This window comes from Enterococcus sp. NPDC086594 (genome assembly GCF_044746145.1).
GTDB classification, from domain to species: Bacteria; Bacillota; Bacilli; order Lactobacillales; family Enterococcaceae; genus Enterococcus_D; species Enterococcus_D entomosocium.
Genome location: NZ_JBIVBP010000003.1, coordinates 115,344 through 173,014, shown reverse-complemented (window position 1 = coordinate 173,014; position 57,671 = coordinate 115,344). Strand labels below are relative to the sequence as shown.

The following is a 57,671-nucleotide window of genomic DNA, read 5'->3' as shown; positions in this document are numbered from 1 at the left end:
CCGCCTGCGTCCAGCACAGCGGTCACTTGATTAAACCCTCGCTCCTGGTAACGTTCTGCCGATAGCGGGATGGGTATCAAACAATCGTAATCAAAGTTGTTGATCTTTTGTCTGATGGCAGCAGCAAAGGTCTCTCGCAACTGATAGTTTCCCATTAATTTGTATTCGTGAATCCACTCCTTCATCCCTTGATCGTAAGCGAACAGTGCCCGATGCTGCAAATGGATCATGGGACAGGTTTTCGCCCAAAAGAGACAGTCACTGCAGGAAATGGTATCCTTTTTGCCACATGTTGGGCAGCAGCTTTGCCAATCGATCACTGTAAATCGCTGAGCGCATTGTGGACATAATTCTTTTTCGGGGATGCGCCAAGGAGCCAACAGCTCAATGATCGTTACCTCTCTTGAAAAAAATATTTGGCACCAACTACACTCCATCGGTCAACCAGCTCCTTGCTAATTGGTTCATCTCATTGATTTCTTTGATTGCTTGACGGATTGCTTCTGTCATTTGGTCGTAGAAAAAAATGACTTCCCCTTCTGTAAACGCACCTTTGCGATCGACACGGCCAGCGATTTGTACTAACGCCGATTTTGTAAAGACCGGGTGATTGGCTCCCAGTACCACCACTGAGACATTTTCAAACGTTACACCTCGTTCTAAAATCATCGTTGTAAACAACACCTTGTACACTTGGCTGCGTGCCGATTGGACTTTTTCCCTCCGTTTTTCATCTTGTGAAGAAACACTAGTGAGGAGCCATGATGCTTCTTGCCTGCGGACAGCCCCTTCCATTTCCTTCATCAGCTGAATACTTGGACAAAATACCAAGACAAAGTTTTTTTTAACCAACCGCTGCAAGTGCTGTAGCAATGGTCGCAGCCAACGTTTTTTGCGATAAGCCTGCGCCCAGCGGCTATAATGAATAGGTTTCGGAACGATCAGCGGACGCTGATGAAACCGTAGAGGCATTTTTAACACTGCAAATTCCAAATGAATTTCTTGCAACAATCGTTTTGAAGGCGTCGCACTTAAATAGATCAGACACCCGTTTTCTGCCAAGGCATTGTATAATCCGTAACGCAGCTGCGCATCGCCCTCGTAGGGAAATGCATCTATCTCATCCACCACGATCAGTTGAAAGCTGCGATAAAAATGCAGTAGCTGATGAGTGGTGGCAATAAGGATCGTTGTATAACGATAAGGTTCTTCTGATTTCCCATAAAGGAGCAGGCTTTCCTCTTGTGGGAACGCTTGTTGAATCCGGGGGAACAGTTCACGGCAGACATCGATCCGTGGCGAGACGATCGCCACACGACCACCTTCTTGCCGTATGTGGCGGATCGTTTCAAAGATCATCTCGGTCTTCCCTGAACCCGTGACTGACCAAACAAGAGACGATTTCTTTTGTCGACAATTTGCCACTAGTTGCTGAGAAATTTTTTGCTGAAACGAAGTCAACACTCCTGGCCAAACGATCTTGTGATCAAAGGCTGCAAGATCCGTTTGTTGAATTACGAGTTGGCCATCTGATGTGATCCGACCATAGCGAATACAAGTTGGACAGTAATAGCAGCCTATCGGCAATAGAACCGACGGCTTGTGGTGGGAAGAACCGCAACGCTGACAAACGATTCTCTTCCCCTGCTCGAGCATTGCCGGTCGAGAATCAAAAGTTTTTCCTACACTCATTGTTTCATCTAAAACAAAAAATTGTCTTCCTTTTTGATTGGTCATAACATACACCTCAGTTTTAAGTACGCAAAAAAATCGGTTCAAGTACTTTTTGAAAAGTACTTGAACCGATTACAGGTTTCTTGTTTGCTTCAACAGCAGGTCTTGCTTATTCGCCGATCAATGTCAAAGCTTGATCTAAGACTTTTTCGCCGTTCATCATGCCGTAATCTGCCATGTTGATTACTTCTAATGGAATTCCTTTTGGCGCTAGACGTTTCTCGAAATCGCCTTTCATGAAACGAACTTGTGGTCCTAATAGTAAAACGTTTACGTCTTTGCTTTCTAAATGTTGATCTGCTTCTGATGCGGAAACTGCAAAAATATCTGCTTCTAATCCTTTTGCTTCAGCTGCTTTTTGCATTTTTGTTACTAATAAGCTTGTACTCATCCCTGCAGAACAAACTAACATAATTGTTTTTTTCGCCATATCGAACACTCCTTGAATTTTAAGAATAAGATAACATTTCCTATCTCTAGTATAGAACAAGTTTGAAATTTGTCAACGCTTTCTATCCAGCAACCAGTTTGATTTTACTAAACGATTAAAAACGACGTACTCTTTTTTTAAATTGACGAGGACTACCTCGTAGCCGGCATTCAGCCACGCATAAGCCCCATTTTCTGGATGGCGGTAATCATTCGCCCACCAATCGCTACTGGTGCGGGCACTTTTGGGCAAACCGGATGCGGGGAAAAGAAATTCATCAAACTGCGTAAACGTTAAGGTGATTTGCGAACCGCCGTTGTTCTTTAAATAGTGAGTGATCGTATCGTACTTTTTGCGTCTACCCAAAGCAACTGCCTCCTCTTTTTAGGGTCTATGTTCGTACCTGTTTCTTTCTTCTATTTGTAACTTTCCTTCCGATTGCCTATACTAGAAACATAAAGGAGGCGATCGTGCGCGTGACTTATCGAACGATTCGACAAGACGGAGAAACAGAAATAGAAATCAAAAAATCGCGTTTCCTCTGTTCATTAAAACGAATTCAATCAGAAGACGAAGCCAAAGCGTTTATTCAAGCCCTCAAGAAAGAGCATTGGAAGGCAAATCATCATTGCAGCGCCTATGTATTAGGTGAAAATCATGAGATCCAGCGCAGCAGTGATGATGGTGAACCGAGCGGCACCGCTGGGGTACCGATTTTAGAAGTGTTAAAGAAAAACGAACTGATCAATGTGATCGCCGTTGTTACCCGCTACTTCGGTGGAACGAAGCTGGGTGCTGGTGGATTGATTCGCGCTTATTCAAGTTCGGCCTCTGCTGGAATCAAAGAGGTAGGAATCGTCGAGGGTATTTTGCATCAAGAACTTGCCTTGACCATCGATTATCCCCTTTTAGGCAAGCTCCAAAACTACTTAGAACTGCAGAATATCTATATAAAAGATATTGCTTATACGGAGAAAATCGTTGTCACCTTAATGATTCCTGAAGCAGTACTTGCCGACCAAGAAGCCGCTCTGATCGATTTGCTACAAGGTCAAGTGCAATTGACCAGAGGGACTACCGAATATGTAGAACGCTTGATCGAGCAGTCAACAGAGTAAGCCAGCTTACTAAAGACCTTCCAGTGTGTGCTCTTTTCCTCAAGGAGGACGCTGCCAAGTTTGCTACAACCAATGCAGGAAGCCCAAATATTTGAAAAGCCGAAACGGTCATGCAACCAGCGACGCTAAGCAACAGCTGAAACGCTCGTAGGGGCCTTTCGGCTTTTTTGGGCTTTTTGTTGCCAATTGGAAGAGACAGGTTATTTTTCCATATAAAATTCAAAACGATTACCAACATATTGGGTGCGCACGTATTCAAATGGTTGACCATCTTCAAATGAAGTGATTTGCCGCATACGTAAAATCGCATCGCCGCGTTTGATTTGTAAGTAATCAGCAATTTGCTCGGAAGCGACCATAGCTGAGATCGTTTGCGAAGCGCCGCCAATTTTCCGCTGTCCTTTTTCTTCCAACACTTTATAGAGGGAAGAGATGATCTCCTCCTTGCTAAAGTCATGAATAAACTTTTCAGGGATACTCGCTACTTCAAAACAGATCGGCACATCATCCGCATACCGAATCCGCTCCATCCGTAAAATCGTTTCGTGACCTTCTAATTGCAGCTTTTCCATCTCACTGGAGCTAGGTGCCGTCAAGAAATAAGCGACCGCTTTGCTGGAAGGCTTACGACCAAGAGAATTCATGATTTCGGTAAAACTCGTCGTGCCCGTCATTTTCTCTTGTACTTTTTGGCGAGCCACATAAGTGCCGGAACCGATTTTACGCTCAAGAATCCCCTCATCTGCTAAGGTTTGGATCGCTTGTCGCAACGTCATGCGACTCACGCCGAATTGTTTCGACAACTCGCGCTCTGAGGGCAGACGATCCCCGATTTTGTATGTATTGTTTTCAATATTGGCTTTAATTTGATCATGAATTTGGATATAAACAGGTAATTTTTCCACCACTACACATTCCTCCGTTCCCCTCCTATTATAACTGGTATATACCTAAATAGCTAATAAAAAAAGCAAAAACTGCTCTGTTTTTCTCAATTTGTGCGAATTCTTTCCCTATTTTATAGGCAGAAGAAAGAAGTTATCACAAAATGTCCAAACAAGAGCAGTCGCTTTTCTTTTAAATTGGTTCGGTCGCTGGCTTGAGAATTTATTCAGCCAACGCTTTATTGGCAGTGGCCATCAACAAGCGGATACGATTCAATTGATTGACGATTGAGACACCTGGATCATAATCAATGGCCGCAATGTTCGCCTGCGGGTATTGACGACGTAATTCTTTCATAACACCTTTTCCTACCACATGATTGGGCAGACAGCCAAATGGTTGCAGACAAATGATATTGTTGACATTATTTTCCAATAGATCAATCATCTCACCGGTCAAGAACCAGCCTTCTCCCGTATGATTACCAATGGAAACAATCTCGCTCGCTTGCTCCGCAAGCTGATGGATCGAATGGATACCATCAAAACGCGTTGACGCCCTCAGTGCTTTATCCATCGGTTTTTGGAGCCTTTCAATCGCCATGATCGCAAAATCAGCGATCATTTTACTTTTCTTCGCCATCCCCAAATGCTCGTAGCGCCAAATCTGATTGTAGAGGGAATAATTCATGAAGCTGACAATATCTGGTACGACCGCTTCCGCTCCTTCTGCTTCTAACAGGCGAACGACATCGTTATTGGCAGTCGGTGAATACTTCACTAAAATCTCTCCCACGACACCGACACGCGGCTTCTTGATATCTCTTATCGGCACTTGATCAAAGGCTTGAATGATTTTTTTCATATTTCGATTAAACAGACTGAAGGAGCCATTACGAACGTTTTTGGCAATTTTTTCCAGCCATTCTTGATGGAGCCGATCGACAGCCCCTGCTTCTTGCTCATATGGACGGGTGCGATAAACGACCCGTTCAAAGAGATCTCCGTATAAAAATGCCACCGCCAAACGCTTCATCATCGGTAAGGTAAAGCGAAAGCCCGGATTTGATTCAACCCCGGTGTTGCCCATCGAAATAGATACCACCGGCACTTGTGGAAATCCTGCATCGTTCAGTGCTTTACGTAACAAAGGAATATAGTTCGTTGCACGACATCCGCCGCCCGTCTGAGTCATCAAAACACTGGTATTTTCAACATCATATTTTCCGCTTTGCAATGCTTCTACTAGCTGTCCAATGGAAATGATCGCCGGATAGCACGCATCATTATTGACAAAGCGTAAACCGACATTAACCGCCTCACGATCTTCACTAGGTAGACAGACCACTTGATACCCAGAAGCTTGCAAAGCAACATCGACTAACCCGCTTTGATGGATGGGACTCAACATCGGCAATAAGAGCGTGTGCTGCTTACGCATCTCTTTGGTAAAAATGATCTTTGCCGGTTCCTCGTATTGCTTTTTAGGTACAAAGTGCTGTTTGTCCCGTTCGTTGACTGCTGCTTTCAAGGAACGCAACCGAATCCGAATTGCCCCAAGGTTCGCTCCCTCATCGATTTTCAACACCGTATATAACTTCCCATACTGCGCCATAATCTCTTCGACTTGATCAGTAGTGACTGCGTCGATCCCGCAACCGAATGAGTTTAATTGAACCAGTTCTAATTGTTTGTTTTTCGCGACCACTCGAGCTGCCGCATACAATCGCGAATGATAGACCCATTGATCCACAACCCTCAGATCGCCGACATTTGCTAAATGAGCAATACTGTCCTCAGTCAATACATGGAAGCCTTCTTGGGTAATGACTTCTGCAATCCCATGGTTGATTTCAGGATCCAAATGATATGGTCTTCCAGATAAAACGATCCCTTTTTGATTGGTCGTCATCAGCATACGTAGCGTTTCTTCTCCCCGTTGCGCAATATCTGTCTTGAACTGATCCAGCTCCTCGAAACCGCTGCGTAGGGCTTGGGCAATTTCTTCTTCTACAAAACCAAAATCTTGAAAAGTACTCGTTAAAGTTTTGACCATTGAGGCTTCATCCGCCAAATTCAAAAACGGACAGCGGTAGTCAACCGCCCCTTCACGAATCGCATCGACGTTATTACGAATCACTTCTGGATAGCTTTGCACAATTGGACAGTTAAAATGATTCTCAGCGGCAGTGTTCTCTAGTCGCTCAAAAATAACACCTGGATAAAAAATCAACGGTACGTTTTGATCAATCAGTGCTTGGATGTGTCCATGGGCTAGTTTGGCTGGGTAACAAACCGTATCACTAGGAATCGTTTCAATCCCTTGCTCATATAGTTCTTTGTTGGAACGTGGCGACAAGGTTACTCGAAACCCTAACTTGGTGAAAAAGGTATGCCAAAGCGGATAATTTTCATAAAGATTCAATACTCTTGGCAGGCCGATTTCGCCATGGACGGCCTCTTTTTTACGTAAGGAACGGTACTTAAACAAGCGGCGATATTTTTCATCCACAAGATTGATTTTGCGGTCTTCTTTCTTGATTTTGATTCGCGCACCACGTTCGCAGCGATTCCCGGTAATAAATTTTCGACCGTCAGAAAAGAGGGTCACCGTCAACAAGCAATTGTTTTCGCATAGACCGCAATTCGTAAATTCTTTTTCTGCTTGGAAATCGGCCATTTCTGCTGGAGACAACAACGTACTAACATCGTCAAGGGCTGCTTCTTCTAAAGCGATCAAGGCGGCACCATATGCCCCCATCAAACCGGCGATCGATGGTCGAACGACTTCACGGCCGCTGATCAATTCAAAAGCGCGCAGAACCGCTTCGTTATAGAAAGTCCCTCCTTGGCAGACGATTTTCTCGCCGAGGTCTTCAGGTCGCCGAACCTTGATAACTTTATAGATAGCATTTTTTATGACCGAGTAAGACAAGCCGGCTGAAATGTCGCCAACAGAAGCCCCTTCTTTTTGGACCTGTTTCACTTTTGAGTTCATAAAGACGGTACAACGCGAACCAAGGTCAACCGGTGCTTGGGCTTTTGTAGCTGCCAACGCAAATTCTTTGACATCCTGATTCATAGATTTGGCAAAAGTCTCAATGAAGGAGCCGCATCCTGAGGAACAGGCTTCATTCAATTGAATCGAAGATAACGCGCCATCTTTAACCGTCATCGCCTTCATGTCTTGTCCACCGATATCTAGGATAAAATCAACCCCCGGCTGGAAATGTTCGGCAGCTTTGTAATGGGCCATCGTTTCCACTTCACCGATATCGACTTTCAGTGCATGTTTGATCAAATGCTCGCCGTAACCTGTGATCGTTGACTTTGCGATGTAAACGTCAGAAGGCATCTGACGATAAAGCTCTTGTAAAACCGCCATCGTTGTCGCTAACGGTTCACCTTCATTATTGCCATAGAAAGAAAACAATAATTCCCCTGCATCATTGATCAAAACCACTTTCGTTGTGGTTGATCCTGCATCGATGCCTAGATAAGCAGCGCCTGTATGCTCAGACAACGCTTTTTCTGCAGCAACCGCTTGAGCATGGCGAGCACGAAAAGCAGTCAATTCCACCTCGTCTTTAAACAATGGGGCTAATGTATCAGTTGGCGCGAGTTTGCCATCTTCTCCGTTGGCTAAGCGGGCTAATAGCACGGAAAGCTGTTGCTCTTCTTCTGCATACAGTGCGGCCCCCATCGCTACAAACAGTTCTGGGTTCTCGGGAAAAATGATGTCTGCTTCTTGCAGGCTCAACGTATCGATAAATCGTTGACGCAATTCCGACATAAACGTCAACGGTCCACCTAGAAAGGCTACCTTGCCTTTGATTTTACGACCAGCAGCCAAGCCAGCAATCGTTTGATTGACCACCGCTTGAAAGATACTCGCCGCAATGTCTGCTTTTGCTGCTCCTTCATTGATCAGCGGCTGCACATCGGTTTTGGCAAAGACCCCGCAGCGTGAGGCAATCGGATAAAGGGTTTGATAATCTTTGGCTAGTTCATTGACCCCATTGGCATCCGTTTTCAATAAAACCGCCATCTGATCAATAAACGCACCCGTTCCACCGGCACAACTGCCGTTCATTCGCTGCTCCAATGCCCCTTCAAAAAAGGTGATCTTCGCATCTTCGCCGCCTAACTCGATGGCCACATCGGTTTCGGGAATCACTGTCTCAACTGTTTTGGTACAAGCGATGACCTCTTGGACAAATGGGATCCGCAAAACTTCCGCCAGACCCATCCCACCTGATCCGGTAATCGCCAGCGCAAGCGGCTGATCTTCGATCACTTCTTGCGCTTCTCTAATGATTTTTTCCGCTGCCTTCTGGATGTCTGCATAGTGCCGTTCATATCTTGAAAAACACGTTTGATTGCCTTCATCTAACAGAACCATCTTGACTGTTGTCGACCCGACATCGATACCCGCTTTATATTTTTTCATTTGTTGCCTCCATCTAAACAACACTTTGTTGATTATCTAACAAGCCGTTTGTTATAATACTTATGTTCATTGTAATTCTTTTAATTGATAATTCAACAAACAATTCTAAGGAAGGTGTGGGATAAACAACAATTACCCGTTTTTTGTTGTTTATTTTGAAAGGAAATTCACAATATGAAAAAATTGGATTTACGTGTCAAACGAACCAATAAGTACATTATTGAAGCTTTTATCCGCTTAGTGGAAGAAAAAGGCTTCGAGCAAGTGACTGTCCAAAATATCGCCGACGAAGCCATGATCAACCGTGCAACCTTTTATGCCCATTACAAAGACAAACAAGACTTGTATGAAAAGATATTTGACTTGGCTGTCGAATCATTTACCGCGATTCTTGATTTTGAAGATTTTGTTCAAGGCAATCGCATCAAAATCCGCAAAATCGAAGCGGCCATGACCGAACTTTTTTTACACATTCAAAACAATCGTTCCTTTTATTTGACGATCATGGATGCCTCTGCCATTGAGATCATCCGTAAAAAGTTGGGCCTGATTTTGACTGAACGTTACCAAGAGATCTTTTCAACGTTGAGAATCACCGAAGGAGACATTGAAGTGCCCTTAGACTTCATCATTGACTATATGACCTCGATATTTGTTGGTACCTTGCATTGGTGGCTAACGGCAGAAACAACGATGACACCCGACCATCTAGCAAAACTTGTCATCAAACTGGTGGCAAACGGCCACCTGACTGTCTTGGGGATTGAGATTGAGGAATAAAAAAAGAAGCTGCGAATATGCAGTTTCTTTTTTATTCCTCAATTAGTGATTCTTTGAACGCCATTTGATCGTGTCTTTCGTCTTACGCTGTTTCGTTACTTTGATTCCTTTTGGAGCCACACGAATCGCATAATCTTCCTTTTTCACCACATCATAGACATGCTCTGCAACTTCCGTTACTTTTTCTTTTAGATTCAATTTAAATTTCATGTGTTTTCATCTCCCGAATGCTTTACTAATAGCCTATCGCAAATAAAAAAAATCTTCAACTTATAGCCCTTCATAAAAAGGATTTTTAGGGTTTTCGTTCCTCTTTATTGGACAAGCGATTTAGACGCAACCAATGCTTCGTAATGCTGAACTGTTTTTCTAGGTTTAGAAGAAAATTTGTTGAACAAACGGAACGATCCTTTCTTCTCCCCTTCACCGTTCCCCATTTCTGGCAATACAGCATTATTGACATAGCTTTGGTTTGAAGGATGTTTGCAGAAACTTATCTTTTTCATATGCTCCTCGTTTCTTATCAAACGAGACTGAGTTTGATCGACAGATTGTCTCCAGTTAGACGCACTTATTTTCTATTTTCAATAAAAAAGTGTCAGTAGAAAATCCAACGATTTCCCACCAACACAAAATAGTGTAGTTTCCAACTACCACGAAGTTCGATTAATAAATTAAATAGTCAGAAGCACCAGCTTGCTTGATCTCGATCACTAGCTTATGAGGCAGGCAAATGCTCGTCTGTCCATTGCGATAGATCCAGCTGGTTTTGACAGCAATTTGGTCCGGGCTATTGTCTTCACGCACTCGGATCGCACCATCTTTGATCTCGACGATATTGTACTGACCTTCTGCTGGATAATACGTTTTTTCCATCGCATCGATTTCTTCCAAGTTGAAACGGTCAACTTCTTCCCCATTGATTCGCACGATCGCATAACGATCCCCAGTATCACTTTGGGCTTGCGCTTCAAATAGAAAAAGCGGTAAAAAAGAGCCAACAACTAATAGAACAAACAATAGATAATCATAGGGCTTTAATAGTTTTAAAAATGGCTGGATCGTCTTTTTCATCACATGTACGCCTTTCACTGTTCATTTTCGGAAGGTAATCGCTCTTCAAAAAAGGCAGTCAGATCAATGATCTCTTCCTCTGTGAAGGTTTCTCGTTCCCATTGGTCAAGAATTTGTTCTTGCAAAGCCAAATCCATTTCCCAAAAATGATCGATCTTCTTGAAATGCTTTGGGTCAAAGGAACGAAACACGGGGTAGATCATCAAAAATTCTTCAAAGGTAAGATCCCAGTCCTCAGTATAATCTTTAACGACCCCTTCTGACAAGGCTTTTTCCGTTGGATCGCCATTTTCTTTGATTAAACCAGCTTCGTAAAAATGGCGATAGATGGCCTCTTTGGTGATCTCTGGATGAAATTTTTTACTGTGACGATAGGCTTCTTCAATCAATGACGGATAGATGATCTCCATTTTCCCCCTGCTTTCTGGACGGCGTCATAAGACGGCGTTAATTCTTTTCGATTGGGTGCTGTGCTTTGTATTCTGCTAAAGATACATGGTGGCTGCGCTTGAAGGTTCCTGTTGTCCCATCAAACGAAATCGCTGGGGATTTGACGCCATGGTGGGTCCGACGCTTATTCTTTTTTGCTTTTGATGTTTTTCTTGCAGGTACTGCCATGTCATTTCCAACTTTCTTTCACTTTTTCATTATGCACGCAGCTGCAATGCATTTTTTCGTTTGTTTCGTTTAAATTCATGAATGATTTTTAATGCGCGTTTCCTTGTTTTGATGTTCGGGCTCTTTAAACGTCGATACGCACTAGACAAGTCCGTTTTTTCCATGTTGACTCCTTTCTGTTACCAGCTTGCTTTTGTAACGCCGGGAATTTCTCCGAGGTGTGCATGCTTACGGAAATTGATCCGTGACATGCCGAATTTATTCATGTAGCCCCGAGGACGACCATCGATCATATCCCGTTTCTTCAAACGAGTCGGATTCGAATCCTTCGGTAGTTTGGCCAATGCTTGGGTATCTCCTTGCGCTTTTAATTCTTGACGCACTGCTCGGTATTGTTCGATCAGTTGTACTTGCTTGTTGTATTTTGCCATTTTTGATTTTTTTGCCATTCAGTTATTGTCCTTCCTATTTCTTGATTTCACGAAAAATCGCTCTGCGCCGCAACTTTGGTGAATATTTTTTTAATTCTAAACGTTCCGGCGTATTGCGCTGGTTCTTATTAGTCAAATAAAGTCTTTCCCCTGTCTCCACACATGCCAAAATAATATTGTTTCTCATAATAACCAGCTCCTTTCTCTTGCGTCACACCAAAAAAGGTTAAAGTGTAACGATTACGTTTTGTATCATATCACACTCAAACATAGGAAGCAAGCAAAACTATTTCTTCTTTTTGTTATTTAACACGTGAAGAAAACGTCATATGAATTTGTTTTCAATCGTTGCTGTCATTGGTGGCAAGGTAACAGGAACCTGTAGCTTTTGATCGCGCAAAAAAACCACCTGATCTTTAAGGAATCACTGGTCGGGCTTTTCAAGCAGCCCATGTCGTGATCCTTTATCAGGTGATTTCTTTCGGTTAATTTACTGATTTGTTCTCATGTGATGCAAGCCATTCACTGATCGCCTGCAAGCGTTCTATCCGCAGGTTTGGCAAGCCATTGCGTGATAATCCATGAGAGGATTGAGGGAACAGCATCAGCTTCGTATCGACGCCTTGACTCTGCAGCGCCATGTAAAACTGCTGTCCTTGTTCTTGCGGACATCGCAAATCATTTTCCCCATGGAGGACTAGTGTAGGTGTCTTGACTTGGCTGGCATAGGCCAAAGGCGACATCTTCCAAAGTCCTTCGATCGCATCAAGTTCCCGCAACAATTGGAATTTGACAAAGGCAGGTCCAATGTCGCTCGTTCCATAAAAGCTGATCCAATTTGAGATCGAGCGTTGCGTAACTGCCGCACAAAAACGATCGGTATGACCAACGATCCAGTTGGTCATAAAGCCACCATAGCTGCCACCAGCTACATGGATCGTGTTCGTATCGATTTCTGGATGGTTTGCCACCACGGCATCAACCCCCAACAGCAAGTCTTGATAATCTTTATTGCCATAATCACCTAAAATCGATTTGACAAACGCCTGACCGTACCCTTGCCCGCCACGAGGGTTCAACAAGATGACCCCATAGCCGTTAGCGGCATGGACTTGCATCTCGTGGAAAAATGTTTCGCCGTAGCAGACTTGCGGACCGCCATGGATGTACAAAATTGCTGGATGACTTTCTTGTGTTTCGGTCGGGGGCAAATACCAGCCTTGAATTTGCCAACCATCTGCTCCTTCGTACCAAAACGCTTCGGGTTTACTGATCGCTAACTGTGACATAATTGCTTGGTTGGGATCGTATAGATCAGTTACTTCGCCACTTGCTAAGTCAATCAAGCCTAAGCGACTAGGGATCGTTGGCGTCGCATAAGCAACAGCAAGTTTGGCTTCCGAATAGATCGCCGCATCAAGGATATCCATTTTTTCATCAAGCAGTTTGGTCCATTCTCCTTGGATCGAGGCGCGGTACAATTGTAGCTTGCCATGCTCCGTTACTGGTACAAGGAATGTGTCATCCGTCAACCAGGTGATCGCTACGCCGCGATTTTTTTGTTGAAAATCACTGATGATCGCATTGCCAAAAGCGATGTCAAGATCTTGGGAAAGATTTTTGACCGCTTTTGTTTTTAAGTCGACCAAAAACAAATCATCCAAGGTCACAAAACCATAGGAAAGATCATTGCCTAATAGTAATAGCTGATCATTGTGCGCTGCAGCAAAAGTATACGTTCCTTCTGGCAGAATGTTTTCTAAACTTTCTGTCTTTTTCGTCTGACTATTTAGGAGACAAACCTTCGAGCCATAATCCCACTCGTCTTCTTCCTCTTTGTCAAAAGTGAAAAACAAAGTCTCTTGATCATCCGCTAAGCCAGAGAACACAAAGGGATACTTATGCTCAAAAATCAGTTCCGTTTCTTGTGTCGCGATCGTTTTTTTGATGATCGAATGTTTTTTTTCTTTTAAAAAGCCGACGCCATCCGCCAAATAATTGACTTTCGTAGTAGCTTTTACTTGTGGAAATTCCTTTTGCTTGTCCGTCTTTTCTTTGTCGTCTTGATTCTCTGAAACCGTCTCCTCTTGTGCCAGCTGGTAATAGATAGCCGTTGCGTCTTGCTTCCAAAAATAGTCGCCCAGACCTTTTTCAGTGACAAGTGCTTGGGGCTTGCCGCCGGACACCGACATCGTCCATAACGTACTTTCACCTTTCTTTGGATCGGTCGTCACAAAACTGAGCCATTGCTCATCTGGCGAGACCTTTAGACTGTTGTGGGTCGTCGCTTCGGTGCCCCACTCACGCCGTTGTTTGGTCTTTGCGTCAATACTATAAATCGCTGAATCATACGTGTTGGTCTCTGGGTTGACTACCGTTTCCAAGTAAAAAACCTGATTTTGCCCCACTGCAGGCTGCGCAATCGTTTTCAGTTCAAACAGTGTCTCATTCGTTATTTTTTTCATCCATTTCCCTCCAAATATACGTGTTTTCGTAGTAACTATCTACTAGTATATCAAAAGAAACGAATTTTTCTGCTTTTTTTAATAGTGAAATCCTCGCAAATTCGCAACTTCTTCAAAACCAGCCGACATCCCTGTCTGCCTTAAGATCTCCTGCCCATTTTCTAAAAGGGTCAAGGTGATTTCCGTACTGGCACTTTCGCGAATGATCCGATTCATTTGCCCAATAGAAGGTGCCCTCAAAGAATGCCCTTCTTTCGTCAAAACTTCGATCGTTAAGGACCATTGTTTTTGTTTGAGATGGATCACTAAACGGTCTTCCGTGCGTTTGACATCATGAATCTTTGCACCATGATAAGTAGCAAAACGATATTCTTGGCTGCCGACTTGCAGAACACAAATCGTTCCCAAAAAAGCAAAACCAGCAAAGGGAATGTCGGCTGCGGAGAAAAAGAACCGAACATCTGGCGCATCAAAGCTGTTGCACTGAACCCAAATATAAGCTGCTGGAAAGGAGGTTCCCCAATCTTTTTCCAAATAACCGATCCCGTTCGTAAAATCGATTGCTTCGTCGTTCCAGTACAGCGTACCTTCTAAGGTATGACTCATGCTCAAGACCCCGTGATAACACTCCATAAATGACAGATACGAAAAAGGACCCATGATACTCGGCGCATAACGTGTCCGCTGAATCGGTTTGTGGTCGTTATACTTTACTGACCCTTGTACTTGAAGTTCGTTATTTTTTAAAGAGACTTGGATGCCTGCTTCACTAAAGATATTGTCACCAATCGTTACTTTACGCTCCTCTTCAGACACTTGAAAGTCAGTTTCTGGAAAGGAAAAGTAATGCGCACCCTCATGATTGATCACTTGAATGAATACTTCTTTGGTCCCGTCTTTTTGAATCGAAAAACCAGGAATAAAAGCATAGACTTCTTCACCGATTTGGTGTTTATGGTACCAGCCTTCAAAAAAAGCGGTCTGCTTGTCGTGGCCGTGAAAGAACTGATCTGTTGTCAACATCTTGATTTCTCTCCGTTTCTTTTTTAGTGTAGCATGAAGCAGAAAGATTCCTCAGGATAATGCTTTTTCTATGTAAAAAAAGCCAGAAACAAGCAAGACACTTGTTTCTGGCTTTGCTTATTGCTCTTTCATCACTCGACGGGTCCACCAGAGAAAAATAAGAAACCCTACAACTAACAGTGTCAAAAGTCCGCCGGTCATCCACGATGGAGCCCCAATGTGATAAAATGCCATGGCTTTTTGCAGGCAACCAAGCAACACAAATACCCCCAGTAGAAAAACGATCGGATAAAAAGCTTTTTCTTTGAGTGATACAACAAAAACGATCGCCGCTACCAGCAAACTGCCAACCAATACTACATCAAATGGAAATGCGATCGTCAGGAGCCACCAGTTTGGGGTCAGCAGATTGATCAGCAGTGAAAGACCAATCCAGCCACTCACAACGAGCCACAGGGAGCCGAAACGAATCACTTTGCTTGTGCCCTTCTTTTGATAGATGGTTTTGCTGATGATCGCAAAAATCCCGATGATCGCTAACACAGTTACCAATCCTGTCAGAAGATAATCCAGAAGGTTAAGAACCAGTGGTCCTTGATTTGTAAAATCAGCTATAAATTTGATTCCCCAACTGATGCCAACCGCTAGATACGCCAATTTGAGGCGCTCTTTGAGATTACTCTTTGGCGTGTTTGCCAATAGTTCATCTGCCACCCCTTTCGGATCATTGCCAAAATAGTGTTGCGCCTCTTCCCCATGAGTTTGTGCTTCTAATAAATCCATTGCAATCGCGTATACCTGCTCTGTGACTTTATGCTCATCGTAAAAAAGGCTGGAAAGTAAGAGGTAGCTTCGCAAATCATCAAAAAATTGGCGATTTTTCTCATTGAATTGTTGCTCGATCAGATTGGTTTGCTTTCGCCAATAGGTCGTCTCTTGTTTATTTGCCATGTTTCCTCACTCCTTAAATAATCCTTCGACTTTCTTCATTAGGTTCGTCCATTGTTCTCTAAATTGTGCCAAATTGTCTATGCCTTTCGGGGTGATCGAGAAATACTTGCGATCAGGTCCTTCAGGTGACTTTTTCATCTCAGAGGTAATAAGTTCTTGTTTTTCCAACTTCTGCAGCAAAGGATAGATCGTGCCGCCAACGATCGTTTCAAAGTCTCTTTGCTTCAGTTCCTGTACCAGTTCATAACCATAAATCTCTTTTTGAGCAATCACTTGCAAAACACACCCTTCCAAAACCCCTTTTAGCAATTGCGTCTCTTTCACGATTTCCCTCCTTTGGTTCCCTTTATCTAGTTTGTTATACAAACTAGTGTTGTACCTAGTATACGTGTTTGCCACTAGTTTGTAAAGCATACTAGCAGTGGAAATAAAAACGGCCTTTTAAATAAGACCGTTTTTGACAAACCCGATGCTTTTTTCTAGATGACAATATCGATATCCTCGGGTAAGAGGCTCTTGTAAAAATATACTTTATTCCGCTTTGATTCTAAAACCATTAGAATAATTTTTTCGGTGCAGTCTTTCAATACCTGTTTAAATACTGCTTCCCCTTCAGTATTCTCAGTGGCTCCTTTTTCTTCATCGTATCCTCTACATGAGAGAAGTGCAAGATCAAAATGATAGGTTCTGAGCTGGTTGACTGCTGTAACTGAATTAACGGTAAACTTTTTGTTCGTTACCGTCCCGCCAACGATGGTCACCTCAGCAGCAGTATGTTCCGATAGTAGTGCGGCAGTTAGCACACTATTGGTTACCACTCGTAACCCATGAATTTTTTTCAGGTAAGGGATCAGGTGCAAAGCTGTGCTCGAACTGTCCACGAAAATGGTCATATCGTCCTCAATATACGTCACTGCACGTTCTGCAATTCTGCGTTTTTCTTCATCATTGACATAATTCCCCACTTTTGTCAGATAAGCCGCATCGACCTTCTCTGAATCGATCAGCACAGCACCACCTCGGGTACGTCTGATTTGTTCTTCGTTTTCCAGTTCAATCAGATCGCGTTTGACCGTAGCATCACTATAATGTAAGAATTCAACTAATTCCCCCAGAGAAGCAAATTTCGTTTCATTTAAATACATCATGATTTTCTGCTTACGCTCATCTTTTGCTTTCCCCATACATTAAACTCCTTTAAAAAAGAGATTCCCACCAATTTAATCCTGTACCAATCAATCATTTCATTTATTATCTCTGATAAAAACGTGCTTTGTCAACCGTATTCAGCAGGGTCAACTTATGGCGTACAACAGCTTTCACATCTTTTATTGGTTGTACATATACTTGATTTGGTTCATACATAGCAGGGTTTTCCGTCAATACTTTTCTGACTGAATCAAAAAATACGGATTTCAAATCAGAACTAAGATTTACTTTACATACGCCATATTTTACAGACTCTCGCACTTCATGATCTGGGTTTCCTGACCCACCATGCAATACAAATGGTAAAGCAATACGATCGTTCAACTTTTTCAACAAATCGATGTTCAACTTAGGGGTGATATTTTTTGGATACAACCCATGAGCCGTTCCAATTGCAATGGCAAGGGTGTCAATGCCGGTAGCACGTACAAAGTCTTCGGCTTGGTCGACATCTGTGTAAATAATTTCTGCAGCTCCCCCTTCTGCGGAACCGTTGTTCCCAATCGTACCAATTTCTGCTTCAACGCTGACACCAACCATATGTGCCAGTTCAACAACTTCTTTCGTGATTTTTTTATTTTCTTCGTAATCGGCTAATGATGCATCGATCATCACCGAGGTATAGCCATTACGGATCGCCCGCATGACATCGTAGATTGATCCCCCGTGATCCAAATGAATAACGACTGGTACCTTACTTTTTAATGCGTACTCCCGCACTGTCGCTATGAAACAATCTCCTAAGTATTCGATCTCATCAGGATGAATTTCTAAAATGACTGGTGCATCCTGTGCCTCAACTTCTTCCATGATTGCTTTTAACATATCAAAACTGCAAATATTAAATGCTGGAACAGCAAATTTATGTTCTTTTGCTACAGCAAGTAATTCTTTCATTGTCATTAACATTGTGACATTCCTCTTTTCTTTTGATTCGTTTCTCTTCAACTTATAAATAGTTTCTAAATCAGTTTTCCTTCATCGGTTGGTTGGCGTTCCATTTCAGTTCTAGATTTTTTCAAAAACCCTAACATCAATGCTGTAACCACCGTTCCAGAAACGATTGCCACGACATACATCAACGGATTGTTCAATACATTGGGAATCGGTAAGATCCAGATACCACCATGTGGAGCTAATGAAGTTACGCCGACACCCATTGATATTGCAGCAGCGGTTGCTGAACCTGCCATCAAACTAGGTATTACTCGTAATGGGTCAGCGACAGCAAATGGAATCGCACCTTCAGTAATATAAGATAATCCCAAAACCCAGCAAGACTGAGCAGAAGTTCGTTCTTCTTGAGTAAATTTTTGCTTAAACAAGATAGAAGCCAAGGCAATGCCTAGAGGAGGTGTCATCCCGGCAGCCATACAAGCCGCAATTGGTGCATTAACTCCTGCCGACATCAAACCAATACTAAAGGTTGAAATCGATTTATTGATGGGACCGCCCATATCAGCTGCCATCATAATGCCTATCAGTAAGCCGAATACCACACCACTCGTAGAACCAAGTCCATTAAGCCAATTCGTCAAAGCATCCAATACATAAGAGATTGGTTTATCAATGAAATAAAACATGGCAAAGCCAGTCACAGCAACTGAGATCAAAGGAACAATAATCAACTGATAGAGTGCCGCAAATGATTTTGCTACTGTTACTTTATTCGCTAAATAATCCGTAGCATACCCAGCGAGTAAACCACCAACCATCCCACCTAAAAAACCAGATCCTCCACTTGCCGCCATCGTTCCCGCAACCAAACCAGCGGCAAAGCCCGGTCTACCGGCAACGGAAGTGGCAATTCCTGCTGCAAGTGCAGGAACCATCAATGCAAAAGCCGTATTCCCACCAATCGTGCTTAAAACTTCGGCAATTTGATTGTATGATGGATCGCTAGGATCAGCTGCATTGATCCCAAAAGCAAAACTAAACGCAATTAAAATTCCACCAGCAATAACCAAAGGCAACATGTAATTAACGCCATTCATGAAATGATTATAAATGCCAGCTTTCTTTCCGGATTCGTTTGAAACATGCTCGCCTTGGGCAATCGTGGTCACTTCTAACCCATCAATTGCCTCTTGGATCACTTTTTCTGGTTCTCTGATTGCTCTTGCGGTTGACACTCTTTTAACTTTTTTTCCAGCAAATCGGTCGGTCTGTACTTCTTTGTCAACCGCTAAAATGACAACCTCTGCCTGTTGAATTTCTTCTGTACTCAAAATGTTTTCGACTTTTACTCCTTGTGTCTCGATTTTGATTGTATATCCCAATGATTTTGCCGTTTTTTCCAGTTTTTCAGCAGCCATATACGTATGCGCAATTCCAGTCGGACAAGCAGAAATACCGACAATTTTCATACAGGTTCCCTCTTTTCTGATTGATTTGATTGAATATTATTAATAATATCTGAGGCGTCTTTTGCCTTCTTTACTGCATTTCGAAATCCTTCGTGCATCAACAATCGTGCGAGATTGCTTAAGATGATTAAATGATCGTCAGTACTCTTTTCAGGTACTGCGATGACAAAAGAATAGGTGACAGCCGTTCCGTCAATTGCTTGATAATCAGTAATTGGACTCGACTTTACGAAGGCGATTGCGGGCCTTAGTACTGCCTTACTTTTTGCATGAGGAATACCAAAATGATCTTCAATCCCAGTAGAGGTTTGTTTCTCGCGACGAAATAAATCTTTTTTGTACTTCTTTATATTACTGATAACTCCTGAGGACTCGAATAAAACAGATGCTTGAGTAAACAATTCTTCTTTTGTCCGAATTTGCTCATCAAATAAAATGAATCGTTCATCAATCAGTTGACCGATATCCAATTTCAACACCTCCATTTTTTGTAATCGTTTTCGAAAACTTGCCTAAACTATACCATCGTGAACTAAACAGTTCAACACTATGAGCTATTTAATGCAAAAGAACGAAAAAAAGTGGGATACGTTCATAAAGTTGATCTATAAAAGTCAAAAAAAGAACAAGGAACGACAAATCATCGTCCATTGTTCTCTTATTTCGATTAATACCTATACTAAAAATTTTCTTGAAAGAAAAACCGCAAGTAAATCTCTACTTTTCTTCCATTCCCGATCTCTACACTTACAAGACATTCTTTCGAATCAACTCTCATGTAATAAAACATGATTCAACGTTTCACCCCACGTTGATAGGAATCATTGTACGCTTGAAAGGACTTATCGTGAAGTTTAGCCGCTGCATCTGCCAACCAGTTGACATTTCTGATCAACGCGCGGCCTTGTAAAACCAAATCCACTTGATTGGTTTGCAAAAGATATTCGCAAAGATCAGGATTATCCAATAAACCGACTGCTGCTACGGGAATATCGACCACTTGCTTGATGGCTGCAGCAAAGGGCACTTGGTAGCCATCATAGATCGGAATATTAGGCTTTTTATCCACCACACCACCGGTTGAGCAATCAAGACAATCAATACCATCTGCTTGAAGCCATTGGGCTACTTGCTGCCAATCTTCCAACGAATTTTGGCGTCCTGGTTCTTCATAGTCTGTCAGTGACAAGCGCATCCACAATGCCCCAGAAAAGACCGCCCGAACTGCTTGTACCGTTTCTTTTACAAAGCGATACCGATTCTCTAAGGAACCACCATACTGGTCGGTGCGTTGATTGACGAATGGCGAAAGAAATTGATCCATCAAGTAGCCATGAGCCCCATGAAGTTCGATCATCGCGACACCCGCATTAGCTGCTCGTTGGGCAGCCTGAACAAAACTGTCTTGCACCCGTTTGATCTCCGCCAGGGTCATTTCTGACGGTAACGGGTAGCGTTCGTTAAAGGCAACGGCACTTGGTGCCAAAGGATTGGTGGCATCAACTGCTTTTCGTCCTGCATGGCTTAGTTGGATGCCTACTTGCGCATCGAACCCATGCAGCAGTTCCACCAATTTCGTCAGTTCTGTTTGCTGTTCTTCATTCCATAACCCTAGATCATTGTTTGTGATTCGTCCGTCTGGTTCAACGGCAGTTGCTTCGATAATGATCAATCCGGCTTTGCTTAATGCTCGTGCCCCATAGTGAACAAAATGAAAGGGCTCCGCAACACCGTCTTCTTTTTTTACTTCATACATACACATCGGCGACATAACGACGCGGTTGGCCAATGTTAAATTCGCTAGCTTCACTGGTGACAATAGTTTGGACATGTTGACACTCCCTCAACGATTTTTCGCTTTGTATTTTTCTCTATATTCAGTATAAACAGCCCCTTCAAAAACACAAGCAATGACCCTTTTTCTCATTTTTAAAACAAAAAAATAGACGCATTCTGCTTGCTCCCATGACATTGGAACAATCAGCTGCCTCTTCCCACTATTATTATACCGCATCCAGAGTCAAAAAAATAGACTAGTATTTTTGGTGGATGCCCGTATAATTGAGTTACTTTGGAGAATGGATGTGAGTCTGAATGAACAACCTAAAGGCTGAAAAGAAGCATCTCGCAGACACGTACCAGCAATTGCTGACACGAAAGACAGTGCTGAACAGTTTCTTGACTGAAGGCAGAAAAAAAGATCGCCTTGCGATGCAAAGCATCGGCGAAGAGATTCGCTTAAACTTTGATAATTTTGCTGACCGTTTAGATACTTTTGCTGCCATCGAAAGTAAGAATCGTGAGATCGACCAAATGAACGCCGCTCTTCAATCTGCTGAACGTGAATTAGCTGCCATCGACCGTCTTCTGGATAGTCCCTACTTTGGTAAAATCTCCCTACAATTTGAAGATGAGGAAACGATAGAAGATTTTTACATTGGGATCAATGGTTTTGTTAATGAAAATAAGGAAGGGCTGATCTATGATTGGCGCTCCCCAATTGCCGAATTGTTCTATGCCAAACGCTTGGGTCCGGTCTCTTATCAAGTGAACAATCAGACGATTTCTGCCGTTCTTGAACAACGACGTCAATTTATTATCGAAAAAGATCAATTGAAGCAAGCCTTTGATACCTCAGTGGCGATTCAAGATGAAGTGTTACTGGCAGCCCTTGAAGCCAATAATAGCCAAAAAATGCAGGATATCACTGCTTCGATCCAACACGAACAAAACGTCATCATCCGTGACTTAGCGCATAAAAACCTACTGGTCAACGGTGTTGCTGGAAGCGGAAAAACTTCTGCTGTCATGCAGCGGATCGCCTTTTTGCTGTACCATTTTCGTGAAGAGATGACCGCAGAGAATGTCTTGATCCTCTCCCCGAATTCGCGGTTTATTGATTATATTTCGCAAGTGCTGCCTTCCCTCGGTGAAAAAAATCCATTGACGTTGACCATGCGGCAGTTTTGCCAAGCATTTCCTAGCGTTGACTTAGAATCGGAAGAGGCTTATTTTAACCGCATCCAGCAAGCACCCAGTGAAGCAATCGAACTTTTACGCAGTGCTGACTTCAGCCGCTTTCTTCAATCCTTGAGCAAACAGCTGCCAGAAGAACTTGTGCTTCAGTTTAAACCAATCAAAAGAAAAAACGTCGTCCTTTTTTCTGAAGAAACGATCGACACTTTCTTCCAAGAAACACCGAAACAGGCACCCTTGCGCGATCGCATCCAAGCTGTCAAAAAGAAATTGGCTTACGCTTGGGAGGAACGATTGCAAAAAAATGCCTTAGCAGCGAATGTTCACGACCAAGTTCGTTCTTTGACTGAAGATGAACAACGATCCCTTTTAGGGACAGTTTTAAAAGATGATTCAGAAAAAACGATTCAGAAAGCAGCCCTTCGCCTCCTAAAGAAAAAATATGCAAAAGTTACGAAACAAATCAACGACCTTACGTGGTTTGATACGAAACAATTGTTAGCAGACAGTGCCGACTATTTTACTCATGGACAGATCACTTTGACGCAAACAACAGATAGTTTGGATTATACTGTTTGTCTATTGCTGATACGTCATTTGGTGGCCGAAAAACAACCTGTCCCTGCTTTGCGCTATCTCTTTATCGACGAAGTCCAAGATTATACGCCAGCACAACTGCAGTTTCTATTATGTCTTTTTCCTATGACCGCTTTCACCCTCGTGGGGGATCAGCAACAGGCGATTTTTACAAGTGCCATCACCGTATCAGAAATCCAAACGATATTTCAACAACAGGCGAAATCCCTCGAAACGTATCAGCTGACTACGAGTTATCGGTCTAGCGGTGTAATCACACGGTTATTTGCTCAAATGCTACCAAAAGAAACCAATTTAAACATCTCTGCCGTTCGACCAGCAGGAAAGTTGCCACAGTTTTATGCCAATCTGACTGACGTTGCCTTGGTAGACATAGTAAAGGAACTTAAGCAGCCAGTAACGATCATCACAAAAGATAGTCGATCCAGTGAAGAGCTTAAACAATTCTTCGATAAACAGGCCGTGTCATTTCATGGAACGGTTTTACCGATTCATCTTGCCAAAGGATTGGAATTTAAGCAGGTTCTTTTATATGATGTTTCAGCAGAAAATTATCATACCGATCAAGATCAGCGGATTCTCTATACGGCGATTTCTCGTGCAATGGAAGAACTGATGGTAACTTCAAAAACGACCTTTTCACCGTTTCTCACTATTTGATAGTAGAACGAGAAACCTCCTATTTTCTATAGAATCTTGATAAGATTTGAGAGAACCCTGTCTTGTCTCTCTGGGTAATTCTCTTGTCTGACCGATTTAGAAAGCGATCGATCAAATAAAAAAGCATCAACGCGATTGCGTTGATGCTTTGCTTTTGATTTGATTAGCGATGGATGTAAGTATATCCAGATGCGCTCAATGTTGCAGTGTTTGGTCCACCAGGACTGTCAAAGCCCATTCCGCCTTGAGAGATCGTGATCGTATTGTTTGATGGGTTGTATGATTCAACATAGGCTACGTGACCATAAGTTGGATCAGCAGTCCAAACGCCACCAACTGATTGACCAGCGGCAAAGACTACAACAGCACCGGCTGCTGGTGTACCATTGACAGTGTACCCATCAGCTGCAGCTGACGCACCCCATTGGGCCCCGTTACCCCAGTAAGTACCTACCCAAGGAGCGCGGTTTTTCACGTACCAAGTACATTGACCCCAAGCATACATGTTCCCTGAGCTTGAATGATCTTTTCCGCCGCCTGTAGAAGTACTTCCGGTAGAATCATTGTTTGATGAAGAGTTTGAACCTGAGTTACTTGAACTTGAATTGCTTGAACCAGTGTTCGAAGAGCTTGTGTTCGATGAACTTGAGCTGTTAGAACTGCTAGTATTGCTTGAACTTGAGCTTGTGTTGCTTGAAGAACTACTTGTTGCTGTTTCAGTAGAAGCAACTGTATTTTCTGTCGTGCTCTCTGTTGATTGGGCAGCAGCTTCTTCTTGTGCTTCTTTCAAAGCAGCAGCTTGTCTTTCTTCTTCTGCTTTTTGAGCAGCAGCAGCTTCTTGTTGTTCTTTCAAGATACGGGCTTTTTCAGCTTCCGCTTCTTGTTTTTTCTTGTTCAATGCATCTTTGTCTTTTTCAGCAGTTGCTTGTTCTGCTGCTAAGTTTGCTTTCAAGACATTTAAATCAGCTTGTTTTGCTGCAATGGCATCTTTTTGTTGGCTAAGTTCTGCTTGGTTTGCAGCAACTTCTTGGATCTTGCTTTCGTTTTCTTTGACTTTGTCTTCAACATCTTGTTTGTCTTGTTTTTGTTGTTCAACTAAATCATTGTTTGCATTGACGATCGTTGTCATCGCTTGTACGCGACCGATAACATCCGTTAAAGAATCTGCTTCTAAAACAGCATCAATGAAATTGGTGCTTTGACCGTTAACTTGTACATCACGGGCTTGCTTTTGAATTGCTTCTTCACGTTTGGCAATACGCAATTTCAATGTTGCGATTTTGTCTTGCAATTTCTCAGCTTCTTGACCTAACTCAACTTGTTTTGCTTCTAATGAAGCAACTTTTGCACTCACTGTTTCAATTTCTGCTTCTTGAGAATCGATCTGTGATTGGGCGTCAGCTTGCTGACCTTTAAGAGAATTGATTTTTTGGTCTTGCTGCTCGATTTGATCATCAATGGAATCTGCAAATGCTAATGCAGGTGCTGCAACTGCGGTTAATGTTAGTGAACACACCATTAATGCTGATAACAAACTATTCTTCACTCGTTTTTCCTCCGACTAGCTGGTTGATTTGACAGATGAACTGCCTTTATAAAAACTTAATTTTGTCTAAGAAAGTTTAATGTTCGATTTAACGACAAATGAATTCTACCATAATGATATGACACACAGATAAAGGAAATGTTACAAAAATGTTTCAATCTAACACTTCCTTTATCTCAGCGATAAATAACAGAACAATTAAAGACCGTTAAATCAATGTTTCTGAATAAAACACCGCGTTTTCTTTTCATTTTCAAAAAATGATGTTCTTTCTATTTTAGTTATTTTTATCACATAAAAGCACCTAAATAAGAGCACTTATAGTTTTTTCGGAATTATCTTAACAAGAAAAACTATGAAAACAAGAAATCTTTCAAAAAAAGACCCTTTATGTGACAAGATTCCTTTTCCTTCCTATAATAAATAAAACAAGCGAGGAGGGAATCGCGATTCGTACACACAAAAAATGGTTTTGGCCATTGGCACTTCTTACACTTTTTGTCACCTGTTTCCTGTTATTCTTTCAATTTCGTAAGATGCATGAAGCCGATACACCTTTGCAACAGGCAAGCAACAGTGAGTTTTGGCTCTTAAGTGATATTCATTTTCTTTCCTCCACGCTTCATGATAATGGCGAAGCCTTTCAGACCTTCACGCAAGGAGCTGCTGGCAAAGAGATGATGTATCAAGAACAATCAATCGAGGCCTTCACCGCTCAAGCCTTAAAAGAGAAACCCACGGGAATTATTTTGACCGGTGATATGACGCTCAATGGCGAGAAAGCAAGTGCTCAAGAGTTGGCAAGATTGCTTGAACCATTGCAAGGAGCTGGCATTATGGTTTTAGCATTACCTGGCAACCACGAGATTTACAATGGTTGGGCGCGAGCATTTCAAGGTGAAAAGGAATACTATGCCGATCAAATCAGTCCTGAGGATTTTCAAACGATTTTTGCTGAAGGTTACGAAAAAGCCAACAGTATCGACAAGTCTTCCCTTAGCTACAGCATTCAGTTAAATGACAAGTATCGCCTCTTTTTACTAGATTCATGTATCTACGATTCTGAGGTTAATTGGGATGATCCTACAACGAATGGTGAGTTGAAACCAGCTACTCTAACCTGGTTGGAGGAGCAATTAACCCTGACAAAAGAAGCAGAGCAAGTACCACTGATCTTTTTACACCATAACTTGTTTGGTCATAATAAATTGTTACAAGACGGTTATGTTCTCGATAATGCCTCTGAGACTGTCGCTTTGTTGGACCGTTTCAACGTGCCAGCCGTTTTCTCTGGTCATATCCACATTCAAGACATTAACGAAGGGAATGATTCGCTTTATGAAGCAGTCACTGGGTCTTATTCAACAGCAGAATTAGGCTACGGCGTCCTTTCTCTTTCTGACAAGGAAATCGACTATGAAGCTCGTCAAATTGATCTAGATGCTTGGGCGGCTGAAACGAAGCAAACTGATGAACAGTTACTGGACTATCAAAACTACCAGAAAAGTATTTTTGAAAATGACACCGACCAACTGGTCCGCGACCAATTGTCCGCCGTGTCTGAACTGTCAGAAGCCCAGATCACACAACTTTGCACGTTTGTCACGAAGCTGAACACGGCCCTTTTTACTGGCAATGATACTTACTCAGTCGAGGAAATAGCTGCCATCAAAGACTCCGAGGAGTATCAGTGGTTAGCGACCTATTCTTACTTTTTGAAGCAATATGTCGATTCAATGCTCGACGATCAAACCGATGATCGCAAGCTGACGATCCCCCTCACAGCAGAATAAAGCCAAAAAGTGTCTTCTTCCTTTCTTTTAGGAAAAAGACACTTTTTCTTTTCTAATGAACGATAGCCCTCTCGTTTGGGTAAACGAGAAGGCTATCTGACGAGTCAATATTTATTCTTTGAAAGTGCAGCATACTATTACTACTATTATTTATTTCTCATTTAAACGATACAATCCCTAACCTCTATTGTATCCTTGTAACTCTGAAGTTACGCCAGGTTTGAATAAATTTCTTCAAAACAAGTAACGTGTGGTACAAAAATATTTGTCGCTTATTAATAACTATACCACGAGACAGAGTGCAAATGGAAGAAAACGTACTTATTCTTAAACATTACTTAAACAAAAAGCTTTGTTTTCATACAGTGTTGCCCTTTAAGAATTTTACGTGAAGCGATCAACCTTCCTGTCATGCATATCTGCTAACCATTCCTATACGGGAATTCCTTTTATTCAATAGGCAAGTCGTGCTGTTTTAAAAAAGATAATTTATCCCAGTAGCCTCTTTGAAATAAAATTTTATCATTTACTATTTGAAAAAAACCGCAGCCTCTCAAACCTAATGGGTCACACCACTCTAAAATTGCCCATTGTCCATCTTCGAAAATGTTCTCAACGATACAAACCATTTTTGCGTTAGAAAAATCTTGCTCAAACATCTGCTTTATCGCTTCTTTCCCAATAACTGGCTCATTGGCAACCTGATGGTTTATTGCATTGTCATCATATAATTCTGAAATACATTCTACATCTGCTTGATTAAACGCATCAACCCATTGGCAAAGTATTTCTTTTGGCTTCATATAAATCCCCCTCGAAATGTAATCATCTTTGTTCCAATCGCAATAAAAAAGCAGCTAATTTGTATCAATATATTCTACTTTTACAATTCATTCAAGACAATATCGATGAAACGAATAAGAATTATCGATCTTTCACATCGATTGCTCTTGTATAAGTACGGGGGACCATACATTGAATCGTGGCATTTTCCACTGTACCTGTTTCTTTATTCTATTCAAATGAGACATGCCATTTGAATCACTTGCGATCAGTGATTTTATTGGTAGCGATGCTACTAAACCTGTTCAATCACTTTTTCATTTACTGTGAAAAGCATTTATTTATTGAATACGGTATAGTGCCCTCTTTCTCTTTTCCTCTTTTTATACGCTTATCATCGAATGAGAAATCATGGATAAGTAAAACACAACGCTTAGGGTTAGTTGACTATCGAAAGCAAAGATGTACTATTTACCATGTTAGGCTCTCAAATCTGCAACTATTCTCTTGTAGCAGATCATCAAAACCCTATCCATTTCAATACTTATATAAAATAAAACAAAAAAAAAGCGAGAACCCAATGGATTCTCGCTTGTTAACGTCAATTAACCTTTAACGATGTTTGTTGCTTGTAAGCCGCGTTGGCCTTCTTCAACGTCGAAAGTCACTGCTTGACCTTCTTCTAAAGTTTTGAAGCCGTCGCCTTGGATAGCTGAGAAGTGAGCAAATACATCATTGCCGTCTTCACCTGTAATAAATCCAAAACCTTTATCTGCATTAAACCATTTTACTGTACCGTTATTCATAAACGTATACCTCCATATTACACATCGACTGTGTTTATTTGTTTGTAATAGAAAATGATGTGTAATTGAAGTGTGTATCAATAGAAAAGATAAACAAGTATTAACATATCAGAACTTTACCTTTTCATCATAGCACGGTTAAAATAAAATAGCAAATAAATTTGGGCTTTTTTCTTGATAATAAGCGAAATTGTTATGAAATCTTATGATTAAGCCTAGGAATTGCTTTATCTGGAAGAATCAAAAATCAAAGAGTTGCGCCGTTTGAAGCAATTACTTTTTTGTACCAATCAAAAGATGCTTTCTTGATGCGTTTCTTTGTGCCATTGCCTTCATCGTCTTGGTCGACGTAGATAAAACCATAGCGTTTCGACATTTGTGAGGTCGAAGCACTGATGATATCGATGCAGCCCCATGCCGTATAGCCAAAGACCTCGACGCCATCATGTAACGCTTCATTGATTTGTTCAATATGCTGACGCAGATAGTCGATTCGATAAAAATCATCGATGGTGCCATCTTCGTTTACGACATCCTCTGCTCCCAAACCGTTTTCGGCAATAAACAAAGGTTTTTGGTAGCGGTCATAGAGTTGATTCAATGCTGTTCGCAACCCTTTGGGATCGATCTGCCAGCCCCATTTACTGCTTGGCAAATAGGGGTTTTTTATCCCACCAGTAATCAAATTCCCGACAGCACTTTCCAATCGTTCTGGATGCGCGCTGACTGCACTGGACATATAGTAACTAAAGGAAACAAAATCCACAGGGTTTTCCCGGATGACTTCTAAGTCTCCTGGTTCGATCACCAATTCCACTCCTTTTTCTTCAAACATGCGGTTGGCATATGCTGGATAATAGCCTCTTGCCTGCACATCACTGAAAAAGAGTGAGGTTCGTTGACTTTCGACTGTTTTTTGGACATCATCTGGATCACAGCTGTACGGCGTTAATAATTGATAGCTGATCATACAGCCGACCTTGGCATCGGGAATCAATCGATGGCAATAGTCAGTCACGATTGCGCTGGCGACAAATTGATGGTGCGCCCCTTGGTACTTTTCTTGTTCAATATTAGGATGGCCTTCTTCAATGATCCCAACACTAACATATGGATGGTGTTTGACACAGTTGATTTCATTAAAAGTCACCCAGTATTTGACTTTCTTTTGGTATCGCTCAATCACCGTCTTGGCAAAACGGACATAAAAGTCGATCACTTGCCGATTCGGCCATCCTCCATACTCAGTCACTAAATACAAAGGCATCTCATAATGGGATAGTGATACCACTGGTTCAATCCCATACTTCAAACATTCATCAAAGACTGCGTCGTAAAATGCCAATCCAGCTTCGTTTGGCTCTACCTCATTCCCCTTTGGAAAGATCCGTGTCCAAGCAATTGACATCCGATAGGCTTTGAAGCCCATCTCAGCAAATAAGCGAATATCTTCTTTAAACTGATGATAAAAATCGATGCCCTGTCTTTTCGGATAGTATTTCGTGCTGTTAGGATCCTGTGCTTCTGCAACTTGCTGATGAGTCATCATATGCCATTGGTCAGTCCAACGTTCTTTCGGCATTGAGGAATCGAACAGATAGACATCAGAAACCGACAAGCCTTTTCCATCGATCCCAGAGCCTCCTTCAACTTGGTTGGCAGCTGTTGCTCCCCCCCAGAGGAAATCTTTTGGAAAATAACTTTTCATTTTACTTGCCGCCTTTCAAAAATGATTCGTACGCCAACGCTTCCCCATTCGTGGCGATCACTTGCTGATAATACGCAAAACTAGCTTTTTTCTTGCGGGAAAGATCTCCGCTACCATCATTTTGCTTATCGACATAGATAAAGCCGTATCGTTTTTCCATCTCTCCTGTCCCCGCAGAAACGATATCGATCGGTCCCCACCATGTATAGCCTAGAATCGTTGCGCCATCTTTGATCGATTCCGCCATTGCCTTTACATGATCTTTCAAATAAGCCATCCGTTCTTCATCGACGATCGATCCATCTTCATTGACAACATCCTTTAAACCAATTCCGTTTTCAACGATAAATAATGGTTTTTGATAGCGATCAGTCAATTCGCTGCAAACATAGCGTAATGCCAACGGATCGATCGGCCATCCCCAAGCAGTTTCTTTTAGGTAAGGATTCTTTTTCCCCAATAATCCGCCAGTATTACCTAAAATTTTCATGCCCGCTTCATGCAATGAGCTGCGGTAAAAACTAAAGCCTAAATAATCGCAGGTCCCCGCTTTAATGATCGCTAGATCTTCTTCTGTAATGTCCAGCAACAGATGATTATCCTTCACGATGCGGTCGAAGTATTCAGGATACGCCCCTCGCAATTGCACATCACTATAAAACAAAGAACGACGGCGCAGTTGATACGATTCAAAAACATCTTGCGGGTTGCACGTTGCAGGATAAATCGGACTCAGTGACAGCATACAGCCAATCTGATTGTTTTCATCTACTGCCTTCCCATTCAGAACTGCTTTGGCACTTGCAACAAACATATTATGACTCGCTTGATAAAGTGCCTGTAATTTTTCTTCTTCAGTCTCGAAAGAAAACACATCGATACCTGCTGCGAGTAAAGGGATCGTATGGGTATGGTTGATTTCATTGAAAGTCATCCAATATTTCACTTTCCCTTTATAGCGTGCAAAAACCACTTTTGTATACCGATCAAAAAAATCGATCAGTGCACGATTTTGCCAACCACCATATTTCGTTACCAAATGCAGTGGTGTCTCAAAGTGAGCTAACGTAACAACTGGTTGGATCCCTTTTTCATTCAAGGCATCAAATAAATCATCATAAAATTGTAAACCTGCTTCATTCGGTTCCGTCTCATCCCCATTCGGAAAAATGCGACTCCAAGCAATTGAGGTACGCAAACACTTCAAGCCCATTTCCGCAAACAGTTCAATGTCTTCTGGGTACCGATGATAAAAGTCGATGGCTTCATGGCTCGGATAAAAGTTTTCCTCTTCAAGCTGCAGTGAAACTTGCTCAATACGTTTTTCACCAACTGGTAAAATATCTGCTACGCTTAATCCTTTTCCTCCTTCCAAATAAGCTCCTTCGGCTTGATTTGCGGCGATTGCGCCGCCCCATAGGAAATTTTTTGGAAATACACTCATGAAATCGCTCCTTTTAATAAATCATTTGCTACCAATGCGGTAACGTCTTTTTTCGCTTGATCCACAACTGTCAATGCATCTTCTTTGATCACACTGGTAAAGACCAACATGGTTGTCGGATCATATCCTTTTTCAATAATTTTTGCTAAGTCAAAGGTGCCAATTTTTTGCCCCTTCACGACTTGATCCCCTTGTTTCACCGAAATCTCAAACACGCCTTTTGCTAAATCAACCGTGTCTAAGCCGATATGAACCAACACTTCCGTCCCAGCAGCTGATTGGATCCCAAAAGCATGTCCAGTTGGAAACACTGTCACAACCGTACCAGTAAGTGGCGCATAAATATCGCCGGCTGATGGATAAACGGCTAATCCATCTCCCATTGCTCGAGAAGAAAATACTTCATCTTTGACATCATCAAGCGTGATCGCTTCACCAGCAACTGGTGTCATCACTTGCAGCCCTGCACCTTCTTCTAAAACAGGTTCTAGCGTTTCTTCAAATCCTAATACATAGGTCAAAATAGCAGTACCGAAGAACGCAAAGGCAATGCCGATCAAATAGTACACAAAGGTGTCCCCAAAGAAAGCTGGCAATGTCGTCAATGCTGGAAAAACATAGACGATGGCCTTGGTTTGCATCATGCCCATAAACGCACCAGCAATGGCACCAACGATGGTTTGAGCAATCAACGGCTTTTTAAATTTTACCGAAAGTCCATAGACGATGGGTTCTGTAATTCCTCCAAGCAATGCTGGAAGCAAGGAAGATAGCGCCAGGCCTTTGGTTTCTTTTCTGCGAGAGCGTAAAAATACACCTAAAGCAACCCCAGCACTCGCAAATGTTGCTGCTGCGATCATCGGGCGCAGCGTATCATAGCCATATACCGCTAGGTTATTGACCATGATCGGTACAACTCCCCAATGGATCCCGATCATTACTAAGAATGTCCAACCGCCACCGATCAACAAGCCAGCCAACAGCCCACTCTTATCGCTGATAAAGTTCATGGCATTGCCTAAACCGTCCCCAAGCATTACACCGACCGGTCCAATGATCAAAACAGTCAGAGGCACCATGATCAAAAGAGCCACTAGCGATAGAGCAAAAATCTCGATACTCTTAGGAATGATCCGTTTGAGTAGGCGTTCCAAGTGCGAGTAGATATAGATCGAAACGATCGCTGGAATCACGGTACCCGAATACCCCATCAGCACAGCTGGGATGCCAAAGAAATCAACCGTCACACCGTTTTCCGTCACCATTGCTGTAAAATTCGGCTCCAGCAACGCCCCAACGATTGCTAAAGCAATAAACATATTGACTTTGAAAATCCGCGCTGCACTGATCGCTAAAAATAAAGGCAAGAAATAAAAGACACTATTGCCAGCAGCAGCTAATATTTTATAGGTGCTTCCTTCTGCGTCCATCAAATGATAGGTCGTAAAAACAACTAGTAAAGCTTTCAACATCCCTGCCCCTGCAAGCGCAACAATGATTGGATTAAAGATCGCAGACAATACATTGAAGAATCGGATAAATACATTGCCTTGTTTTTCTGTTGATTCTTCGGCATCTCCATCACTTTCCAAAGCGTTTTGGATCGAATACTTGCTCATGATCGTTTGAAAAACATCTGCCACATGATTCCCGATCACGACTTGAAACTGGCCATTTCCTTCAATGACTGACAATACCCCATCAAGCTGCTGAATTTTGTTCTTATTTTTTCGTGCCAACTCGACATCTTTCAACTTAAAACGCAATCTAGTGATGCAATGATACAGGCTAACGATATTTTGTTCCCCACCGACCTGTGCTATAATTTCACTAGCAAGTTTTGAATAATCTTTTGCCAAATGACTCACTCCCGTGTTTGATTTATAAAGCGCTTTATGGCGTTACTATAGCAGATTTTTTTCTCTCACCTGCGAAAGTTCGCAATTTGGAAACTGCTTACAAGAAAGGAAAGAAAATGGGCCTCTTAATCATTCGTTTATTGAATCTTTTAAATAATGCACCCACTGATTCCACCAACTACTATATCGGTTTGACCATGATCAACTATTACGATCAGATCCAAACTCTAAGTATTGGTGAATTCGCCGCTCTTTGCCATGTGTCAAAGTCAACCGTTTCAAAATTCGCCCGTACCTTAGGCTTTGATGACTATGGTGATTTAAAAGACAACGCAGCTTTCATCGAGAACCGCTTCAACAATCCGCTAAATTATCGCTCGAATATTTTGTCTGCTTTGGAGCAAGAAGGCGTAGACTCCTATTTTGACGCAGTGATACAAGACATCGATTATCTGCGGCATCATCTTGATCTGCCAGCCATCGAACGGATCGCACAAGCAATTGTTTCGCATAAAAATGTCTTTGCTTTTGGAATATTATTCTCAGAATCGGCTGCTATTGATTTCCAGATCAAACTAGCTTACAACGGCAAGTTCATTCGGACCTTCCAAGACGATCTCGTACAAGAAGAAATCATCAAATCTGCCGATGAAGAATCGCTTTTTATTATTTTTACCAATTCCGGTGACTACCTGACCAAGCAACAAATTCGAAATGGAACGCCTCGAAAAGATTTCTTTGATCGAACCAAAGCCAAAGTCATTGTGATCACCGCCAACCCACAGATCTCGGAACTTCCCTTTGTCCAAGAAGCCATCATCTTCCCTCATCAAACCCATTTCCAAACCCATGCCTTTATGTATCAGTTCATCATGGATTTGATCGTATCGAAGTTCAAGCAGTTGACTGATCGAAAGCGAATGTAGTAATGACCCTCCATTATAGAAGAAGGGCATTTCTTCCATAATGGAGGGTTCTTTGTGAATGAGATGTCTCATTCATTCGTAAGCGTCACGCATTTATTCCTAGTTTCTTTGAAATTTTTTTAATCCTAGGCTGATATTTATTAAATTTCTCCTCATTTATGTTTTTTGTTTCACAAACTTCACTTCGGTATGGTATAATCATTTTGTTTTTAAGAAAACTATGGGAATACAAAGGAGAAGGAAACATGAAAAAAACTAAAATCACTTTAATCGCTGCATCATTGCTTATGGGAGGCACTCTTTTAGCTGCATGTAGTTCAGATAACGACACAGCTGCAAGCTCATCATCAACAGCAGCTTCAACTGCTGCATCAACTGAATCATCAGATGATGTTGTTTCAACTGCTTCTATCAGTGACCAAACTTCAGTCATTGAAAAAGCATTGGGTGCAGATGGTAACTGGATCGTTGCTGTAACTGCTGACATGACATTTGATAACGATGTAACCGTTGATGGCGAATTCCATGATAAAGGCGATGACTCAGCTGATATCTACCGTAAATTTGCATTGTACTCACAAGATGAAGACCGCAACGTAACAGCTGAGTACACAGTAACTGTTCCTAAATTGATCGTTAACTCAGAAAACTTCAACATCGTTCACGGTGTAATCAAAGGTGACGTTGAAGTGAATGCAAACGGCTTTGTATTGAACGGTGCAAAAGTTGAAGGTAACGTAACATTCACTTCAAAAGAATTCCAAGATTCAGCAACACTTGACGAAGATGGCGCTTCTGTAACAGGCGACGTAACAGTTAGCGAATAATCTTTCACTGGATTTCTGTGAAATAGATGAAGAAAAAACGAGGTTGACAAGTTGATCATTGATCCTTGTCAACTTTTTTTTGTTTTTTTATAAACAATTGCATCCGCTCTCATTACTAACATTGTGTAAGTAAGAACAAAGCACAAGAAAAAAACTGGCTTGCTTACGCAAAACCAGCTTCTTCTTTAGGCGCTTATTCTTCAATAACTGCCCACTTGTAATCGTATTGCGCACCGGCACCGTGAGAAACGACCCCTTTTACTTTTGGTGCACGTAAATGAGCTTCAACGTTTTGGTACACAGGGATAACCCCTTGTTGATCCATAATGATTTTCTCTGCATCCAACAAATCTTGCCAGCGGGCATCTGGATTGCCAGCATTTGTCGTGGCAGATGATTTCACTGCTGCATCGTACTCATCGCTTGTCCAACGACCTCGGTTGTATGAATTATCGGTTACAAATAGATCTGTAAAACTGCTGGCATCCGCATAGTCAGCACCCCAGCCACCCATAACGACATCAAAATCACCTGAGTTTGAACGATCAAGGCGAACGGAGAAAGGTACTGGACTTAGGCTAACTTTCACCCCATCAAGCGTATCTTGAATCGCACTTTGAATATATTCAATGGCTTTTTTGGTTGAGTCTGTGTCAGAGGCCAAAATTTCAAAACTTAAAGAATCGATTCCCAAAGCCTCTTTGGCTTTTTCCCAATGTTCTTTGGCTTTTTCTTGATCGTATTCAATGACACTTTCCGCTTCATCGACAAAATCAGTATTATCAGTTGGGTTAAAGGTCATTCCTTTTGGTATCAATCCTGTGGAAGCCAATGAACCATCACCTAAAATCGATGTCACTAATGCATCACGATCGATGGCATAAGAGATTGCTTTACGCAGATCCTCATTGCGAAATGGCGAATCTTCTTCTCGCTGATTCAACTCGATATAGGAAGTACGGGCTAATGGTTCTGACACAAACGCTTCATCATTGGCCATTTGCTGCGCCAATTCTCCTGTTAAGATGACGTCGTCCGCTTGCCCATCCTGGAATAGATTCAAGGAGGTCGATGATTCTTTTACGACACTGACATTGATCGTATCAAGTTTCACCGTATCTTTATCCCAATATTGGTCGTTCTTTTCATATGACCATTCTGTATCGGTTCCTGGACCATCAAAGCCAGCTAACACAAACGGTCCATTGTAAACGGCATTGTCGCTTGTTGAAGCATATTGATCGCCGTTGTCTTCTACGACTGCTTGGCTTTGTGGGAAGAAGGATGGAAATGCCAATAAGTATTGGAAGTATGGCGTAGGTGTCGTCAGCGTGATTTCTAATTCATAGTCGCTGACTGCTTTGATCCCCAATTCTGAGGCATCTTTTTCACCTGCTGTTATCGCTTCGGCATTGGTTACGGGCGCAAATAAGTACGCATATTCAGAACCTGTTTCCGCACTTACGGTGCGTTGCCAGCCAAAGACATAATCCGCTGCTGTTACTGGTTCTCCATTTGACCATTTGGCATCTTCACGTAATTTCAATTTATAGGTCAGACCATCTTCACTGACTTCCGCTAATTCGGCGGCACCTGCTGGTTCGGGCTTACTATCAGCATCTAAGCGGTACAACCCTTCATACACATTATTTAAAGCACTGAAACTGATCGTATCGGTGGCTAAGGATAGATCGGCACTAGGCATTTCTTGTTGAACCACAACATTAAAAATTTGTTCGGCAGCTGCTGTCCCACTACCACTTGAACTTTCACCTGTACTTGATGTCCCTCCTGTTGAGCAACCTGCTAATACGATTCCACAAACAGCGATGACACCATATCCCCATTTTTTCTTCATCTTACCTACCCCTTATGAAAATCCAAAATTTTCAGAATTATTACAAAACTCTGAATGTAAATAAGATTTTAATAAATATTAATTATAAAAGCAAGCTATTTTTCTCATTTTATTATTATTTATTTTTTATGTTAACACTGCATGTTATTATTTATGACACAAAAACAAAAAACACAAAGCGAAAGAGATCGCGCTTTGCGTTTTTTTATCTTTGGATAGGAAAGTGGATTACTCCATTTTATAGCTTTGACGCGTCACTTTACCCTCTCGTACCGCAGCGATAATAGTTGGAATAGCCCCAATCGCCGTAAAGAGATAGACCAGACCTAAGTTCCCGTAATATTGACTCGCTTCCAAATACCCTTCACGAATCAAATCAGGTAAAATACGGAAAGCGTAGAAGACATCAACGTCCGTGTAATAATTCGCTACACTGATCGACCAGTCGATACGATTCCCGACATAGACCATAACGATCATGACGATGATACTACTAATAATACCTTTTGTACTGAGTTTTCCACCTAATAATTCATATCCTTTGATGGCACAGATCGCCATTGCGATTCCAGACAATGCAGCTACATATCCCAGTTGTCCTAATAAAATAATTGCGCCGGCACCAATCAGTGAACCAAGAAACGCGCCCACTGTTCCAGCTAGCCAATTTTCTTTTTTCTGCCCTTTTTCCCGTTCTTGTGCAAGGACCGCTTCTTGTTGTTTCTTAAAGCAAGCTTCACACGCAATGACGGGAGTGCCGCCAATAGCATACAGCGAAACCGGCTCAGTGATCGTTCCGCAGAAGGTACAAGCATTTTGGTAACCTTTCGTCTTCAAGAAATTCGTCAATTGGTCCAACGCAGTACGGATCTTGTCCACAGTTTTCCCTGCAGTCATCGCTCCGCGTAATGTATAGGCAACTTGATATCCTTGGATCACACAGTCGGTGATCTCTTTTGACTCACTTAAAACTTCTTTGACTTCTTCTTGGTTCGGAAGTTCCCCCTCTTTGCTAAGGGAAAAATGAGCCACAAGAGAATAACTATTGTTATTCTCTTGAACTAAAAAAAGTTTATAACTATGATACGTTCCATAAATCACCCCGGTGGAAGTATCAACTGAGAGCCCCAACGGCTCGGCAAATTTGGTCAATGTCTTCTCGATCTTCTTATTCATTTTTCTCCTTCTTTCCAACAAACACTTACCTTTTTAGGTATAGCTAAAAGTTTAAGGAGAGTAGAAATGAAAGTCAATCAATTTGTTCAAAAAACCTAGTTTTTTTATTTATTCTGTGACAAATCGCCGCAATGCATCAGCAACCCCATGGTCTGTATTGCTAGCCGTCACAAAATCAGCTTTTGCTTTGACCAAATCGGGCGCATTCTCCATCGCAACACCGATACCGGCTGAAGCAATCATTGGCAGGTCATTAAAATTATCGCCGATCGCTAAGGTTTGCGCCAGCGACACTTGGAAATAGGCCGCTAATTCATTTAGCGCCTTATCTTTTCCCACAGCTTGATGAGTGACTTCCAAATAATTCTCTTTGGATAAATAAAAGGCGCTTTCTAAAAAGTCAGCGTTCTGGCAGGCAGCATGAAGCGCTTGGATTTCTGCCGTTGTGCCGATCAAAAGAAACTTATGAACCTCAAAAGCTTCTTGTGCCAACAGTTGTTCTAATGAAGTTTCTACAGGAGTCTCTTTGGTGATCGCCGCTTCTGCTCGTGCCCATTGGTCCACTCTTTCGCAATACCACTGATCACCAGAGTAGACATTGATGGAAACACCAGGAAAATCAGCTTTGATGCGCGCAACCAAAGTTTTTGCTTCTGCTTTTTTGACCTCATGACTAAATATTGGTACAAGCGTACCCGTATGATCGTACCGTCCAATCAGGGCACCGTTGTAGCAAGCCAAGGGCCAGTCTTCTATCTCTAATTCTTCAGCTATCGGTAGCATTCCTTTCGGGGAGCGAGCGGAAGCCAAAACAAAAGGAATCGCTTGCTGCTTCAACCGTTTGATTTCTTCAATCAAAACCGGATCGATTTGATGTTTATGATCCAAGATCGTCCCATCGATATCACTTAAAATAAACCCAATCTGCTTTTTTTCCAAATAAACCATCCTTTCCCATTCCCCATCCTTTTTACGAAAGCGAATTGATCCATCGCTTTCGACCAAAACAAGCGCCGTTTCCATAAAACGAAAACAGCTTTCTTGTCCTTCTTTGCTTCCAGTTTACCATACTAGCCAATGAAAAAAAGAGTGCATCGCTGCACTCTTAGGAAGTATAGATATAAAACTCGATTTCCTTCTTGATCGGCTTTTTGATCCAGCGTTTCACAGCAGCTGCCCGCTTCAAGCCCATATGCTCATAAAAACCGTAATTACAAGTGGTATCGGTATAAAGGAAAAACGGAGCTGTTTTATCATGCTGGACCATCGCTAAGAAGGAAGTAAAGAGTTGCTTGCCTACACCCAATCCTTGTGTTTTGGGACTAACGGCAAACAAACCAACTTCGGTCTGAAAAGGAATTTGTAAGTCTTTCAACATCGCTTGATTTAACTCAGCCACCTCTTTGGCATAATGCAGCAGCGTGTTTCTCCCTTGATTAGAAAACATTAAGCAGCCAGCATGCCACATCGTTTTCCCCCAATAGCGCATTGGATGAAGCTTCTTCCCTCTTTTACTGTCTGCTAATAAGATACCGACAGCTTCACCATTTAAAAGAGCCACACGTGAATAGGTAGCACGGGCAAGTTCATAACACAAAAAGACATGAGCAAAGTGTTTGGCGGTCTTCGGGTCAAATTGCTTGTCGTAGTTCCAGCTATCAATAATTACTTGCACAAGCGCAGGCAGATCTTCTCGTTTAAATGGTCGATATGTTACTTGTTTATTCATTCTATCTTCCTCCCAGTAGTTGACTATCTTTAGTATAAAGTTTACAGTAACTGTAAAGTCAAGGAGGAGCGCCATGAAAACCAAATTAAAAGTATCGGAAATGGCACGCTTAGCGCGAATCAATCCTCGGACACTCCACTATTATGACGAGATTGGGCTATTTCAACCAAACAGCAAAGACGAGAACGGGTACCGGTATTATTCCCTTGATCAACTTTTGGATCTCGGATTGATCCTGTCTTTGAAAGAATTATCGATGCCCTTAAAAGAGATTCAAACAGCGTTGCAGGGGGATGCCGAGACCATGAGAAACTTATTGGAAGCCAAGCGGCAAACCATCGATGAAAAAATTCAGCAGTTGTCCAACATCCAAAAAATCATCGAACGAAAAGCAGCGGACTTGCGTCTGGCTGCAGAAAAAACTTCCCCCTTCACCTTGAAGGAACAGCCAGAGGAGTATTTCTCCCTTAGTCCTAGATTAAACGGCAGCAGCATCCCAGAGATGATCACCCAAGCCTACGACCTTTTGATGGCACAGCCTTATCTTTTCTCGAATAACGAATACGGTTTTATGATTCGGACGAACAAAGGCAATACGCAGGACATCGACTACGTTTATGTGCGGCAAGAAGAACCACAACGAGCTTCCTTCGTGAAACCGGCAGGTTGCTATTTAACCACCATTTATCAGGGGGATGACGAAGGATTGAAGCAGTTCTATCAAAAACTCAAGCAGCTGATTGCAGCGCACCAATGGCAAATCGATGACTACTTCTATGAACGATCGATCCATGAAACGACCCTTAGCAACGAGCAAGCTTATTTGACAGAGATCCAAGTCCGGATTTTATCTGAGGAATAAGGATTCGTCTAAACAACACTAAAAAGTAAATGAAAAAACGCAACGACCACGAGCAGTTTCTTTCGCCTCGTCGTCGTTGTGTTTTAATTAAATCAAATGGTTTTCTTTCAACAGATCGCCAATGTAGGTATGTTCAGTTTTCTTAACGAAGCCTTCCAATAGTTTCCGTTCGATAAATGGTAGCTCCATTTCCGTGATTTTTTTCTTATCGGTCAGATAATAGACAGCTTTGGCCAAGGTACGCAGATCATAAGCGGAAGCAAACACTTCTGGTACCCCGCGTTCCACATCTAATAGCTGATAAACAGCCTCCATTGCAGTCCGAACGGAATACTCTGTTGTAAAAACAGTGTCTCTTTCAGTCTCTGCGAAATTACCGATAAAAGCTAAGTTTTTGGAGCCATTTGGAATAACCAATGGCCGATCCCCTGGCTCACGCAGCATGAAGTAGGAAGTGATAAACGGCATGTAAACCGGAACTGCCACACTTGATTCTTTTGAAATGCGTTGGATTTCTGCTTCCGGCACGCCTAAATGGTAAAGCAGTTCTTGCACGATTTCTTGTCCAGAACATTGCTCAATTGGTTTTTTGATGTAGTTTCCTGGCGTATTTGACAACAAGCCATACACCCATGTGATCGTTTGTTGGTCTTTTTGTTCTTTAAAGTGCGGTTGGCGATGGGTCGCAAAGCTCATCATCCAATTGGAATCTTTGATGGTGATGATCCCCCCAGTGACGATTCTGCCTGTTCGCAACTTGCGATGGGTCAATTTTTCTAAATAAGGTTCAACATCAAAATTTTGCCAAGTGACAGTTGCCGAAACAAACCAGCTTTCTTCAGGTAAGTTTTCATAAAAGACTTCTGGATGACCAAAATCAGGCGATTGCGCCGCCAAGTTTTTCCATAAACGCCAGCTACCACCAGGTGCTTTTGAGATAGGCGCTGGAGTATAATGGTCCCCTTGCGTGGAACTTTCAGTGATCGATCCGTTGGTAACAAAGACCAAGTCATCTTCTGACAAAGGAATTTCTTCGATTGCCCCCGCTTTTTCTAGCACAAGTTTTTGAGCAACTTTTTCCTCGCCCACGATCCGAACATCGATATTGCTGACTGTGCATTCATATTGGAAGTCGACTCCTTGTTCTTCCAAATAAGCAAGTAGTGGTTTGACCAATGACTCATATTGGTTGTAACGGGTAAATTTTAACGCGGTAAAATCAGGCAAGCCATCGATATGATGCACAAAACGCAACACATAGCGACGCATTTCAATCGCCGAATGCCATTTTTCAAAGGCGAACATCGTACACCAGTATAGCCAAAAATTGGATTCAAAGAATTCTTCGCCAAAAACATCTTCGATTTTTTTCCCGATCAATTGATCTTCTGAAGTCATAAATAATTGAGTCAATTCTTTTTGTGCTGTAGCAGACAAGGTAAATTCTCCATCATCTGCTGCTCGTTGGCCGCGATTGTGGATGATCCGACAGTTAGACGAATTTGGATCATCGTGATCCAACCAGTAAAACTCATCTAACACCGAAGCATCTTCCACCTCCAAAGACGGAATCGAGCGAAATAGATCCCACAGACACTCAAAATGATTTTCCATTTCTCGACCGCCGCGGGTCACAAATCCATCATGGGGAATGAATTTTCCGTCTAATGAACCGCCTGATAAAGAAAGTTCTTCAAGGACGTGGATTTTCTCACCCGCCATATGGCCGTCACGGATCAAGAAGACTGCCGCAGCAAGTCCTGCTAATCCACCACCAACAATATAGGCTTCTTTCTTTTCGACATCTTTCGGTTTTCTGCTTCTTGCAAAAGCTTCGTAATTTCCGTTCGTATATCTCATGTAGATCCCTCCTAATATTGGTACGTTTTTATGGTATCAGTAACTATTTTTTTTGACAAAAATTTGTACTAGTAAAAACAAGTGATTTTGACAAATCGGCCTTTTTGTCAAAAAAACAAGGGCAAAATCCCACCTTTTAGAAGATCTGCGCCCAGCACAAAAAGCGCCCCTAAGAAAACTGATTGCAGCTTTCTTAGGGGCGTTTCTAACAAAGGACAAACCCTTTGCCTTTTCAATAAAATATTTATTTCACGCGTAGAGCGAAGCTAGCAGTCGAAAAGCCTGATTGTGCTTCGGTGACTGTATAACCCGTGCTTGGCGCATGGATATAGCTTGTATTACTTGTAGCGATCGCTACATGGTAGGTATTCCCTTTTTGACCCCAGAACAGCAAGTCGCCAGCTTGTGCTTGCGAGACAGGAATGATCGTCCCTGCGCTTTCTTGTGGGACTGTCCAATCACCGATGTTTTTGCCCGTCACTTTTAAGAAGACGTAGCGTGTAAACCCAGAACAGTCGAAGACATCTGGTCCTTTGCCTCCCCATTGATAAGGAGTGCCGATATGTTTTCTAGCTTCTGCAACGATCGCTGCTCCGTTCACGCTCATCGGAACATTAGTATTGCCTGCGTTGTTATTGTTGCCAGGAGTCGTCGCACTGACTTCTTTGACATATGCTGCAGATACCCAGCCACCAGTTGATAACTTATACCAAGTGGTATTGCCATTGACTGACGTGCCTTGTTTTTGAGCCACTGCTTTGAAGGTCGCATTACTGCCCAAACTGCTGACCACACTTGCAGAAGTCGATGCATTTGAGCGCACATTCATCCCAGTGGTTGTTTGGAACGTCTTATTGATGGCTTGCTCACTCGCATTGCTTGAGCCGTTTGATGAACCAGTATTGTTTGAACCTGTGTTTGAATTATTGTTATTACTTGTATTTCCAGAACTAGACGTGACGTCACGCACATATGCCGCTGTGATCCAGCCACCAGTCGATACTTTGTACCAAACATTGGTGCCGCCAACGGATGTGCCATTTTTCTGGGCAACGACCTTCACCGTCGTGCTGTTGCTTAGGCTGCCAACGACACTGCCGCTTGTTGACGCACTCGAACGAACATTTAATGCCGCTGTTGTTTTCACGTTCTTGCTGATAGCCGTTTCTGCAGAAACACTTGTATTGCCGCCAGAAGAACTATTGCCTGTGGAGCTACTGGAAACATCTTTGACATAGGCTGCCGTGATCCAACCGCCTGTGGACAATTTGTACCAAGTGGTCGTGCCATTCACCGATGTCCCACTCTTTTGTGCAACGACCTGTACTGTCGCATTACTGCTCAAACCGCGTACGACACTAGAACTTGTCGTTGCATTTGAACGGACGTTCAATGCAGTAGTCGTTTTCACTGATTTCGAAATTGCTTTTTCCGATGAAGAAGACGACGAATTGGACGAGCCTGTATTGGCAGAAGAAGAGCCTGAGGTGCTCTTCACATAAGCCCCTGAGATCCAGCCGCCTGTTGATAGCTTATACCATATTGTATTGCCATTCACTGAGGTACCGTTCTTTTGAGCCACCGCAGTGATTGTTGTATTTGCTCCTACACCACTTACGATAGAGGCACTTGTTGAAGCATTTGAACGAACATTCAGTGAAGCTGTTGTTTTAAATTGTCGATTGATCGCCGTTTCAGCTGACGATCTGGCAAGAGTAGCAGTTGTGTTGGTTGATGACGAAGCGTTCGTCGTTTCGGTCGCATGAGCAAGAGACGTAAAGACACCTGATGTTGATGCTAACGCTGCTGTGATACCCAATCCTTTTTGTACGAAAAGGGACCGTTTTTGTTTCACTAAACGCTTCCGTTTGATTTTCCGAGATTCCAATAAAACACCCCCTGTACCCCATTTTAACAAAAATTAATATTTTTTGATATTGTTTTCGTTTTGTATTTTTTTAATTTGCGTTTAATAAAACGTGTCATTTATTTTCCTGCGTTATTCTTTTTAATCACTTTCTCTTTGACGCTGACCGTTGGCACTATATTTACAAAGATTTCTATAAACAACAAAAAAATGCTATTTCATTCAACGTTATTTTAATTCGCGAATAAAAACAGGATTTTTTTTACAAACAAACCCACTTTTTGAAAATCAAGACTGTTATTTGAATAACATTTCTTTCCTGATCCCCTTTTTCAAAAATCGATACTAAAATCACCCATTTATCATTCCTTTTTTACACACGGGATTCTGTGAAAAAAGTTTTTTCAAAAAGAATGCTTCTTTTACCAGTGTGATCGACGCTATGATGAAATCCTGTTACATCGCTTCCAACTGGATACGAATTTTTTGATAGAGAAGTCCCTCACTTCTACCGAAAGAAATATTTTCACAATGTATTTCATACGAAAGTTTATAATACCAAGGAGAAAACCAAGAATTTGCATAAGTTTGTGAAATTATGCTATACTAAAAAAAAGGAAGAGGTGACCGAGTATGAAAACAAAGACGAAAGAAAAAGTTTATGCTGAACGACAACATAACTACAAAACGAAAAAAGAAGAGATTTTCAAAAAAGCCCTAGATTCCGTACCGACCACAGACAAGAAAAAAGAAGAACAGAAAAAGAAAGCGTAGAATCCTGCGTTTTCTTTTTTTGTTGATCTGTAAAAAGACGAGGCTTCGCCGAAGGGTGGCGAGTCTCGTCTTTATTGTAATCGAAAAAAAAGCAGGCTATGATACTTTCTATCTCAACCATTGTCAATTCACCTTGAAAATCACCGAATGACTACCATCAATGCAATAAAGGGAAACTCTTCCTCAAAAGAAGCGACAGTTTCTTATTCCAACGGGTCTTAAACACAATATTTAGTAGGCGAAAACACGTTCCTACAATATATTGTGGATAAACCTGTTGAAACTGTGCATAACTAAAAAGCCTGCGATTTTTTTGCAGACTTTTTAGTTATTGACATGCTTGAATTAATCTAGAGATAAATAATAGCTCACATTATCTGGTAACGGTTTAAAGCCATTCTTTTTGTAAAAATCCGCTGCGGGCATACTTTCTTCGGTATCTAACAGGATCGTTGGAATCTCTTTCTTGAGCAGATCCTCTTTGATCATTTCTAAGAAAGTGGAACCCAAGCCCTTTCCTTGGTGCGTGCCTGTAATTAAAAAGGTGTCGACCACATACTCTTTTCCTTGATACCAGGGCTTGATAAAGCCCAATGAAAGACCAATCAATTCATTCGATGCTCGGTTTGTTAGTCGATAACCAATAAAAGTATTCATTGCCATCATTGATGATACATAGTCGGTGATTTGCGGCACTGTCAATTGGTCATTCCATGGTTCTGCTGAAAATACAGCAATATAGTGGTCCACGACTTCTGCTAAATCTGCCGTTGTTAATTCACGCATGCTTACGTTCTTTTCCATCCTATCTCCTGCTTCCCTTTCTATTTCGGTCGAGCCTATACTCGAAGAATCCACTAATTTTTGTGCGTGTATCAATCATCGATTCGTTTTGCATAGCCATTGCCATAACTGATATAACGGCGCTTTTGGTTGACGGCCATTTTTTTATGAATCTCTGCTTCAAGATCAATGGAAAGGATTTCTGCTAACCCAAGAAGATAAATCGCCACATCCGCCAATTCTTCTCCTACCTCTTGTTGCTTCCGATAGGCATCAAAGGCCTCCCCTATTTCACCATATAAAGCCAAAAACTCTTTTTCAATATTGGTGACATTGAATTGGTGATCGATTTTGTTTTGATAAATCGCTTTTTGCATTTCTGATAGTTTCATAGTCGCTCCTTTTGGGATAGTATACCATTTAATTAAAATTCAAAATAGAAACTTAGTAAAAAAATCACCTCAAAAAATAGTGACCCCAAAACGTTAGAATTTTGATCTAACTTTTGTAGGTCACTATAATATAGGATTCCCTTTTTTTATTCTGCCCGCTCCAATTCAGCAGATTTGATTGCAACCCGTTGAGCGATTTTTAGAAATGGAAAATAGATTGCTACACAGACGACGATGATGATCACCTGAACCAAAACAACTTTGAAATCCCCTTTTGATGCCAATAATGCACTAAGAATTGGCGGTGTCGTCCAAGGAACCATGACTGAAAGTGGCTCAATGAATCCTACTGCGGTCGCAAAGTAGCCAATCAACGTCGCAACAATTGGACTTGCAACGAAGGGAATGATCATTGGTAAATTGAAGACGATCGGTAAACCAAAGATGATTGGCTCGTTGATATTAAAAATACCCGGAGCTAGGGATAGATTGACGACATCCCGAAAAGGTTGGTAATTGCGGACGAATAAGAGCACTGCAATGATCAAACTGATCGTAAATCCAGTCCCGCCTAGTTGTGCGAAAACCGTCACAAATGCTGAATTTAAAATATTGGGTGGCGTAGCACCGTCCTGCACAGCCTGCATGTTCTCATTCATATTGACTAACAGCAACGGATCTAACAAGGTGCCATTGATGACGGTTTGGTGAATGCCTAAAGTAAACAGAAAGTTGCCCGTTGAATAGATGATCAAGAAACCAAAAATCGATGTGTTCAATAAACGCAGTGGTTCTTGGATCACTGTTGAAATGATTTGAATCAGGTCGGTATCAAATGCTGCTAGCACGGTCGCAACTACGGCAAAGAAGGAAATCACTAAAATAGCAGGGATCAACGTACTGAAGGATTTGCTGACAGCAGGAGGAACTTGATCCCCTAAATTGATTTCTAAGTGCTTGTTTTCTGATAGCCGAATAAATAATTCCGTGGCAACTAGCCCACAAATGATTCCAGAAAACATCCCTTTGGTCCCGACATCATCAAACAGCATCACACCACTGATGGTCACTTCTGCTTGGGCGCCTTCCGGCATCACGGCATGAGCCATCGCCAACATGACCACTAAGCAAGTCGTTGCCACAAAGGTTGCATTGATGGCGCTCGGATTATTTTTGTTGCGACAAAGGAAGTAGGCGATCATCGGAGCAATCAGCAAACCGGCGATATTCAATGTTCCATTGGTGATGGAATTGCCAAACACTTGCATTCGCGCCAAGGCAGCCCCTTCTAAGAACCACGGAAAGAAGACATTATTAAACAACACAGCGATCCCTGCGATAATAAAGGCAGGCATTAAGGTCGCAAACGCATCACGAAGACTTTTGAGATGAACCTGATTGCCGAGACGGACCGAAAACTCTGTAAATTTATCTAAAAACGTGCGCTTTTCTGCTGCCATTTTCTGTTCCTCCTATTCTGCATATGGGTTTGTATAGATCGTACTACCATTCGTTTTGATCACTTCTTTGAACCATTCATACGATTTTTTCGGCACACGTTTCATATCTCGCAACTCATGATTGCCACGATTGACATACACAAGTCCGTATCGTTTCTCCATATCACCTTGAGAGCTCAAAATGTCGATCAGTCCCCAGCCAAGATAACCAAGACAGACCACTCCATCTTCCACCATCGCTGCAAACATCGCTCGAATATGCTCTTGATGGTAGGCAATCCGGTAATCATCTTGAATCGGTTCGTTGCCATTCCAATGCTCTCTGACACCAATTCCGTTTTCAATCGGAAACACTGGCAACCGGTACCGCTGATAGACTTTATTTAAGACATCACGGAAGCCGAGCGGATCAATTTGCCAATTCCATTCCGTCGTTTCAATATACGGATTGTCTTGTTTTCCAAAAGTCATGTACCGATTTGGCGGCGTTCCTTCAGGGATTTTTTCAGCGTTCAAGGTAGAAGAAGCATAATAGCTAAAGGCAATGTAATCATTTTTCTGCGCTGCGATCGCTTCTAATTCCCCAGGTAAAATATTCATATTGAGTTGATGATTTTTCACGTATCGGTCTTGTGCTGCCGAATACTTGCCGTGCGCATAGCAATCTAATAAAGTAAAATTCGCAAATTCATCAAACTCTCTTGCTGCTTTGATGTCTTGTGGACGACAAGTCGCTGGATACGCTTCAGAATACGCCAGCATGCCGCCAATCTTCGCATTTGTTGTTTCATGAAGATAGTTACAGATCTCTGCATGGCAAACCATGACATTGTGGAAAATTTGATACAATTCTTCTGTTGTTTCTTCCCCTTCTAAATAGCCGCTGATCTTAAAACCATGGTCTTGGTGGAAAAGATTTTGTTCGTTAAAGGTTAACCAATAATGGACTTTATCCGCAAAACGATCCACCATTTCTTTTCCAAAGCGAATGAATGCGTCCTTCACTTCTTTACTGATGAACCCGTTATAGGTTTTCGCTAGATGCAGGGGCATATCAAAATGGTACAAACAAATCATAGGTTCGATTCCTCTAGCTAACAGATCATCAATAAAACGATCGTAATAGGCGATCCCTTCTTCATTAAAGGCACCATCTCCATCGTGAACGACCCTTGACCAAGAAATTTGAAAACGATACATGTTCATCCCCAAATCTTGCATATAATCAAAATCTTCTGTATACGCATGATAGTTATCATTTGCTACATGCCAATCGCTAGCCTGTTCCGAAGCTTCCCGTATATCATAAACGGATAAGCTTTTACCACCTTCATTCCATCCACCTTCTGTCTGCATACTGCTGACACTGTTTCCCCAATAAAATGTCGTCATATTGATTCCTCCATCATTTGTATTCGCTTACAAAACCTATTATAATTAGGTGAAATCGGCATGTAAATTTTTCGAGAACACATGTAAAGCTTTTTCTGTACATATGAATTTCAGTTGATTCTTTAATGATATACCTTGTTTTTATCCCCTTCAAACAAAACTCAAGTCCATGAATTACTTTACATAAGGAGTGATGACTATGACAAAATACAAAGAGATCGTTGATCAGTTGCGGACGAATATTTATGAAGGTGTTTTTCCAGCTTTATCAAAGCTACCGGAACAAACGGCGTTAGCCAAACGATTTCAAACCTCGCGAATGACGATCCAAAAAGCGCTAAATCAACTGAAGCAAGAAGGCCTGATTTCCACCAAAAGAGGTCATGGCACCTATGTCAATTCAGCGACCTACCAAGGACAGATCAATGAGTATATCGGTCTAGTCAACCGATATGGCGGGCGGCATAAAGTGCAAAGTAAAATCATTAGTTTCAATGTTCGTTTCCCAGAAGCCAACGAAATGGATTACTTGTCCTTGCGAGAAAACGAACCTGTTTATGATATCGTACGACTGCGCTATGTTGATAACGAACCCTTTGAATTGGAGTACACGATCATGCCCATCAAAACCATTCCCGATATTGATATGGCGATCCTTGAACACTCGATCTATCGATATATCACTGATTCCTTACACCTCAAAATAGGCCCCGCCATACGTAAAATCCGTGCCGACAAAGCGGATTCCTATGATATCAAATATTTAGAAGTTGATCCCAATGATCCGATCTTAGAATTAGAACAAGTTGCTCGTCTCTCCGACGGACGGCCCTTCGAATTTTCACAAACTCGTTATCCTTACCAAAATCGTGAGATTTACTATCTTTCTGAACCTTAATGGCAAAAAAACAAGTCTGAAGAAAACTCAGACTTGTTTTTATTGTCTAGGAAAGGTGAACTCGTTAAGATTCTTCGTTTTTTTTCGCCGTTCGCTCGGGACTGACCCAAACGCCGCTACCGTAGCCAAGGATGGTTTTGACGGCTGGAATAAAGGTAGTGACGATCGTTATGGCATTAATCATCCAGTAAAACAGCATGTAAAAAGGGGCAAAGCGGAAATACTTCAGCTTGCTGCGGTTGTCATCCGCCAAAAGGCTGGTAAATAGCTGCATGACCCCTGCAATCATCTCAAAACAAACAAAGAGAAAGGCCATCGTAAACATATGGTAGATCCGCTCGTAATTCCCAGTTGCCCCATAATAAATCAGATAAAAAACAAACAAAGCCGAAGACAACCAGAAAAAGAATGACCAGATAATACTTAAGGACTGATCCACAAACATGGCGGTTCGTCCGATATTTTCAAAAGGGTGTAAGAAAACTTTTTTAAAATTGGTCAACCACACTTCCGTTCCGCCTTTCGCCCAACGTTTCCGTTGCCGATAGAGCATCTTGAGTGTTTCTGGCACCTCCATGAAAAACATCACTCGTGACGCAAACAATGACAACCAACCATGGAATTGGTGGTCCCAGGCAATACTGATATCTTCCGTGGCACGATTTTGTCGAAAGAGACCAACGTCCATCAATGCGGCTCTACGATACATTGTGTTGGCACCGCTATAGGCATAGATGACGCCGAAAACGGCTTGCTGGGTTCGTTTGATAATTCCTACGATACTTGAAAATTCAACGGTTTGCGATTTCCCGACGATCGTTGTGCGATTTTGAACGTCCATATTCGCCGTAATGGCAGAGATATTGATGGAATCTTGGCGGATGAAATAATTGACATATTTCCACAATGCATCAGGTTCAGGGACCGTATCTGCGTCGTTGCTCAAAATCAATTCCCCTTTAGCAAACCCTACACCAATATTAAAGGCATGGGCTTTCCCTTGGTTTTTTTCGATACGCAAAACCCTTAGATTCGGGTACTGTTCCATCAATCGATCTAGTATCACAGGAGTTTGATCCGTTGAGCCATCATCCGTCACCAACACCTCATAGTTGCTGTAGTTTAGATTGTTCATTAAATAATGAATCGTGTCTTCAATTACGACTTCTTCATTGTGAGCCGGTACCATAATGGTGATCATCGGCTCGATTTCTTCGGGGATCGGTATCCACTCTAACTGACGATAGCGGAACAAAAAACGATTGCAGATCACCCCGATGAACCAAGCAAAGCCGCCTAAAATGGGATACGTGAACAGAATCATTAAAACAACCGTTAAAAATGTATCCAACCACGGGAACCCAGTATCAAAATTGACAACCATCAGCCCACCCCATTTCTACGGAAAAGTTCTTGGATCTCCGTTTCTCCAATGTTTTGCTCAGGAGTAACGGCATAGTACTTGGCAGCGTGACGCTCTTCTTTCGTTCCGAAGCGTTCTTCGTAAAAAGCTTCTAATACTTCTTTGCGTTTTTCTAAGGCAACTTCGTCATGCATCGATTGCTTTTGCAACAATCTTTTGAAACGCCGGTTGTTCCTCAAGGTCAACAAAGTAAATGTCAGAACCAAGACCAAAAAAGAAATTCCTAGGAACAACGCCAAAAAATCAAAAGTCACTGCTTCTTCCAGATATGTCCGAAAGGCGATCCGATCCGCTAGATTCGGTAAAGTCAGCGGGATGGCCAGCCAGACAAACGGAACCAAGACCATCAGCCAAGCAAGAATCGTCAAAATCGTTTGGCGGGTCTTCAAAGCAGAACGACCTTTTTGAAAATACGCATCGGTGACCAACCGTTCTTTGACTTCTTCCCGTGTCACTCGTTGTTTCATTTTACTCACTCCTTAAAAAGTATTTTTTGCTGTGAAGAAAAAGAAGCAACAAAAGCAAGTCGTCTTTTGATGGACCTGCTTCGTTCTTCTTTTTGACCTACTTGGATTTCTTGCCAACTTTCAACGCATTGAACAGCGTGTGAAATTGGCCTTTAAAGGACATCACTTGCTCAAACACATCTTCCCCATCATTCAGCATCTTGACAGTCACCCAGCCTAATGCTTCGGTGATACCACTAGCCACACTGGCATTGATCGCAGCTCCAGCAACGGTGCCTACTGCTGGGACAAATTTCAAGATATTGCCAACGGCACTGCGTCCAAAACTCACCACCACTAACTCTTTCGAGATACTCTTCGCTAACCCTTCACGCCACGTTCGCCCAAAAATGCGATACAAACGTGCCATCATCGTCATTTGAACCGGCACAAGTAACACTGCATCTGAAAAAGGAATCGGTGAACAGCCGATGATCGCCGCCGTCAAAGAAGCCGCATGGATCGTGCGGTGGGCTTTTTTCCGCGTTTCATCATCTACGCCAACCAAAAACTCCTCAAACACCTGATCAAATTGATCCTTGCTTTTCGCTAACACTTTTTCCGCCTGGGCTTTTGATCCGTCATAGCCTTTCATCACAAGGGCAGCCGATTTTTTCGGCATTCGCTTCATGACATCCGCAAAAAAAGAAGTAAACTCCGCTTCTTCTTGCAGCTCTTCTCTCGTTTGACTTTGCTCGACTTGAACGGACTGTTCCGTTAATAATTCATTTTCGTTTTGCTTCTTTTTGCGTTTTATCCATGGTTTTTTCAAAGAAATGTCTCCTTCTTTCGACTCGTTGTTCATTTAAAAAATCAAAGTGAGCCATGATTTTGTTCCTCTTTCTATTTTAGCTCAGGTTTTTCAAGATAGCGAAAATGTAGCTTGAGAGAGCTTACACTTGATGAAAAATGCAAATTTGCATCTTTAGATTATTTATTTATATTATCGTTTTTTTATGCTATGATACACAAAAGGAGTGGATCAAATGAAAAAGAAATTGAATTGGAAAGTCCTTTTTTATTTAGGCTTATTGACTTACTTTCTTTTAAGCGGTATCTTCGCATTCTTTGGGGTCGAAATACCGTTTCTTTATAAACGTTGATCTTCACGTTTTCTCAGAACAATATCATTCAACCCTTTGCTCTATGCTAAGACAATCCATCATTCTAACATCCATATAATCTAATTAGAAAAGGTGATTTTCTTGTCCATTTTATTTGATTTATTGCAGCTACTTGCCGTTATCTGTATCGCGTATTTATTGTTCACAAAAAACCATTTCCTCAAGCAATTAACCGCTGTTCAGAAAATGGTCTTTCTCGTCTTATGTGTTTCTGTGCTCCTACCGGCTCTTTATGAATTTATTACTGGGTTTGCCCAGGGATTTTGGGAACGGTTGTAATTCACGGTTCCTTAGAAAACACGCTGCCTTTACAAGACAAATAGATAGCTCATATCTACCAGTCCTTTCTCCTTTTATTCAAGCAATGAACCAATTCTTTGGTGCTTAGAATACTAAGAAGAGAGGTTTTTTGTCTTTTACTGTGTTAAAGTATTTTTTGATCGTACAAAAAAAGAACCCCTCAAAAGAGGAGTTCTCAAGGCTTGCTTACATCATGCCGCCCATACCCATTGATGGGTCCATTGCAGGAGCTGCTGGCGCTGCTGGTTCTGGTTTGTCGGCAACGACTGCTTCAGTTGTTAACAATAATGCGGCAACAGAAGCTGCGTTTTGTAATGCAGAACGCGTTACTTTTGTTGGGTCAACGATCCCAGCTTCTAGCATGTTTACCCATTCGCCAGTTGCTGCATTGAAACCAACACCTAAGTCAGCGTTTTTCAATTTGTCGATGATGACTGAACCTTCGTAGCCTGCATTTTCAGCAATTTGACGAACGGGTTCTTCTAATGCACGTAAAACGATTTTGACACCTGTTGCTGCATCGCCATCTGTTTCGATTTCTGCAACTTTGTTGATGACATTGACTAAGGCAGTTCCACCACCAGAGACCATGCCTTCTTCAACAGCGGCACGTGTTGCGTTCAATGCATCTTCAATACGTAATTTCAACTCTTTCAATTCAGTTTCAGTTGGTGCCCCAACTTTGATCACTGCAACTCCACCAGCAAGTTTTGCTAAGCGTTCTTGTAGTTTTTCACGGTCAAAGTCAGAAGTTGTATCAGCGATTTGGTTTTTGATCAATTGAACGCGTGCGTCAATTGCTTCTTTTTCACCAGCACCTTCAACGATCGTTGTGTTGTCTTTATCCACAACCACTTTGCTTGCTTGACCTAAGTTATCGATGGTTGCATCTTTCAACTCAAGACCTAAGTCTTCAGTGATCACTGTACCACCAGTTAAGATCGCAATGTCTTCTAGCATTGCTTTACGACGGTCACCAAATCCTGGTGCTTTCACTGCGACAACGTTGAATGTTCCACGGATTTTGTTCAAGACAAGTGTTGGTAATGCTTCGCCATCAACGTCATCAGCGATGATCAATAATGGTTTTGATTGTTGTAAGATTTGTTCTAACAATGGCAAGATATCTTGGATGTTAGAGATTTTTTTGTCAGTGATCAAGATGTATGGATTTTCTAACGCTGCTTCCATTTTATCGTTGTCAGTTACCATGTATTGTGATAAGTACCCACGATCAAATTGCATTCCTTCCACAACATCTAATTCTGTTTCGATCCCTTTTGATTCTTCAATAGTGATAACACCGTCATTGCCGACTTTTTCCATTGCATCAGCGATATATTGACCAACTTTTTCACTACCAGAAGAAACAGCACCAACTTGTGCGATTGCTTCTTTTGAATCAACGATTGATGAAATGTTGTGTAGCTCTTCTACAGCCACTTTTGTTGCCATTTCGATCCCACGACGAATACCTAATGGGTTCGCACCAGCGGTGACATTTTTCAATCCTTCACGAACGATTGCTTGTGTCAATAACGTAGCAGTCGTTGTTCCGTCACCAGCGATATCGTTTGTTTTTGAAGCGACTTCAGAAACAAGTTTTGCGCCCATGTTTTCAAAATGATCTTCTAATTCGATTTCTTTAGCGATCGTTACACCGTCATTTGTAATCAATGGTGAACCGTAAGATTTTTCTAAAACCACGTTACGACCTTTAGGACCTAAGGTTACTTTTACTGTATCTGCTAATTTATCTACCCCACGAAGCATTGCTGCGCGTGCGTCTTCTGCAAATTTGATTTCTTTTGCCATGATTTCATCACCTCAAGTATTTTTTATTTTTCTTATTCTACTACTGCAATGATATCTTTTGCAGCAACGATCAAATATTCTGTTCCTTCATATTTCACTTCTGTGCCAGCGTATTTTTCAAACATTACTTGTTCGCCAACGTTGACAGCAACAGGAGCTTTTTCACCGTTTTCGAGCGTGCGTCCTTCGCCGACTGCAATAACGGTACCCGTTTGTGGTTTTTCTTTTGCTGCTGATGCAAGCACGATTCCGCCTACAGTTTTTTCTTCTTCTTTTGCGACTTCGATAATCACACGATCACCTAATGGTCTTAACACGATAAATCCCTCCAATGAATGTTATAGAATTTAGTATTAGCACTCTCTTGTATCGAGTGCTAACTTACAGTTTCAATATTACTCATTTTCCCAAATTTTTGCAAGCCTTTTGCTAAATTTTTTTTGCATTTCTATTTGATTGATAAAAATAGTAGGATTTTTTGTTTCTAGAAGCAACCTAGTCTATAATGAAGCAAAGGAGTGTGAGGAAACAACTATGTCTTTATCAAAATATTCTTTGTCCACGATTCTTACTTACGGCATCGTCTTTTTTCTACCGATCGCCTTCATCCCTAGCGGACATCAAGTGGCCGCAACAACGATTGGTTATTTAGTTGGTGCTGCGATCATGTTTTTCTTGTATTTCAAACAAACGGAACCGTTATCGTTTGAACACAAAAGATCAAAAATTTCATCGATTCTTATTTATGGACTGACAGGTATTATTGCAGCGATCTTGTTGCAAAATCTAGCCATTTTTATCGAATCGCTTTTCGGTGAAGTCAGTGCTTCGCAAAATACCGAAAATATCATTGCTATTGTGCTGCAAAACCCACTGTTCGCCCTCGCGGCAATGGTTGGTGGACCAATTATGGAAGAATTTGTCTTCCGCAGAGCCTTAGTTGGCATCATTGGGAAATACAGCAATGTTTGGGTCGGTGTAGTGGTCAGCGCTGTAGCCTTTGCCTTTGCCCATAATGACAATCATCTCTTAGTCTATATTTTCTTAGGACTGTTCTTTTCTGGGCTTTATGCCTTGACCGGCAGCATTTGGACTTCCATGATTACCCATGTGGGAATGAACACTTTAGTTATTATTATTCAGTTGTTGCTTCATTACGGCTATATCCAAATGCCCTAAAGAAAAAAACGCTACGCAGAAATTTTGCGTAACGTTTTTTTTCTTTATACCTTCATGCCATTGGACGCAATCACTTGCTGATACCATGCAAATGAATCTTTCTTCCGACGATCAAGGGTCCCATTTCCTTCATTGTCTTTGTCCACATAGATCACACCGTAGCGTTTCTTCATTTCCCCTGTACCAGCAGAAACCAAGTCAATGATGCCCCACGGTGTATAACCCAATAAGTCGACGCCATCATAAGCTACTGCTTCTTTCATCATTTCGATATGGGCTTTCAGGTAATCAATACGGTAGTCATCATGGATCTGCCCATCCTCTTCCACTGTATCTACGGCACCAAAGCCATTTTCTACAATGAAGAGCGGCAATTCGTAGCGTTCGTTGAACCAATTCATGGCATAGCGTAAGCCCTCGGGATCAATCTGCCAGCCCCATTCGGAAGCATCAACATAGGGATTATCCACCAGATCTTGGCTCTCATCATAGTCATAGGTTGGATCATTTTCCTTACCTTTGATCGCAAAAGACATATAGTAACTAAAGCCGATGTAGTCAACACAACCTTTTGCCAAAATTGCTTCATCTTCAGGGGTGATATCTAAATCAAATTGTTTTCTCTCAAAATAGCTGCGCATATATCTCGGATAGTGTCCACGGGCATGCACATCTGAAAACCAATAGCGGCGCTGCATGGCCACCGTGGCTGCCATCATGTCTTTGGGATTGCAAGAATACGGATAGATTGGACACATCGCGATCATCGATCCGATTTGAAACGCAGGATTGATTGCATGCCCTAGCGCCACCAC

54 protein-coding genes (2 of these 54 cut by a window edge) are annotated in these 57,671 nt (G+C 42.0%); 10 read left to right on the top strand and 44 right to left on the bottom strand.

Annotated elements, in window-relative coordinates:
* The 4 genes from ACIPK1_RS07065 to ACIPK1_RS07050 form a co-directional block, all read right to left on the bottom strand.
* Nucleotides 1-437, bottom strand: partial view of a ComF family protein gene (locus ACIPK1_RS07065; protein ID WP_008377318.1) — the 5' portion only. The gene continues 247 nt to the left of window position 1, outside the view; only the first 437 of its 684 coding nucleotides appear in the window; its start codon is at nucleotides 435-437; its stop codon lies beyond the left edge, outside the window.
* On the bottom strand, nucleotides 427-1,737 hold the full coding sequence (locus tag ACIPK1_RS07060; protein WP_400450367.1) for a DEAD/DEAH box helicase: 1,311 nt from the start codon (nucleotides 1,735-1,737) through the stop codon (nucleotides 427-429). The genes ACIPK1_RS07065 and ACIPK1_RS07060 overlap by 11 nt, the downstream gene beginning before the upstream one ends.
* A gap of 106 nt (nucleotides 1,738-1,843) precedes the next feature.
* Nucleotides 1,844-2,164, bottom strand: coding sequence for a PTS sugar transporter subunit IIB (locus ACIPK1_RS07055; RefSeq protein WP_005228768.1), 321 nt, complete (start codon nucleotides 2,162-2,164; stop codon nucleotides 1,844-1,846).
* Between the two features lie 72 nt (nucleotides 2,165-2,236).
* Entirely contained in the window at nucleotides 2,237-2,530 is a 294-nt protein-coding gene (locus tag ACIPK1_RS07050; protein WP_005237305.1) for a hypothetical protein, read from the bottom strand.
* A gap of 110 nt (nucleotides 2,531-2,640) precedes the next feature.
* On the opposite strand from ACIPK1_RS07050, the gene ACIPK1_RS07045 reads away from it, so the two are divergent.
* Entirely contained in the window at nucleotides 2,641-3,282 is a 642-nt protein-coding gene (locus tag ACIPK1_RS07045) for a YigZ family protein (RefSeq protein WP_086317472.1), read from the top strand.
* A 200-nt stretch (nucleotides 3,283-3,482) separates the two neighbouring features.
* Here the strand turns inward: ACIPK1_RS07045 and ACIPK1_RS07040 are convergent, their stop codons facing one another.
* Nucleotides 3,483-4,190, bottom strand: a complete 708-nt coding sequence (locus ACIPK1_RS07040) for a GntR family transcriptional regulator (protein WP_005228765.1) — start codon at nucleotides 4,188-4,190, stop codon at nucleotides 3,483-3,485.
* A gap of 199 nt (nucleotides 4,191-4,389) precedes the next feature.
* On the bottom strand, nucleotides 4,390-8,616 hold the full coding sequence (locus ACIPK1_RS07035; protein WP_400450364.1) for an acyl-CoA dehydratase activase-related protein: 4,227 nt from the start codon (nucleotides 8,614-8,616) through the stop codon (nucleotides 4,390-4,392).
* 174 nt (nucleotides 8,617-8,790) lie between these two features.
* Here ACIPK1_RS07035 and ACIPK1_RS07030 point away from each other — a divergent pair, with 174 nt between their 5' ends.
* A complete protein-coding gene (locus ACIPK1_RS07030) occupies nucleotides 8,791-9,396 on the top strand; it encodes a TetR/AcrR family transcriptional regulator (RefSeq protein WP_005237309.1) in 606 nt (201 codons plus the stop codon).
* Between the two features lie 42 nt (nucleotides 9,397-9,438).
* Here ACIPK1_RS07030 and ACIPK1_RS07025 read toward each other — a convergent pair whose 3' ends face one another.
* The 16 genes from ACIPK1_RS07025 to ACIPK1_RS06950 form a co-directional block, all read right to left on the bottom strand.
* On the bottom strand, nucleotides 9,439-9,606 hold the full coding sequence (locus ACIPK1_RS07025) for a hypothetical protein (RefSeq protein ID WP_005237320.1): 168 nt from the start codon (nucleotides 9,604-9,606) through the stop codon (nucleotides 9,439-9,441).
* A gap of 456 nt (nucleotides 9,607-10,062) precedes the next feature.
* Nucleotides 10,063-10,470, bottom strand: coding sequence for a NusG domain II-containing protein (locus ACIPK1_RS07020; protein WP_005237322.1), 408 nt, complete (start codon nucleotides 10,468-10,470; stop codon nucleotides 10,063-10,065).
* A gap of 14 nt (nucleotides 10,471-10,484) precedes the next feature.
* Entirely contained in the window at nucleotides 10,485-10,880 is a 396-nt protein-coding gene (locus ACIPK1_RS07015) for a hypothetical protein (RefSeq protein ID WP_008377307.1), read from the bottom strand.
* A gap of 37 nt (nucleotides 10,881-10,917) precedes the next feature.
* A complete protein-coding gene (gene rpmF / locus ACIPK1_RS07010) occupies nucleotides 10,918-11,088 on the bottom strand; it encodes a 50S ribosomal protein L32 (protein ID WP_005237324.1) in 171 nt (56 codons plus the stop codon).
* 29 nt (nucleotides 11,089-11,117) lie between these two features.
* Nucleotides 11,118-11,252, bottom strand: a complete 135-nt coding sequence (locus ACIPK1_RS07005; protein WP_005237325.1) for a putative metal homeostasis protein — start codon at nucleotides 11,250-11,252, stop codon at nucleotides 11,118-11,120.
* Nucleotides 11,253-11,267: 15 nt separating this feature from the next.
* Complete coding sequence (gene rpsN, locus ACIPK1_RS07000) at nucleotides 11,268-11,537, bottom strand: 30S ribosomal protein S14 (RefSeq protein ID WP_005237326.1); 270 nt, start codon at nucleotides 11,535-11,537, stop codon at nucleotides 11,268-11,270.
* 16 nt (nucleotides 11,538-11,553) lie between these two features.
* Nucleotides 11,554-11,706, bottom strand: coding sequence for a 50S ribosomal protein L33 (gene rpmG, locus ACIPK1_RS06995; protein ID WP_005225339.1), 153 nt, complete (start codon nucleotides 11,704-11,706; stop codon nucleotides 11,554-11,556).
* 298 nt (nucleotides 11,707-12,004) lie between these two features.
* On the bottom strand, nucleotides 12,005-13,984 hold the full coding sequence (locus tag ACIPK1_RS06990; protein WP_400450360.1) for a prolyl oligopeptidase family serine peptidase: 1,980 nt from the start codon (nucleotides 13,982-13,984) through the stop codon (nucleotides 12,005-12,007).
* Nucleotides 13,985-14,062: 78 nt separating this feature from the next.
* Nucleotides 14,063-15,007, bottom strand: coding sequence for a tocopherol cyclase family protein (locus tag ACIPK1_RS06985; protein ID WP_400450359.1), 945 nt, complete (start codon nucleotides 15,005-15,007; stop codon nucleotides 14,063-14,065).
* A 117-nt stretch (nucleotides 15,008-15,124) separates the two neighbouring features.
* A complete protein-coding gene (locus tag ACIPK1_RS06980; protein ID WP_086299186.1) occupies nucleotides 15,125-15,958 on the bottom strand; it encodes a hypothetical protein in 834 nt (277 codons plus the stop codon).
* 6 nt (nucleotides 15,959-15,964) lie between these two features.
* Complete coding sequence (locus ACIPK1_RS06975) at nucleotides 15,965-16,282, bottom strand: PadR family transcriptional regulator (RefSeq protein ID WP_400450357.1); 318 nt, start codon at nucleotides 16,280-16,282, stop codon at nucleotides 15,965-15,967.
* Between the two features lie 155 nt (nucleotides 16,283-16,437).
* Nucleotides 16,438-17,142, bottom strand: a complete 705-nt coding sequence (locus ACIPK1_RS06970; protein WP_008377293.1) for a DeoR/GlpR family DNA-binding transcription regulator — start codon at nucleotides 17,140-17,142, stop codon at nucleotides 16,438-16,440.
* A 67-nt stretch (nucleotides 17,143-17,209) separates the two neighbouring features.
* Nucleotides 17,210-18,076: a ketose-bisphosphate aldolase gene (locus ACIPK1_RS06965; protein WP_016613798.1), complete on the bottom strand. Its 867-nt coding sequence runs from the start codon at nucleotides 18,074-18,076 to the stop codon at nucleotides 17,210-17,212.
* Between the two features lie 53 nt (nucleotides 18,077-18,129).
* Nucleotides 18,130-19,533: a PTS fructose transporter subunit IIC gene (locus ACIPK1_RS06960; protein ID WP_008377289.1), complete on the bottom strand. Its 1,404-nt coding sequence runs from the start codon at nucleotides 19,531-19,533 to the stop codon at nucleotides 18,130-18,132.
* Entirely contained in the window at nucleotides 19,530-20,012 is a 483-nt protein-coding gene (locus tag ACIPK1_RS06955) for a PTS sugar transporter subunit IIA (protein ID WP_225869358.1), read from the bottom strand. Before ACIPK1_RS06955 ends, ACIPK1_RS06960 begins: the two co-directional genes overlap by 4 nt.
* Before the next feature lie 314 nt (nucleotides 20,013-20,326).
* Nucleotides 20,327-21,364, bottom strand: a complete 1,038-nt coding sequence (locus ACIPK1_RS06950) for an NADH:flavin oxidoreductase/NADH oxidase (protein WP_061053850.1) — start codon at nucleotides 21,362-21,364, stop codon at nucleotides 20,327-20,329.
* Between the two features lie 263 nt (nucleotides 21,365-21,627).
* Here ACIPK1_RS06950 and ACIPK1_RS06945 point away from each other — a divergent pair, with 263 nt between their 5' ends.
* On the top strand, nucleotides 21,628-23,766 hold the full coding sequence (locus ACIPK1_RS06945) for a HelD family protein (RefSeq protein WP_400450356.1): 2,139 nt from the start codon (nucleotides 21,628-21,630) through the stop codon (nucleotides 23,764-23,766).
* A 163-nt stretch (nucleotides 23,767-23,929) separates the two neighbouring features.
* Here the strand turns inward: ACIPK1_RS06945 and ACIPK1_RS06940 are convergent, their stop codons facing one another.
* A complete protein-coding gene (locus tag ACIPK1_RS06940) occupies nucleotides 23,930-25,312 on the bottom strand; it encodes a CHAP domain-containing protein (protein ID WP_400450354.1) in 1,383 nt (460 codons plus the stop codon).
* A gap of 392 nt (nucleotides 25,313-25,704) precedes the next feature.
* Here ACIPK1_RS06940 and ACIPK1_RS06935 point away from each other — a divergent pair, with 392 nt between their 5' ends.
* A complete protein-coding gene (locus ACIPK1_RS06935; protein ID WP_400450352.1) occupies nucleotides 25,705-27,105 on the top strand; it encodes a metallophosphoesterase in 1,401 nt (466 codons plus the stop codon).
* 449 nt (nucleotides 27,106-27,554) lie between these two features.
* Here ACIPK1_RS06935 and ACIPK1_RS06930 read toward each other — a convergent pair whose 3' ends face one another.
* The 5 genes from ACIPK1_RS06930 to ACIPK1_RS06910 form a co-directional block, all read right to left on the bottom strand.
* Nucleotides 27,555-27,908: a nuclear transport factor 2 family protein gene (locus tag ACIPK1_RS06930; RefSeq protein ID WP_061053848.1), complete on the bottom strand. Its 354-nt coding sequence runs from the start codon at nucleotides 27,906-27,908 to the stop codon at nucleotides 27,555-27,557.
* Nucleotides 27,909-28,493: 585 nt separating this feature from the next.
* Nucleotides 28,494-28,694 carry a cold-shock protein gene (locus ACIPK1_RS06925; protein WP_005225331.1) on the bottom strand — a complete coding sequence of 67 codons (201 nt, stop codon included), beginning with the start codon at nucleotides 28,692-28,694 and terminating at the stop codon, nucleotides 28,494-28,496.
* 247 nt (nucleotides 28,695-28,941) lie between these two features.
* Nucleotides 28,942-30,402: a glycoside hydrolase family 1 protein gene (locus ACIPK1_RS06920; protein WP_086332108.1), complete on the bottom strand. Its 1,461-nt coding sequence runs from the start codon at nucleotides 30,400-30,402 to the stop codon at nucleotides 28,942-28,944.
* Nucleotide 30,403: 1 nt separating this feature from the next.
* On the bottom strand, nucleotides 30,404-31,846 hold the full coding sequence (locus tag ACIPK1_RS06915; protein ID WP_005237340.1) for a glycoside hydrolase family 1 protein: 1,443 nt from the start codon (nucleotides 31,844-31,846) through the stop codon (nucleotides 30,404-30,406).
* Nucleotides 31,843-33,714 (bottom strand): beta-glucoside-specific PTS transporter subunit IIABC, encoded by a 1,872-nt coding sequence (locus ACIPK1_RS06910; protein WP_086299180.1) that lies wholly within the window; start codon nucleotides 33,712-33,714, stop codon nucleotides 31,843-31,845. Before ACIPK1_RS06910 ends, ACIPK1_RS06915 begins: the two co-directional genes overlap by 4 nt.
* Before the next feature lie 107 nt (nucleotides 33,715-33,821).
* On the opposite strand from ACIPK1_RS06910, the gene ACIPK1_RS06905 reads away from it, so the two are divergent.
* Nucleotides 33,822-34,631 (top strand): MurR/RpiR family transcriptional regulator, encoded by an 810-nt coding sequence (locus ACIPK1_RS06905; RefSeq protein WP_086299179.1) that lies wholly within the window; start codon nucleotides 33,822-33,824, stop codon nucleotides 34,629-34,631.
* Nucleotides 34,632-34,876: 245 nt separating this feature from the next.
* On the top strand, nucleotides 34,877-35,458 hold the full coding sequence (locus ACIPK1_RS06900; protein ID WP_005237347.1) for a polymer-forming cytoskeletal protein: 582 nt from the start codon (nucleotides 34,877-34,879) through the stop codon (nucleotides 35,456-35,458).
* Between the two features lie 193 nt (nucleotides 35,459-35,651).
* Here the strand turns inward: ACIPK1_RS06900 and ACIPK1_RS06895 are convergent, their stop codons facing one another.
* The 4 genes from ACIPK1_RS06895 to ACIPK1_RS06880 all read right to left on the bottom strand — a co-directional run bounded on the left by ACIPK1_RS06895 (nucleotide 35,652) and on the right by ACIPK1_RS06880 (nucleotide 40,221).
* Complete coding sequence (locus ACIPK1_RS06895; RefSeq protein ID WP_005237349.1) at nucleotides 35,652-37,316, bottom strand: peptide ABC transporter substrate-binding protein; 1,665 nt, start codon at nucleotides 37,314-37,316, stop codon at nucleotides 35,652-35,654.
* 228 nt (nucleotides 37,317-37,544) lie between these two features.
* A complete protein-coding gene (locus ACIPK1_RS06890) occupies nucleotides 37,545-38,492 on the bottom strand; it encodes a hypothetical protein (RefSeq protein WP_101698863.1) in 948 nt (315 codons plus the stop codon).
* Between the two features lie 108 nt (nucleotides 38,493-38,600).
* Nucleotides 38,601-39,440 carry a Cof-type HAD-IIB family hydrolase gene (locus ACIPK1_RS06885; RefSeq protein WP_158297424.1) on the bottom strand — a complete coding sequence of 280 codons (840 nt, stop codon included), beginning with the start codon at nucleotides 39,438-39,440 and terminating at the stop codon, nucleotides 38,601-38,603.
* Between the two features lie 157 nt (nucleotides 39,441-39,597).
* Complete coding sequence (locus tag ACIPK1_RS06880) at nucleotides 39,598-40,221, bottom strand: GNAT family N-acetyltransferase (RefSeq protein WP_400450347.1); 624 nt, start codon at nucleotides 40,219-40,221, stop codon at nucleotides 39,598-39,600.
* 73 nt (nucleotides 40,222-40,294) lie between these two features.
* Between ACIPK1_RS06880 and ACIPK1_RS06875 the strand changes: the two genes are divergently transcribed.
* Nucleotides 40,295-41,083, top strand: a complete 789-nt coding sequence (locus tag ACIPK1_RS06875) for a MerR family transcriptional regulator (RefSeq protein WP_086299176.1) — start codon at nucleotides 40,295-40,297, stop codon at nucleotides 41,081-41,083.
* An 87-nt stretch (nucleotides 41,084-41,170) separates the two neighbouring features.
* Here the strand turns inward: ACIPK1_RS06875 and ACIPK1_RS06870 are convergent, their stop codons facing one another.
* Nucleotides 41,171-42,943 carry an oleate hydratase gene (locus ACIPK1_RS06870; RefSeq protein WP_086299175.1) on the bottom strand — a complete coding sequence of 591 codons (1,773 nt, stop codon included), beginning with the start codon at nucleotides 42,941-42,943 and terminating at the stop codon, nucleotides 41,171-41,173.
* Nucleotides 42,944-43,187: 244 nt separating this feature from the next.
* Nucleotides 43,188-44,831 carry an SH3 domain-containing protein gene (locus ACIPK1_RS06865; protein WP_008377254.1) on the bottom strand — a complete coding sequence of 548 codons (1,644 nt, stop codon included), beginning with the start codon at nucleotides 44,829-44,831 and terminating at the stop codon, nucleotides 43,188-43,190.
* 612 nt (nucleotides 44,832-45,443) lie between these two features.
* Between ACIPK1_RS06865 and ACIPK1_RS06860 the strand changes: the two genes are divergently transcribed.
* The gene (locus ACIPK1_RS06860; RefSeq protein ID WP_005237363.1) at nucleotides 45,444-45,584 is read left to right on the top strand and encodes a hypothetical protein; all 141 of its coding nucleotides are present in this window, start codon (nucleotides 45,444-45,446) and stop codon (nucleotides 45,582-45,584) included.
* Nucleotides 45,585-45,929: 345 nt separating this feature from the next.
* Here ACIPK1_RS06860 and ACIPK1_RS06855 read toward each other — a convergent pair whose 3' ends face one another.
* The 4 genes from ACIPK1_RS06855 to ACIPK1_RS06840 form a co-directional block, all read right to left on the bottom strand.
* On the bottom strand, nucleotides 45,930-46,388 hold the full coding sequence (locus tag ACIPK1_RS06855; RefSeq protein WP_008377253.1) for an N-acetyltransferase: 459 nt from the start codon (nucleotides 46,386-46,388) through the stop codon (nucleotides 45,930-45,932).
* A gap of 71 nt (nucleotides 46,389-46,459) precedes the next feature.
* Nucleotides 46,460-46,759: a MazG-like family protein gene (locus ACIPK1_RS06850; protein WP_005237365.1), complete on the bottom strand. Its 300-nt coding sequence runs from the start codon at nucleotides 46,757-46,759 to the stop codon at nucleotides 46,460-46,462.
* A gap of 146 nt (nucleotides 46,760-46,905) precedes the next feature.
* A complete protein-coding gene (locus tag ACIPK1_RS06845) occupies nucleotides 46,906-48,219 on the bottom strand; it encodes a PTS sugar transporter subunit IIC (protein WP_086299174.1) in 1,314 nt (437 codons plus the stop codon).
* Nucleotides 48,220-48,231: 12 nt separating this feature from the next.
* Nucleotides 48,232-49,611 carry a glycoside hydrolase family 1 protein gene (locus ACIPK1_RS06840; RefSeq protein ID WP_005237367.1) on the bottom strand — a complete coding sequence of 460 codons (1,380 nt, stop codon included), beginning with the start codon at nucleotides 49,609-49,611 and terminating at the stop codon, nucleotides 48,232-48,234.
* A 199-nt stretch (nucleotides 49,612-49,810) separates the two neighbouring features.
* Here ACIPK1_RS06840 and ACIPK1_RS06835 point away from each other — a divergent pair, with 199 nt between their 5' ends.
* On the top strand, nucleotides 49,811-50,509 hold the full coding sequence (locus ACIPK1_RS06835) for a GntR family transcriptional regulator (protein WP_034868333.1): 699 nt from the start codon (nucleotides 49,811-49,813) through the stop codon (nucleotides 50,507-50,509).
* A gap of 64 nt (nucleotides 50,510-50,573) precedes the next feature.
* On the opposite strand, the gene ACIPK1_RS06830 is transcribed toward ACIPK1_RS06835, so the two are convergent.
* The 5 genes from ACIPK1_RS06830 to groES all read right to left on the bottom strand — a co-directional run bounded on the left by ACIPK1_RS06830 (nucleotide 50,574) and on the right by groES (nucleotide 55,994).
* Nucleotides 50,574-51,893, bottom strand: a complete 1,320-nt coding sequence (locus tag ACIPK1_RS06830) for a glycosyltransferase (protein ID WP_005237369.1) — start codon at nucleotides 51,891-51,893, stop codon at nucleotides 50,574-50,576.
* Complete coding sequence (locus ACIPK1_RS06825; protein ID WP_005237370.1) at nucleotides 51,893-52,399, bottom strand: hypothetical protein; 507 nt, start codon at nucleotides 52,397-52,399, stop codon at nucleotides 51,893-51,895. Before ACIPK1_RS06825 ends, ACIPK1_RS06830 begins: the two co-directional genes overlap by 1 nt.
* Nucleotides 52,400-52,496: 97 nt before the next feature.
* Nucleotides 52,497-53,243, bottom strand: a complete 747-nt coding sequence (locus ACIPK1_RS06820) for a YcjF family protein (protein ID WP_005225303.1) — start codon at nucleotides 53,241-53,243, stop codon at nucleotides 52,497-52,499.
* Between the two features lie 805 nt (nucleotides 53,244-54,048).
* Complete coding sequence (gene groL / locus ACIPK1_RS06815; protein WP_005237384.1) at nucleotides 54,049-55,677, bottom strand: chaperonin GroEL; 1,629 nt, start codon at nucleotides 55,675-55,677, stop codon at nucleotides 54,049-54,051.
* Between the two features lie 32 nt (nucleotides 55,678-55,709).
* A complete protein-coding gene (gene groES, locus ACIPK1_RS06810; RefSeq protein WP_005225291.1) occupies nucleotides 55,710-55,994 on the bottom strand; it encodes a co-chaperone GroES in 285 nt (94 codons plus the stop codon).
* A 217-nt stretch (nucleotides 55,995-56,211) separates the two neighbouring features.
* Here groES and ACIPK1_RS06805 point away from each other — a divergent pair, with 217 nt between their 5' ends.
* Complete coding sequence (locus tag ACIPK1_RS06805; RefSeq protein WP_008377239.1) at nucleotides 56,212-56,856, top strand: CPBP family intramembrane glutamic endopeptidase; 645 nt, start codon at nucleotides 56,212-56,214, stop codon at nucleotides 56,854-56,856.
* Between the two features lie 44 nt (nucleotides 56,857-56,900).
* On the opposite strand, the gene ACIPK1_RS06800 is transcribed toward ACIPK1_RS06805, so the two are convergent.
* Nucleotides 56,901-57,671: the 3' portion of a 6-phospho-beta-glucosidase gene (locus ACIPK1_RS06800; RefSeq protein WP_086299172.1), read on the bottom strand. The gene runs 660 nt beyond the window's last position; only the last 771 of its 1,431 coding nucleotides appear in the window; its start codon lies off the right edge, out of view; the stop codon is at nucleotides 56,901-56,903.

Bases quoted from the DNA above. Each gene is read 5' to 3' on its own strand.
- ACIPK1_RS06945 (WP_400450356.1), top strand. From the start codon at position 21,628: ATGAACAACCTAAAGGCTGAAAAGAAGCATCTCGCAGACACGTACCAG.
- ACIPK1_RS07025 (WP_005237320.1), bottom strand. From the start codon at position 9,606: ATGAAATTTAAATTGAATCTAAAAGAAAAAGTAACGGAAGTTGCAGAG.
- ACIPK1_RS06835 (WP_034868333.1), top strand. From the start codon at position 49,811: ATGACAAAATACAAAGAGATCGTTGATCAGTTGCGGACGAATATTTAT.
- ACIPK1_RS06845 (WP_086299174.1), bottom strand. From the start codon at position 48,219: ATGGCAGCAGAAAAGCGCACGTTTTTAGATAAATTTACAGAGTTTTCG.
- ACIPK1_RS07015 (WP_008377307.1), bottom strand. From the start codon at position 10,880: ATGGAGATCATCTATCCGTCATTGATTGAAGAAGCCTATCGTCACAGT.
- ACIPK1_RS06970 (WP_008377293.1), bottom strand. From the start codon at position 17,142: ATGGGGAAAGCAAAAGATGAGCGTAAGCAGAAAATCATGATGTATTTA.
- ACIPK1_RS06900 (WP_005237347.1), top strand. From the start codon at position 34,877: ATGAAAAAAACTAAAATCACTTTAATCGCTGCATCATTGCTTATGGGA.
- ACIPK1_RS06870 (WP_086299175.1), bottom strand. From the start codon at position 42,943: ATGAGATATACGAACGGAAATTACGAAGCTTTTGCAAGAAGCAGAAAA.
- rpmG (WP_005225339.1), bottom strand. From the start codon at position 11,706: ATGAGAAACAATATTATTTTGGCATGTGTGGAGACAGGGGAAAGACTT.
- ACIPK1_RS06880 (WP_400450347.1), bottom strand. From the start codon at position 40,221: ATGAATAAACAAGTAACATATCGACCATTTAAACGAGAAGATCTGCCT.
- ACIPK1_RS06825 (WP_005237370.1), bottom strand. From the start codon at position 52,399: ATGAAACAACGAGTGACACGGGAAGAAGTCAAAGAACGGTTGGTCACC.
- ACIPK1_RS06985 (WP_400450359.1), bottom strand. From the start codon at position 15,007: ATGTTGACAACAGATCAGTTCTTTCACGGCCACGACAAGCAGACCGCT.
- ACIPK1_RS06820 (WP_005225303.1), bottom strand. From the start codon at position 53,243: ATGAACAACGAGTCGAAAGAAGGAGACATTTCTTTGAAAAAACCATGG.
- ACIPK1_RS06875 (WP_086299176.1), top strand. From the start codon at position 40,295: ATGAAAACCAAATTAAAAGTATCGGAAATGGCACGCTTAGCGCGAATC.
- ACIPK1_RS06990 (WP_400450360.1), bottom strand. From the start codon at position 13,984: ATGAAAAAAATAACGAATGAGACACTGTTTGAACTGAAAACGATTGCG.
- ACIPK1_RS06830 (WP_005237369.1), bottom strand. From the start codon at position 51,893: ATGGTTGTCAATTTTGATACTGGGTTCCCGTGGTTGGATACATTTTTA.
- ACIPK1_RS06860 (WP_005237363.1), top strand. From the start codon at position 45,444: ATGAAAACAAAGACGAAAGAAAAAGTTTATGCTGAACGACAACATAAC.
- ACIPK1_RS07005 (WP_005237325.1), bottom strand. From the start codon at position 11,252: ATGGAAAAAACGGACTTGTCTAGTGCGTATCGACGTTTAAAGAGCCCG.
- ACIPK1_RS06890 (WP_101698863.1), bottom strand. From the start codon at position 38,492: ATGAATAAGAAGATCGAGAAGACATTGACCAAATTTGCCGAGCCGTTG.
- ACIPK1_RS06925 (WP_005225331.1), bottom strand. From the start codon at position 28,694: ATGAATAACGGTACAGTAAAATGGTTTAATGCAGATAAAGGTTTTGGA.
- groL (WP_005237384.1), bottom strand. From the start codon at position 55,677: ATGGCAAAAGAAATCAAATTTGCAGAAGACGCACGCGCAGCAATGCTT.
- ACIPK1_RS06840 (WP_005237367.1), bottom strand. From the start codon at position 49,611: ATGACGACATTTTATTGGGGAAACAGTGTCAGCAGTATGCAGACAGAA.
- ACIPK1_RS07055 (WP_005228768.1), bottom strand. From the start codon at position 2,164: ATGGCGAAAAAAACAATTATGTTAGTTTGTTCTGCAGGGATGAGTACA.
- ACIPK1_RS06950 (WP_061053850.1), bottom strand. From the start codon at position 21,364: ATGTCCAAACTATTGTCACCAGTGAAGCTAGCGAATTTAACATTGGCC.
- ACIPK1_RS06965 (WP_016613798.1), bottom strand. From the start codon at position 18,076: ATGTTAATGACAATGAAAGAATTACTTGCTGTAGCAAAAGAACATAAA.
- rpsN (WP_005237326.1), bottom strand. From the start codon at position 11,537: ATGGCAAAAAAATCAAAAATGGCAAAATACAACAAGCAAGTACAACTG.
- ACIPK1_RS07030 (WP_005237309.1), top strand. From the start codon at position 8,791: ATGAAAAAATTGGATTTACGTGTCAAACGAACCAATAAGTACATTATT.
- ACIPK1_RS06920 (WP_086332108.1), bottom strand. From the start codon at position 30,402: ATGAAAAGTTATTTTCCAAAAGATTTCCTCTGGGGGGGAGCAACAGCT.
- ACIPK1_RS06805 (WP_008377239.1), top strand. From the start codon at position 56,212: ATGTCTTTATCAAAATATTCTTTGTCCACGATTCTTACTTACGGCATC.
- rpmF (WP_005237324.1), bottom strand. From the start codon at position 11,088: ATGGCAGTACCTGCAAGAAAAACATCAAAAGCAAAAAAGAATAAGCGT.
- ACIPK1_RS06905 (WP_086299179.1), top strand. From the start codon at position 33,822: ATGGGCCTCTTAATCATTCGTTTATTGAATCTTTTAAATAATGCACCC.
- ACIPK1_RS07020 (WP_005237322.1), bottom strand. From the start codon at position 10,470: ATGAAAAAGACGATCCAGCCATTTTTAAAACTATTAAAGCCCTATGAT.
- ACIPK1_RS06930 (WP_061053848.1), bottom strand. From the start codon at position 27,908: ATGAAGCCAAAAGAAATACTTTGCCAATGGGTTGATGCGTTTAATCAA.
- ACIPK1_RS06885 (WP_158297424.1), bottom strand. From the start codon at position 39,440: ATGGTTTATTTGGAAAAAAAGCAGATTGGGTTTATTTTAAGTGATATC.
- ACIPK1_RS07035 (WP_400450364.1), bottom strand. From the start codon at position 8,616: ATGAAAAAATATAAAGCGGGTATCGATGTCGGGTCGACAACAGTCAAG.
- ACIPK1_RS06960 (WP_008377289.1), bottom strand. From the start codon at position 19,533: ATGAAAATTGTCGGTATTTCTGCTTGTCCGACTGGAATTGCGCATACG.
- ACIPK1_RS06895 (WP_005237349.1), bottom strand. From the start codon at position 37,316: ATGAAGAAAAAATGGGGATATGGTGTCATCGCTGTTTGTGGAATCGTA.
- ACIPK1_RS06855 (WP_008377253.1), bottom strand. From the start codon at position 46,388: ATGGAAAAGAACGTAAGCATGCGTGAATTAACAACGGCAGATTTAGCA.
- ACIPK1_RS06980 (WP_086299186.1), bottom strand. From the start codon at position 15,958: ATGGCAAATAAACAAGAGACGACCTATTGGCGAAAGCAAACCAATCTG.
- ACIPK1_RS06915 (WP_005237340.1), bottom strand. From the start codon at position 31,846: ATGAGTGTATTTCCAAAAAATTTCCTATGGGGCGGCGCAATCGCCGCA.
- ACIPK1_RS06850 (WP_005237365.1), bottom strand. From the start codon at position 46,759: ATGAAACTATCAGAAATGCAAAAAGCGATTTATCAAAACAAAATCGAT.
- ACIPK1_RS07060 (WP_400450367.1), bottom strand. From the start codon at position 1,737: ATGACCAATCAAAAAGGAAGACAATTTTTTGTTTTAGATGAAACAATG.